Genomic DNA, 56,005 nt, shown 5'->3' on the forward strand with positions numbered 1-56,005 from the left:
GCACATGAGCATACAGGGCAGCGGAGAACATCCGACATTCCCTGCGCAATGGCTTTACGGCTTATGACGCGCTCTCCCCGGTGAGACGGCCTCTATTGCCACCGTCGCCCCTCGGAAGCGTTGGCTTCCGAAAGACTTGACGCCGTTACGGGCGCCAGGACCACACGCTTTCACCGTACGCATCCGCCGCGACCGTCAATCGCAACGTCAACGTCCACCGCATCCCCGCCCCTCGTCATGACGACGGCCGACGCCCCTCTGAGTGGGACGGGATGGCTATTGATGTGCAGGTGATTTGGGGTGGAAGGGAAGTGAAATATTTCGATTTTCGGAAATTTTGGACTTGACACGACTTCCGAATATCGGAACTGATTTGCCCGTCGGGTTGATTTGTCGCACGCGGCTGGCGAAGCAGCGGGCAAGTGGTGCGGCCTCAGCGCAAACGACCTAAGTGCCACGGTATGGCCGGTGTTGGATGGAAGCCGGAAGTAGTCGACGTAGGGTCAAACCGACGCGATTGACCCAACCCGGACATGCAGCAAACGCCGGGAACCAGCGTCGACTCAACGAGGATGTTCGACGACAATAAACGCCCTTACAATACAACGCGTATTCTCGCCGTCGTTCACCTCGACGCCGACATACGTTCCATTTTAGTTTTCGGTTTGAGCGATCCGGCCTATAACGGCAGCAACCTCACGCAAGGCATGACGACACGCAGCTTGTTCGTCGGGAAACACACGCCCTTTGTGGTCTTCTGATAGTCTTCCATCTTGGTGCTTGTGAAAGTAAAAGCGAGCCATCCGTCTCGGGTCCCCACGAGATGGAATGCCTATCGCGAGGTCGGTCGTCGGGTCTTGTGATTGCGAGCCATAAATTTGCGATTTCAGGCCAATCTGACGGTCCCATCGGTCGCTCTCGGTGCGCCGCGCGACCGACGGTAGTCAGTCGGCTCGGGTCTGCTTCTGGCACCTTTGAGACGTGCCCGCCTATCCTGAGAATGTCCGTTCACCGGGGTAGACCGGAAGTCGCCGTGGTCCGGTCAAACGACGCGAATGACCCATACCGGACCTCGCAACACCTTAGGCGAAGTCGAGCCTGACGATGATCACTCTCAGATTGATCTTGACCATGTCAAATAGCGGAGTGGGTGGCATCTAATCTGCGACACATGTGCCGTGCCCCGGGCCCCGATTTTCGGCGGATTTTGGAAAATGTCCAGGAGTTAGGCTAGTGGTGCTTATGCTTAACCTTTGTCGGGAGCTTTTCCGAGAGCCAACCGCGCATTTGATTTGGCTCGATAGACCGCTCGGGTTTGCATCTCCTGGCAGAAACGCGATGCCCCTTCCTGTAGAGATCGCCCGCCACCTTCTTAGCATCGTGCTCGTCACGGCATTCAATCGTCAGCCCGCCATACCTTATTACCCACTTAGCCGATGGCTTAGGTGTAGCCGATGGCTCGGGGGCATCGCGGTCACCCCGCCCAATCAATCTCGCAAATTCAGCATCAGCTTCTTCTCGCGACAGCCGAATGAGCTCACGATCATCCCTAGTCGCGGGACCGCGCTTCAGCCGGTCCCACACCATCCAAGTCCCGGCTAAAACGCCCCTTCTTAGGAGGTAACGCTCCATGGCACGCTCTAAAGTGGCCCGTTTATCTCCACGACCCGCGACACCGACTATGACTGGTCCAATCCGCTGATCAGCAAGACGGCCAAAAGCTTTCGGACATGATCCTTCTTCATCGATGGCACGGGGTGGCCTGGCTGGAAGGTGCGGGCTGCTCCTCCTGCTTCCACCGCGCCGCAAGCTGCTTGATCTGCTCGAAATCGAGGGTCGACTGTGCCAGGGCGCCTTTTCGGACGATTATCGCCGCCGCATCGCGCTCTTCGGGGGGCAACATCATCCCTCGCGCCACTGCGGAACGAAGTTTCATGATGCCGTGATTGGCCAGGGCAACAAGCTCTTCCGGGTCTAAGGCCATTTTCCATGCCTACCCTTGGGCTGGCCGTAAGCCAGCACACGCGCCACCGGGTGCTCCAATTTCTAGGGTAGATTAGCGTTGGTTAATCTCAAGCTGCCCATTTGTATGGCACCACAATGGACGTGATCGGCCAGATGTTTGAGCACGCCTGTAAGCTCGGGCTGGCTTTCGCGCGCTGGAACTCTCCACCTTTGCCGTCACGCAGCAGGCCAAGATGCGGCGGGACTTCAAGGTCCTCTCCTACGAGCGCTGGCACGACGAGAGGCAGCCGTCATGAAGCGCCGGCGCCGATTGATCAGGAAGCGCAACCGGCGGCGGCTGGCCTCGCACGCGCGAAGGCTCAGACGGTAATGATCTCGTAACGCCTAGGGCAAGGCCGTCGCAAAATCGTCATAGCGCCCGCTTTTTGCCACCAACGTGCCACCAGCTTGGCCAACGAATCGCGCGTCTTTGAATCCCACCTTTTCATTAGCGGGAGATACTGAAGTGGCGATAGGGACAGTGAAGTGGTTTAATGCAACCAAAGGGTACGGGTTTATCCAACCCGACGGCGGCGGCAAGGATGTTTTCGTCCACATTTCAGCTGTTGAGAAAGCCGGCCTGAGCAGCCTCAATGAGGGTGCCAAGGTGAGCTATGAAGAAATGAGCAACCGGGGCAAGACGTCCGCGGAAAATCTAAGAGTCGGGTGAATCAAGCCCGCTGGTTCACGACGGCGGGCTTTGTTCTGGCGAATTTTGCCGCAGACCCACGTGATTGACGGCTGCGTGCGCTATGTTCGGTCATTGCTTTCACCGCCTCGTTTTCGTTGGCGCAAAAAGCAATGCTCTGCCTATCCGCAAACACGAGCCATTGATGATGGCCAACTTCCGTGATGACGTATTCGGTCATTCCGGCCCCCATAAGCGAGTAGTTACATCTTAGGACAGCAGCCTTGCTGTTTTGTTAACCAAGATCCATCACGATCCTCGTGCCCTTCTGGTGGTCACGCTTGAGTTAAGGCCGTCGCTCAGCCAACCCAGCGGCGGCAGGCGGCCTCCGCCAGTACAGCGCATGGAATGCTACTTCAAGCCAGCCTTCCGCAGCCCTTCCAGCAACGCCGCCGTGATGCGGCGCCAAGATCGAATTCATCGCCCATCGGTCGAAGAGAGCTCCGGCACGGTTCTGCCAAATCCCGCTGCGACGGATGGAACGCAGGCAGGCTCGCGTTGACAACCAAGACGGCGGACGGATGGATCACTGCGAACGACGGCAAACACCTCTAGCGCTTGATCGTAACCCTTGATGGGCTGCTTTCCGATCGAGGCCAGCGGGATGCGATCCCTCACCTGTTCGGTGACAACGGGGTCGACCAGTATCTCGGCGTCGTCAGCCAGACTGCAAAGCCGCGATGCCAGGTTGACGACGTTTCCGATCGCCGTGTAGTCGAGGCGCCCGTGATAGCCGAGGGTACCGACGGTCGCGGGTCCCATCGCGATGCCCACGCCGAAGCCCACGGTGCAACCACCGGCGGACCAGTTGTTGGCAAGGGATTGCACCGCAGCCTGCATGTCGATTGCCAGCCGAACACCGCAATGCGCCGGGTCCGCGCACGCGACCGGCGCGTTGACGAGAACCATCACGCCGTCACCGGCGAAGCGGATGAGGGTGGCGGCATGGCGTGCGGTCACGGCGCCGATGGCTTCATAATATTCCCTCAGTACGGCCAGAATGGCCTCGGGCTCGGCACGGGCGGTAAACGCGGTGAAGCCGCGCAGATCGCCGAAAATCGCAACCACGTCACGCCGCTGTCCATCCAGCAGCCGCGGATCGGAGTGTTCCACCAGTTCGGCGACCTGTGGGGCAAGGAATTGCTTCAGGCGATTGATGCGCTCGGATTTCTGCTGTGATGCCCCGAGCTCCTCCGCCATCTGGTTGAATCGGACCGCCAATTGCTCCAGCTCGTCACGGCTTTCGATCGCGATGCGATGATCGAGCTGTCCCATCCCGATCCGTTCAGCGCCCTCCTCGAGCTTGCGGATCGGCACCCACATGCGGGAGGCACGCCAATAGGCGAGCACAAGCGCAAAAACGGTTCCGATGGCGATGAACATGAGGCAACGCCACACCGTCGCGCGCATGGATTCGAACGCCTCGACGATCGGCTGCTGGGCAATCACGGTCCAACCCACATTCGCGGCCGGTACCGAGAGCGCGACGAAATCTCTCCCGTCATCGCCTGTGGTGACCACCGCCGATCCATTGGCAGCTGACACAACCGATTTGAGCCGGCTGAACTCGCCTGACCCGGCGCCACTGCGCAGCACCAGGCTGATGTCCGGGTGAGCAATCAGGCGTCCTCCGTCATCGACGACAAGGGCGTGGCCGGTGCTGCCGATCTTGATCGCCGCGATGACATCCCAGATCAGTTTCAAATTGATGTCGGCAACGACAATTCCGGCGGCCGCGCGGTTTCCCGCGACGGCGATCCGCATGTAGGGCTCTGAATCGCGCTGGTATCGCACAGGACCGTACCAGACCCGGTTCGCTCGCGCCCCCACCACCGCGGGATCATCAGACATGTCCGTACCCCGACCGGTCCGGTTCAGGCTCATCCTCGATACGAACACGCGTTCGGTGCCGGTCGGGTCAACCAGCGACACCGAAACGATCGCCGGCACCTGCTGCAGCAGCCGCAGCCCGTCGACCCTGCGCCGGTCGTCCTCGCCCTGGGTCCAGGGAAACTGCACGAGCCAGCCGAGCTGATCGCGTATGCCATCGGTAAAGGTCTGGATCCGGTCGGCTGCAGCGCGGGCCTCGATCTGAAGCACCTCATTGAGATGAAGGCGATGGTCGCGAAAGGAGAACCAGGCCTCGATCACGGAGCCAAGCGTGAGCGGCACCACCACTGCGACAAACAGTGTGACGAAGTATTTGACGAACAGGGAGCGCCGCGGCCGGGTCACGCTGGCGGCGCCCGGCAACTGGAGCTGCACGTCACGATGAGATGTGCCGGCCTCATTCGATCACCTTGTTGGCGCGAAACAGGATGGAGGATTTGTCCAGGTCGATGCCGAGCTGTTCAGCCGTCCTGAGATTGACGACCAGCTCGAATTTGGTGGGTTGCACAACAGGAAGCGTGGCGGGGTTTTCGCCGCGCAGGATCCGGTCGGCGTAGGTCGCAAGCGCGAAATAGGTCGCGCGCTGGTTCGCGCCATAGCTGATAAGCCCGCCCGCGTCGCAATACTCGCTCCATCCGAACATCGAAGGCAGCCGATGCTTGATGGCGAGTTGGGCGATCTTGGCCCGGTGCACCAGCGTGAGAACATCGGGAAAGACGAGCACCCCGTCCGGATGCGCGTCGCCCACCAGTCCAAGCGCGTGGTCCAGCTCGTTCGCGCCGGCAAAGGGAACATAGAGCAGCGTGATGCCGAGCTGCCGGGCGGCGTCCTGGGTCGCGCGCCACTCCGACTGTTCTCCCGGATGAAGACTGTTCGAAAGTATCGCCAGGGTGCGCAGGCTCGGAAAGATTTCCTTCAGCAGCTCCACCCGCTTTCCTGCCACATCAAGCGACAGGAAGGTCGAGCCGGTGAAATTGCCGCCCGGTTCCCCGAGACTCTTGACGAGGCCGAGCGCCACCGGGTCGCCGCTCAGCGCAAACAGGACCGGAACATCCGTTACCTCCGTCAGCGCGCGGGTCGCAGGGCCACTCGACACGGCAAGGTCGACGTTGCCGCGCCGGACGTTCGATATCACCTCGCGCAGCGCCTGCGGATTGCCGGGCGCATAGTGCAGTTCCAGGGCAAGGTTCTTGCCCTCGACATAGCCCCGCGCGCGCAATCCTTCGCGGAACCCGTCGAGGAACGGATCGGGCTGGGACCCGGTGGAAACCCAGAAAATGCGATAGACCCTTGTCGGATCATGAGCCAGTGCGGCGACCGGCCAAGCCATCGCAGCACCGACAAGCGTTATGAAATCTCTTCGTTTCATGCTGGCCACCATGGCCCAAACCGGCTTTCCAAGCTTCGAGCCGGCATTCAGATGAGCTGCAGATAATCTTGATTTTTCCCTTTTTTGGGCAGCTCGGGGCGCCGGGATGCGTCCTCGCCCGAGGTTCCAGCTGCTTCGTCGCTACTCCACCCCATAGCGCGTGAAGTGATCGCCGATGCTGGCCTGGATTGTCCTGGCCGCCGAGATATCGCTATCGCTGCCGGCCTTGTCGCCCTTCCTGAGCTTGGCGAGCCCGCGCCCATAGAGCGCGCTCGCCAGCTTCGGCTCGGTTCGCAGCGCAGAATCATAATCATCGATCGCCGCGTCGAGCTGGCCCATCTTCAGATGAACCAGCCCGCGCGAGTCGAACGTTTCGGCATTGCTGGGTCCCGACTGAAGCGCCTTGTTGCAGTCCGCCAGCGCGGTTTCCAACGGCCCGAGGACAGCACGTGTCCAGCACCGCCCGCTCCATCCGGCTGCCAGATCGGGCTGAAGGCGAACCGCCTCGTCATAGTCCCGCGCCGCGCGATCGTACTCGTGCTTCTTCAGGTAGATTCCCGCACGGTTGGCGAAGGCCCTGCCGTAGTTGGGATTGAGCTTGATCGCCTGATCGAGAGATTGGATGGCGAGGTCGTATTCGCCCTTTTTCAAGTACATTGCACCACGGTTGTTGAACGGCTTGGCATCGGCTGGATTGAGCTTGATCGCTTCATTGAAATTAGGGATGGCGCGATCGTAGTCGCCCTTTGAGGCATAGGCATTGCCACGGTTGTTATGGGCAACAGCCAAGGAGGCCGTCGTGAGTTGACCCGATCCGATAAGCGCCGTGCAAGCATTGATCCGACGCTCGAGCGACGGGCGATGCGTACCGTTGCACAGCTCGAGATTCTCGAGATAGGTGCTGTTCTTCGGGTTCTGTGCCGCCGCCGGTGATCCCAACAGCAGCAAGGCGAGGATCGGCGCCAGGCCGAGGACAATACGCGCGCTTGCGCTGGATTCCATGTCAGGCTTCCGGGTCCTGGAATAAGGGGATGTGCGGTCGACCGCCTAGCACCCCCGACAGATTTTCAGATTTGATCCGGGAGGCGTTGGTTCGGATGGCGCCGCCGCCGGTCTCCCGGGCTTTCGCATGACCTTGCTCTTGCCCTCTTCAATGAGGGTGGAAAACCTGAATGTCCCGTCGTCCGACATCTCGACGTGTGGCGTGGTGCCTCGAATCCCCATTGTCGCGACGGGGGTATCGACCTTCATATCGCCGGTCTTCGCGACGTGGCCGGCAACAAATGTGAAGGTTCCCTTGGTCAGACTGAGCAGGGTCTTGTTGTTCTTCCCGTTCGGGTCATACACGAACTCGCTCAAGGCCATGCGCGCGTTGCTCGACAGATTGAACGCGGTGCCATCCGTAAAGCTGATGCCGACCCGGCCGTCGGCGCCGGTCGCGACCACGTCGCCCTCATAGACGACATCTCCGACCTTCGCCTGCGCTGCTTGAGCGTCGGCACGAACCTGAATGACGGTCGCACCGGCACGTTCGATGGTGACCGAACCTGTCGCGACAACGACTTTCCCGATCGGTTTGGACGCGACATCCTGAACCGCGGGCACCGCAGGACCGGGTTGCGCCTGAGCCGGACCCGGCAAAGATCCGGCGATCGTCAGAGCCAAGCCTGTCAGCAAGACGGCAATCTTATGGTTGCACATGATCGGCCCTTCCCGAGCAAGTCTCGTTCGTGCGACCGCACCGGTTCCTTGAACCGCCGGCCAGGGCAAAAATGGATGCGATTGGATATTATGCCGGACCGGCCGCTCCGCGCCACCTCCCCCAAAAGGAGTACTCCTTTTGCGTCGCCGGCTTTGTGAAGACTTTCACAATCTCTCCCACTGGATTGCGCTATTTTGGCACAGGAGATTTCGACGGTCAGTCTTTGGCTGACCGCGCCAAATATGTTGACCTGATTGCAACAGGCAGCGGCAGGCCGGGACGGAACTCATGTTCACAGGGTCCCACGCCGGAACCGGGGATGATCGTAACGCGGCAGCGGAGCGGCTTTCCCGCGTCATCGGCAATGTTCAAACGGAAGCCCATGGCCGCCCCGCCGGCCAGGGGACAAAGAGCGATTGCCCTCAATCCGACAGACCATTTCCCGGCATTTCGGGCCGCACCCACGCCCGGTTCGGCATGCTGTGGCTCACAGCGCTGACCTTCGCGACGATGAAGGAAGCCGGAGCCGCGGACCCGAATGTCGTTTTCCTGGATGACGGCAGCATAACCTACAAGGATCTGGAGCACGGAAGCTTCGAGCTTGTGACGAAGGAGCCGATCCCGCGGCACTTCTTCGTCGAGGATCCCGGCGAGACAATCGTCCTGCGCGTCGAAGGATCCTCGATCAATATCAGCAAGGTCACAAATTCCTCCTCGCGAATGGCGGAGTTGCAGGCAGCGCAGCAGGAAGCGCTCGCCACCCTTGCGAAAGGCATGGAGTCATCCGGGTCGAGCACACCTCCTTTGGTGGATCGGCTGCCGGTGCAACCGATCAACTTTATCGAGACTGACGTCCCCTCCCCCGCGGGGGGGTCTTTCCAGCCGCTGCCGGTGCCCAGCTTCCCTTCCACCCAAATTATTATCGCAGCCCGGCCGCCTGACCCACCGACGCTGAATGCCGTGACAGGGCCGACCGAAATCGACACCTCGGCGTTTGACACCTTCACTGCGACGAGCGGCACGTTCGTTGCCAGCAGTTCCAACGGCGCCACACTGACTTACGGCATCAGCGGTGGGACCGCCGGCAGCACGGTACTGGATGGGGAGACATTCGATGTCTCGCAGACGGGCCCCTACGGCACGCTTTACGTCAACAGCACGACCGGCGATTACACTTTCGTTCCGGACAGTCACGCGATCAATGCCCTGACCCAGCCCACGACCACGAGCTTCACCGTCACGGTGTCTGAGGGCGCGCTCGCAGCCAGTCAGAACTTCACGATCGCCATCAACGGCGCCAACGACGCGGCGATTATTTCCGGTGCCGCGACCGGTTCAACGGTCGAGGCCAGCGGCGTCGCCAACCGCGCGCTGGGCACGCCGACCGTGAGCGGCACGCTCACCAACACCGACGTCGACAATCCACACGATACCTTCACGGCGATCGAGACGCCTACTGCAAGCGCGGGCGGCTACGGCAGCTTCGCCATAACGGAGCATGGCGTGTGGACCTACACGCTCGACGAAACCAACGCCGCGGTGCAGGCGCTCAATGTCGGCGGCACACTGACCGACACCTTCACCGTGACCACCGTCGACGGCACCGCCAAATTGATCACGGTCACCATCCAGGGCGCCAATGACGCGGCCGTCATTTCCGGCGCCACGGCCGGCGCGGTCATCGAGGCGGGCAGCGCCGGGCGCAGCACGCCGGGCGCGACCGGCACGCTGACGGCCGCCGATGTCGACAACACGCCGAACAGCTTCACGCCGGTCGACTCGCCGACCGAGAGCACGGGCGGCCATGGCACCTACACGTTGACCGCGGGCGGCGTGTGGACCTACGCAGTCGACGATTGCGACCACGCGGTGCAGGCGCTCAACGTCGGGAAGACGCTGATCGACACCTTCATCGTGACCACCATCGACGGCACACCGCAGGTGGTGACGGTCGAGATCCAGGGAGCGAACGACGCGGCCATCATCTACGGCACCACCACCGGGTCGGTGACCGAGGCTGGGCACCATGAACACGGGAAATCGACCGCGTGCGGCACACTCACCAACACCGACATCGACAATACGCCCAATACCTTTACGGCCGTCGACGAGCCGACTGCGAGCGCAGGCGGCTATGGCACCTTCACCATGACGGCGGATGGCAAGTGGACCTACACGGTCGACGACACCAACGGCGCGGTGCAGGCGCTCAATAGCTGCGACACGCTCTGCGACAGCTTCACGGTCACAACCATCGACGGTACCGCCCAGGTGGTGAAGGTCACCATCCAGGGCGCCAACGACCCGGCCGTCATTTCCGGTGCCACCGCCGGAAGCGTGGTCGAGGCCGCTTGTCATGACTACGGCACCCCGGTCGCGTGCGGCACGCTCACCAGCACCGACGTCGACAATACGCCCGATACCTTCACGCCGGTTTGCTGGCCGGAGGCGAGCGCGAGCGGCTACGGCAGCTTCACCATGACGGCGGCGGGGGTGTGGACCTACACGCTCGACAATTCGAACTGCACCGTGCAGGCGCTCAACAGCTGCGACACCCTTTGCGACAGCTTCACGGTCACGACCATCGACGGTACCGCCCAGGTGGTGAAGGTCACCATCCAGGGCGCCAACGACCCGGCCGTCATCTACGGCACCACCGCCGGATGTGTGGTCGAGGCTGCTTGTGACGATCAAGGCAAGCCGGTCGCGTGCGGTACGCTCACGAGCACCGACGTCGACAATGCGTCCAATGCCTTCACGCCGGTTTGCTGGCCGGAAGCGAGCGCGGGCGGCTATGGCAGCTTCACCATGACCGCGGCCGGCGTGTGGACCTACACGCTCGACAACGCCAACTGCACCGTGGACGCGCTCAATAGCTGCGACACCCTTTGCGACAGCTTTGCGGTCACCACCATCGACGGCACCGCGCAGGTGGTGAAGATCACTATCTACGGCACCAGCGACGGATTCGACTTCAAGACGTCGGCCGCCGGCGACTCATTCCAGTTCAACAACGAGATTTCCAGCTTTGGCGGGTCAAACCTCATCGATCCCCTTGATGTGGATTTTACCCAGGCGGCCATCAGCCAAAGCGACGGACAAGTGGCGACGCCAGCGGGAGCACAAACGCTTGCGCCATCGCTGTCAGGACTTCCCGCTGATGACAATTTCAGTTTCGCTTTCGAGCCGTTGTCGAGCGCCGTCGCTTTTCATGCGCCGCACGACCTGATGGTGTGACGGCTTCCGGGACCGTGGCGTCAAGTGATGCCGTAGATTCCCGTCGAGGGCGCGAGAGCAACCGTCAGCAAACACCGATCCCGTATGTCGCGGCGTTCATGCGGGCTGCTTGCTGCGCGCCTTCCGAAGAAACATCTCCGAAAGGCGCTGCAGGACTTTTACTTGGTGACCTTGTCGACCACCGCATCGATGCCCATGCGGATCGCGGTGCCGGTGGCGAAGGCAACCACGACGACCGGGATCCAGATGAATCCGCCCGAGACGGAGTCGAGTTCGACAGCATTCAGTTCGCGCGCTTCAGTATTCAGCTTGGTCATATCAGTCTCTCCCGTTGGCGGTGGAAGGACTGTCCCCGCCACTCGTAAGAGATTGATAATCCGCGGCGCGACCGGCCGCTGTGTCGGACATCACACTCAAGTCGGTGCGTGGAATTGGCCGCCAGCGATGGGGCGCAACCTGTTTTGGCGCAAACGCCACAGAATCGTGAAACCGCTACGGATTGCGATGGCTCGGCCCGCGCATTACCTCGCACAATACGGGTTTGCCTGGAGCAAATGTAATGCGCGCTGTTCTGGCCTTGGGCCTTTTGATCGCCCTCTGCGCTTCTGCCAACGCCGCAAGGGTGCAGCACGCCAAACCGCATGCGGGCCAGTCACGTTCGGCGCAACCTGTTGCTGCCACCAAGGGCTATGCTGTTCCCGGTTGGACCGACGCGCAGACGCGGTACTGGATGGACAGTTTTCACGGCGGAACGGATTGACGGCGAGCGGCACGACTATCCGCGTATCACCGCATTGGCCTTCTCGGCGGCGGCGGTCATGGCAATCTTCGCCGATTTCGCTCCCGAGACGACTTCATTCACGCCGATCATGAAGGCGTCCAGGATGGGTCTCGATTGCGGATGGAAAAGTACAGCCTTCGCGCGGTCGACGTCGGCATTTTGCAGGTTGGTCAGCGCCGCTGCGGCGGCCTGCGCGCCGAACGCTTTCTTGAAGCCATCGCTCGACCAGGCCGACAGGCGTGTCGTCGCGAGCCCCGCCGCTGCGGTCTGCAGCGAGGTCGCCTTGCTTGTCGCCCACAGCAGGAACAGGAAAGCTGCCCGCTTGTTTCGCGATTTGGAATTGATGCACGCCTGCCAGTGCGACATGAAGGGGATGGGGGCCTGACCGGCCGGATGCGGAAAGGCTGCAAACACAGCCTGCCTCGAGACGCGGCTCTTGGCGGGATTGGAGATGTCGGTCGCGAAGTTGCTGCTGTCGATGGCGATCGCCGTCTTTCCTTGCAGGAAGTCGTCCAGCACGTGGTACCATTCGTAGCTGCCGATGCCGACAGGCCCGGCCTGGCTGAGTAACTGCCCATACATCTCGATGGCCGCGATCGCCTCGGGGCTCGCGAAAGCGGCCTTGCCGTCCTTGACCATGTGCCCTCCATAAGAGAACAGGAAGCTCATCGCCGGCACGGACGAATTGCCACCGGCTTGCGCCCGCATGGCGATCCCCGACATCTCATTGCCCTTGACCGCCTTGGCGGTGACAAGCAGATCTTCGAAGGTCTTGGGAACCGGCAGGTTCTTGGCTGCCAGTGCATCGCCGTTGACGAACAAGGTCACCGCTTCGGAGGTGATCGGGACGGCGTAGCGTTCGCGGTCCGACCACAGCGGAAAGGCTCTGGCTGTCTTGAGAAGATCGCCTTCGTCATACCAGCCGAGATCGGTCAGCGACTTGTCGGAATAATAACCGTTCAGCGGCTCGAGCCATCCTGCGGAGATGCCCTGGCCATAGGTCGTGAACATGAAGACGTCAGGGGTGCTGCTGCCACGGTTGAGCTGTATCGGCAGCGCGCCCAGATAGGTGGTCTCCAACCGGAAGTCGGTGGAGACGGTGATGCCGGTGAGCTTGGTGAAGTCCCACAAGAGCGGCGTGATCGCGTTCGACCAGGGATGGATTGCGCCCGCGAGCGTGATCGTCTGCCCCGCAAATTGCTTCCAATCGATCGCAGCCTTGGCATAGCCCGCGGCGGCATCCTCCGCAAAACCCCACCGCGGCAGCATGGCGAGGGCCGGCAATGTCGCCCCCGCCGCGCCCAATCCTTTGACGAAGCTCCGCCGGCTGGCCGAGCTTGGACTGCTCGGAAACGTTTCACCTGGAGCCAAGTGGTTTGGAGCCAAGTGGTTTGGAGCCAGGTGGTCTGGAGGCAAGTGGTTTGGAGCCATGTGGTTTGGAGCCATGTGGTTGCTCCTGCCGGGGGATCGGCCTTCACAACACGCGGGCGGGCCTTACCCGTGACGTGCTGGCTCCTTGCGTGTAATCTGCACGGTGGAGCTTGCCGGTTCCCGTCTCACACCGCAGACTGCGGCAATATCTTCATTATACTAGCAATGTTCTGCGTCGGCATCAGAAAATAATCGCTCACGCGAGCATCGAAGACCAGGCCAATGTCAGTCACTCTGAGCCAGTCCTCTCGGTGGTTTGCTCGTCCGCTGGCGCTGGTGGTCGCGGTTCTTCTAACTGTGGTTGTCGCGACCGGGTTTCTCGGCTTCAGATATTGGCAGGAGCGACAAGCGGCAGATCTCCTGTCCGAGCGTGGTCGCCAGGTGCTCGAGACGCTGGATCGGCTGCGGGCAGTCATCGCCGACGTGGAGGCCCAAAGGCGCGGGTATCTGCTGACTCTGGACCCCTCCTATCTCAAGGCCTACGGCGTCTCCGACGAAAGCGTGCGCCGGGACGCCCATGCGCTCCAGGCTCTGGTAGCGGGCGATCCATTGCAGAACCATCGTGCCGGACATCTGGCGCTGACCGTTGCAGCAAAGCTCCGCGAGATCGACGACATCGTCAACACAGCCCGAACCAGCTCCGGGCCGGCAGCGCTGGCGATGATCCGCAGCCTGGACGAGATCCGATCGCAAATCGACCAGATGGTGGACCACGAGCGCTTCCTGCGCGTGGATCAGGAGAGGCGCGCCAAGGCACTCGAACAACGCAAAGCCTGGCTGATCGCTACGGCTGTCGTCGTTGTCGCGGTCCTGGCGGCAGCAGCGCTGGCGCTCGCACGGTTCGAAGCGAGACGGCGGCGAAAAGCGACCGAGGAGAACGTCCAGCTCCAGAGCGATATCGAACAGCGCGACAGGAAGATCCGGCGCCTGGTCGACGCCAACATCATCGGGATCATCATCTGGGAAGTCGACGGGCGCATTCTTGAGGCCAATGACGAGTTCCTCCGCATGGTGGGATACGACCAGGAGGATCTCACCGCGGGTCACCTGCACCGGACATCCCTGACACCGCCGGAATGGCGCGACCGCGACGCGCGAACCGTGGCGGAGCTGAAGCGGATCGGGACGGCCCAACCGTTCGAGAAAGAGTACTTGCGGAAGGACGGAAGCCGCGTCCCCGTGCTGATCGGCGGGGCGATGTTCGAGGAAGGTACAAATCAAGGTGTTGGCTTTGTCCTCGATCTGACCGAGCGCAAGCGGGCGGAAGAGGCGCTGCGGCAGAGCGAGGAGCGCTTTCGCACCCTCGTGCAATTCTCCTTCGACGTGTACTGGGAGACCGACGCGCAGCATCGCTTTACGCACCAGGAGTTCGCCGAGAACCTTGCCGACGCGCCGGCGTGGGGCGCCGAGATCGGAAAGACGCGCTGGGAGGTGCCTTACCTGGAGCCCGACGCAGAGGCCTGGCGCAAGCACCGGCAGACGCTCGATGCCCACCTGCCGTTCCGTGACTTCGAACTCGCGCGCCCTGCCCCCGACGGCAGCAAGCGTTACGTATCCGTCTCGGGGCTGCCGATGTTCGACGAGAGGGGGAGCTTCGTCGGCTACCGCGGCGTCGGGCGGCACATCACCGAACGTAAGCGGGCCGAAGAGGCCTTGCGCTCCGCGCAGGCGGAACTCACCCACGCCAATCGCGTCGCCACGATGGGGCAGCTCACGGCCTCGGTCGCCCATGAAGTCAGCCAGCCGATCGCCGCGACCGTGCTCAACGCGCAGGCCGCCGTGCGCTGGCTAGGCGCTCAGCCACCGAACCTCGGCGAGGTCCGGCAGATCCTCGGTCAGATCACGGATGACGGCAAGCGTGCCGGCGAAGTCATCGGCTGGATCCGGGCCCTCATCAAGAAAGCTCCGCCCCGGAAGGAGAGCCTGGAGATCAACCAGGCGATCCTTGAGGTCATAGCCCTGACCCGCGGCGAAGCGGTGCAGAACGGCGTCTGGGTGCGGACGCAACTTGCAGAGGGCCTGCCGCTCATTCATGCGGACCGGGTCCAGCTGCAACAGGTGATCCTCAACCTGATCATCAATGCCATCGAAGCGATGAACGGCGCCAGCGAGGGGTCGCGGGAGTTGCTGATCAGCACGACCGCGGATGCCTCGAACGGCGTGCGCGTCAGCTTGCGGGATACCGGTCCGGGACTGGATCCGGCGAACCTTGAGCATCTGTTCGACGCATTCTACACGACCAAGTCCAGTGGCCTCGGCATGGGACTGAGCATCTGCCGTTCGATCATCGAAGCGCAGGGGGGACGGATTTGGGCCGACGCCAACAAACCCCGCGGCGCCGCCTTTCATTTCACCCTGCATTTGGAACGAGAAGAGACAGCTGCTGCCGAGCACGCCGGCCCAATGCAGGCGGTATGAGATGGTGGTCTGGGGAGCGGCCAGTGCTCGGCGGCAAATGCGCCTGCTGCGATTGCTGGCGTTAGCGGAAGTCGAGGAGCGCGTTCCCCTTGCCGCTTCCTTATGGAAGGCTCATTCCACACACCGCTGCGCTCGTGCGAGATACCTGCTGGCTCGATCGAGATAGCCACATTCAGAATCCCGCCTTGAAAGATCCGGAATGCCGAGCCATTTCATTCAGGCAACCCCATAAGACCTGCGCGTAACCGTCTGCGGCTCCATCGCTCATACATGGCGCAGCTTCATTGACAAATCGCTTCGCCCCACGGTTGCATATGTGCCCGCCCCGTTAACCCCACTTCTTAAGCGCCCATCCACCATTGCCGGACGGACCCGGCGCTTAACCATTTCGATTAACATCCCCTCAATCCACTCCCGACAATTCTAACGACCATACTGGGGAGAGATTGCCGTGGACGGGTTTTCGCTGAACCTCTTTGCCATCGAATTCATCGGGCTGATGATGGTAGCGCTCTGTCTCGTCGTGCTCGCGCTACCCTCCGGGCGCCGGCCGTCGAAGCGCGCCCGCTACGAGTAATTCTTCCGGCCAGCCTGGCTTCGAACCGGCATCCTAGGCCGGAACCAAGGTTTGCAGGACACGCCCTAAGCGCGTCCTGCCGCAAAGCGCACGCAGAAAGCGGTGCTTTGCCTCCTATTCCGGGCCAAATTTTGCCCAAAGACCCTTGACATACCAGCGCTTTCGGCCGAACGCCTGTCGTAAGCGTCATGGACTGTTCATGGATCTGATTACCACCACTTCCGACCTCGCGGCTGCCTGCGATCGCCTCTCCAAGCACCCGGTCATCACCGTCGACACGGAGTTCCTCCGCGAGACGACCTATTATCCCCTGCTCTGCGTCGTGCAAATGGCGAGCGCGGACGAAGCCGTCGTGATCGACACGCTGGCCGAGGGCATCGACCTCAAGCCGTTCTTCGAATTGATGGGCAATGAGGCGGTCCTGAAGGTGTTCCATGCCGCGCGGCAGGACATCGAGATCGTCTGGCACCAGTCCGGCACCATTCCGCACCCGATCTTCGACACCCAAGTGGCGGCGATGGTGCTCGGCTATGGTGACAGCATCGCCTATGACGCGCTGGTCGAGCGCATCACCGGCCACCGCCCGGACAAGACGCACCGCTTCACCGACTGGTCGCGCCGGCCCCTGACATCAGACCAGATGCATTACGCGGTCTCCGACGTCACCCATCTGCGCGACGTGTTCGCGGCGCTGGACGCCGATTTGAAGAAGCGCGGCCGCAGCGAATGGGTCAGCGAAGAGATGGAAGTCCTGACCTCGCCGAAGACCTATGATTTCCATCCCGAGCGCGCCTGGGAGCGGCTGAAGACGCGGGTGCGCAAGCCCAAGGAATTGGCCGTGCTGATGGAAGTCGCAGCCTGGCGCGAACAGGAAGCGCAGAGCCGCGACGTGCCGCGCAGCCGCGTGATGAAGGACGACGCGGTCGGCGACATCGCCACCCATGCGCCGACCTCGCTGGAGCGGCTCGCCAATCTGCGCTCGCTGCCGAAGGGTTTCGACCGCTCCAAATGGGGCAGCGACATCGTCGCCGCCGTACAGCGCGGCATCGCGCGCGATCCTGCGACCTTGCCGAAGCTCGAAAAGCCGCGCGGCAATTCGAATGGCGCTGCGATCGTCGAGCTCCTGAAGGTGCTGCTGCGAATGACCTCGGAGCGCCATGCCGTCGCCAGCAAGGTGATCGCGACCGTCGACGATCTCGAACAGATCGCGGCCGACGACAAGGCCGACGTCGCCGCCCTGCATGGCTGGCGCCGCGAATTGTTCGGCGACGCGGCGCTGTCGCTGAAGCACGGCAGGCTGGCGCTTGCGATCGAAAAAGGCCGCGTGGTCAGGGTCGATCGGGATCAGGCGGTTTAAGACGCGGGGCCTTGCTCACTTCAACCTCGCCCCGCTTGCGGGGAGAGGTTGGATCGCCCTTGCGATCCGGGTGAGGGGGTACAGGTCTAACAACTGCCACCGCTCGCGCGGATAGAGCCCCTCACCCCGACCCTCTCCCCGCAAGCGCGGGGCGAGGGGGAAGAGCCATCACCACTTGAACTCGACGCCGAACGTGCCCTGGTGCGACTGCATCGCGGCGCGGAATTTGGCGTCGTAGTTGATGTAAAGGCGCGCGGTGTTGGTCAGGCTCAGCGAGGCTGAGGCGCCGGCATCCGCGCCGTACTGGCTTTCGCCGATGCCCTGGAAGGTCACGCTCTGGGCGCCGAGGCTCACCGTCGTATCGGAGAAATTCTGCACGACGTTGTTGACGAACTTGCCATAGGCCGACAGGTCCAAAATCTTCTGGTCGAAGATCCAGTAATGCCCGACCTCGGCACCAACCAGCACGCGGAAGCGCTGCACACTCGCGCCCGTTGCCGTCACCGGATCGAGGCCGCCGAACTCCTGGAACGCTCCGGTCTGGGCGCGGACATATTCGACCGCGCCCTTGGGCACGATGCGGTACTGGTCCTTGGACCAGTAATAGCTGATCTCGCTCAGCACGCCGTCGAGCCTGGCGTTGTAGCCGGCGGTCGCGAAACCCAAACCGGTATCGCGGCGTGAATTGATGTTGCCAAAACCGTGCACGATCACGCTGGCCCAGGTCCACGGACCGGCATCGACGGAGGCGTTGAAGCCGAACTGGGTCAGGTCGATCCCGGCCGACTGCAACGCCAGCGGCACGTCGATGTCGGTGCGGCTCTGGTCGACGGAGAAGCCGACATTGACGCCGGTTGCGATACGCGCGCCGATGCCGGCGACGCCGCCCCAGGTCTTGCGCTTGTCGCCGACGAAAAACCCGAGCGGACCGTTGTTGGCCGAAATGCCATAGCCCTCGAACCAGGTCCGGTAGCGCGGCGTCTCCGCAGCCTCGGAGGCGCCGCCGCCGCCGGGATTGGTCCGCATCATCCGGCTGAAGCCGCTGGTGGTGCCGAACCGTTCCAGGAAATTGCTGCCGAGATTGGTGATGGTTGATGTCGACGACACCGCTGAGTTGATCATCTGCGGCGTCGGGGACGGCGTTGGTGTGGGCGTTGGCGAGGCCGTCGGTGTCGGCGTGGGGGTCGGTGTCGGCGTCAGCTGTGCCTGCGCGGAAGACACACCGAACGCGAGCACGAACGCGATCGCCGCCAGTCGCGCCAAGGCGCGACCGCCCCCGATCCTCTCCGCTCGCGATGCGCAGCGCATCAATCCCATTCCCGAAAAAAGCGCCCGCTGGAAAAATGCGCGACAAGCCGGTCGGCAAGCCCGGATTTGCGCTCAGTTCGTGCAGAGCGTCAATCGCTTACGGGCCTCACCAGGGACTGAATAGAAGCCGTTGTTGTTCGGCGGCCACAGCTCTTGGACTGGGTGGCACTGGCCTAGTCCTGGAGGGGCCAAATCAGGGTTCCGTCCGGCGCGGCCTGTCCCGAAATCCTGCAGATATCGCCTTCGAGGCGGACCTTGCCGCTGGCGAGCAGCCGCAGCGCCTCGGGATAGATGCGGTGCTCGATGCCGAGGATGCGCTGCGCCAGCGTCTCGGCGGTGTCGCCATCGGCCACCGCGACCGCGCCCTGCATCACAATAGGCCCGGCGTCGGTTTCCGGGATCACGAAATGCACGGTGGCGCCTGAAATCTTCACGCCGGTCGCGAGCGCCTGGCCGTGCGGATCGAGGCCCGGAAAGGACGGCAGCAGCGAGGGGTGGATGTTGAGCATCTTGCCGTACCAGCGCTTGACGAACTCGGCGGTGAACAGCCGCATGAACCCGCCAAGGCAAATCAGCTCGACATTCTTTTCGTCCAGCGCCCGCTGCAGGACAGCCTCGAAGCCGGCGCGGTCCTTGCCGAACGGCTTGCTCTCGATCACGGTCGTGGGAATGCCGCTCGCAGCAGCCTTTTCCAGGCCACCGGCATCGGCGCGGTTGGAAATCACGGTGACGATTTCGGCCGGGAAATCCGCAAGCTTCGCCGCGTCGATCAGCGCGGCCATGTTCGATCCGCGCCCGGAGATCAGAATGGCGACGCGGCGCTTCACGGCGTCACCGCGACAAGTCCAGATGACCGTTATAGACCACGCGGTGCTCGCCTTCCGCCGCGATCACTTCGCCGAGCAGGGCGACAGTCTCGCCGCCCTCGGTGAAGATTTCGGTGACCCTGTCGACCGCATCCGGCTTGACGATCGCGACCATGCCGATGCCGCAGTTGAAGGTGCGCAACAATTCGAGCTCGGCGATGCCGCCCTGCTCGGCCAGCCATTTGAAGACCGGCAATACCGGCAGACGCGCCAGATCGATGCCGACGCCGAGATGCTTGGGCAGCACGCGCGGAATGTTGTCGGTGAAGCCGCCGCCGGTGATGTGGGCGAGGCCCTTGATGGCGCCGGTTTCGCGGATCGCGCGCAGGCAGGATTTCACATAGAGCCGCGTCGGCGCCAGCAGCGCACCGCCGAGCGTCATCACGGGCGAGAACGGCGCCGGGGCGTCGAAGCCAAGGCCGGAATTCTCAACGATTTTGCGGACCAGAGAGAAGCCGTTGGAATGCACGCCCGAGGAGGCAAGACCAATCACGGCGTCGCCAATCGCGATATCGCTGCTCGGCAGCAGCGTGCCGCGTTCGGCAGCCCCCACGGCAAAGCCTGCGAGGTCGTAATCGCCGTCCTTGTAGAGGCCGGGCATTTCCGCCGTCTCGCCGCCGATCAGGGCGCAGCCGGACTCCCGGCAGCCCTCGGCGACGCCGGCCACGATGGCCGCCGCAGCTTCCGGATCGAGCTTGCCGCAGGCGAAATAGTCGAGGAAGAACAGCGGTTCGGCGCCCTGCACCACGAGGTCGTTGACCGACATCGCCACCAGGTCGATGCCGATTCCGCCATGCAGGCCGGTTTCGATCGCGATCTTGACCTTGGTACCGACGCCGTCGGTCGCGGCCACCAGCACCGGATCCTTGAACCCAGCCGCCTTGAGGTCGAACAGCCCGCCAAAGCCACCGATTTCGGCGTCGGCGCCGGCGCGGGCGGTGGCACGCACCATCGGCTTGATGAGATCGACGAGGCGATTGCCCGCATCGATATCCACGCCCGAATCGGCGTAAGTGAGCCCGTTTTTGCGGTCGATCATGCTCAATTCCCGTCAGAAGACGGCTGGTTACGAGGATTTCCGCGATCCTGCAATGGCTCGCAAGCGCCGGGTCGATATACTATGTAGAAGCAAAGACTCAGCTGGAAGAACGTCGATTTATTTAGTTCAAACCGTCACTTAACGGACGTTTTTCATAGGACTATTTACGCTCAAACACGCCCCCGGGCATCAATTGGGGCATCATTTTGCGAGGTTTCGCGGACTCGCGTTTCCACAGCCCTTTCCTATCTCAGGCTGATGCGTACCAGTGCTGCATGACGACCAGGAGGTCACATGGAAATCGACCGCTGGGAGAAGGATGAGGTTGGAGACATCAGGATGCAGCCCCTGTTGGGGTTCTCGATCCTTATCGCCGAGGAAACCGCGATCGGCCTTCGGCTCGAACATGATGGCGACAGCGGAGATTCGCCTTCCGGCGCGCTACAACTGATCCTGACGCCAGCGCAGGCAAGCGACCTCGGCGGCATGTTGCAGAAGGCCGCCGACCGCGCTGGGGAACAAACGGACGGGCGAAACCCTCGTAACCGGTAAACCGGCGGGCTCTGTCTGGACTCGCATTTCATGGCGCCTGCCCTATTTAGCCGTCATGCGTACCAGTGCCTTCGAAGCCTGCATCCCGACCCGCGCCACCAAGGTCCCGACTTCCAAGGCGTGGCTGCACGAGGTGAAACATGATGGCTACCGGCTGATCGTGCACCGCGACGGCAAGCGGGTTCGGCTGTTCACCCGGAACGGCTATGACTGGAGCGACAAGTACCCGCTGATCACAGAGGCCGCGCTGCGCATCCGGTCGACCTCGTTTGTGCTGGACGGAGAGGCCGTGCTGCTCGGCGTTCGACGGCATCTCCGACTTCGACGGCCTGCATTCCCGGAAGCACAATGACGAGGTGCAGTTCTACGCCTTCGACATGCTGGTAACGGACGGCGATGACATCCGGAAGCTGCCCCTCACCATGAGGAAGACCAACCTCGCCCGGTTGCTGGCGCGGCGTGTCGACGGCATCTTCATCTCCGACTTCGAGCGCGGCGAGATCGGGCCCGAGCTCTTCCGGCACGCCTGCCTCATGGGACTCGAGGGCCTTGTGTCCAAGTTGGACGATCGACCGTACCGGCCGGGCCGGTCACCTAACTGGGTGAAAGTCAAAAACCCCGCCTCTCCCGCCATGCTGCGGGCCAAGGATGCGTTCTCCTGATGGATGGCGATAAGCCCCAGTTGACGCGGCGCCGCTTTCCTGAGGCTCCTAGCGAGACATGGCACCTTTGGTATGACGATGTGCGTGTTGGGACGATAGCCAAAGCGGAGGGGCTAAGGGGCTTCACCTATTGGACCTGGGACTGCGGTTTCAGCGTTAACGGCGCCGGACGCGACCACCGATCCGGAGCAGCCGCGACCTATGAGGACGCGCGCGCAGCCTTCCTTGCCGCCTGGGCCGAATACCTTCCAAAGCGAACACCAGAGGAGTTCGACAACTGGCGCCATGAAGCCGCATGGACTGCCGAGAAATACGCCCGATGGGAACGCGGCGAACGCAGCGCGCCGCCATGGCCGCTGCCGACGGCGAAGCGGCTTGAGCTTTAATCACCGTGGCCTAAAAAGTTGCGGTAGGTTTAAGCCATGTCGAGCGATTCGCTATCCCAGGGGACAGCAGATGCAAGAGTACCGCGCTTACCTGATCGGCCGGGACGAGCATATCCAGCACCGCGTTGACCTAATCTGCAGGGACGAAAACACAGCCAAAGAACATGCCAAGCAGTTAGTGGACGGTCACGACGTCGAGCTATGGCAGGGTGCCCGAAAGCTGGCCCGGTTTTACCATAACGAGCAAGGCCGCCGGGACTTTGAAACAAATCCAGCGCGACCTGCATTGTCACCCCATGACGCGCGACGACGAATACAGAACAAAAGCGGCTGAGGCTCAAAGAGAAGCAGAGCGCGCACCTAGCGAGGTCGAACGAGCCGCTTGGCTGCGGGTGGTACAAGGCTTAATGAGAAAGCGTCCCCAAAGCCACGACGACAGTGAAGCCAAGTAGGCTTGCGCGAATGGGGATCGATTCCGTTCACCCCCGACGGTTTTTTTTATTGCTCCAAAAACGCCATGCGAACTAATCGGCGAATAGCTTGTTTTCAAACCTTATGAGTAGTGAAGCCACAACCCTGGTAAAAGAAGCCGAGCGATGCCGGAGGATCGCGCGGTCGATTGGCAATGCGGAAACGGCCGCCAAGCTAATCGAACTCGCCTTTGAATACGAACGGCGGGCTGGGCGGGAAATGGCGTCGACTCCCTATGAAAGAAAACCAACGACATGAGCATCATGGCTGGGCAGGTGTGGCGGTCTGGAGCCGAAGCGAAGTAATGAAATACCGCGACGTTGAATTTACAATCGGTCAGGGGCCTCGGACGGCAACTTGGAAATGGTCGGCTTCGCTTCGCGGGATTGAGATCCGAGGACAGGCGGCAACCAAGGCTGAGGCCGTGTCTGAAGCCGAGCGTTCGATCGACCGGGCACTGGTACTGAATAATCTGAAGCTGATCAAACCTGTTTCCGACAATCAAACGCTTTTAGGGCTCGCATAAGACTAAGGCCACACGGGCGTTACACCATATGGCCTTTAGCCGGGACTGTCCCGCTTGGCGCTTACTTGTTCCATTGTGAGTACTACCAAGTTTTCCCGAAATGCCTTTGCCCCAAACGGACCGGCCGTTAACCTCATGATCGGCGCCGGGAGAGCGTCGGGTTTGATAGATTTGCCTCCATTAAACCCTAAACCCCGTCCGAGGAAGCGACTGCCTCGGACGGGGTTTTACGCCGCTAGTGCCGCACAAGCCGTGCCAATCGCGCTGGGGCCGCCTTATCCACGGCTCAGGCAGGCCGCCAACTGGGGCGGCCTTACACTTTAGTCAGAGCTTTCTGACGGGGCGCAGCAGCCCTCTTTTTGCTAACGGCCGGTTCTGCAAGTGGCGCTTCGCGAGCAGGCCTGTCGCGATCCGCCGACCCAAACAGGGCCCTTCGAGCCTCTCTCCAGCGACGCTCCGCCTCCTTCAAGAGAACTTTGTCTAGGGGATCGACTGGTTTGAAACGTCGCCCTTCGGTCATGGTGCTCCATTTAATGCACGTCGATAAAAAATTGGCTTTGTAACAATGCTCGCGTAAACGGCCCCAACCGGGGGCCGCCAACCCGAATGATACGGGTTTTCCTCCAGCAGTCGGGGGGGCACCTTTCTGGCTGGAAGCTACAAATTAGACGCCTGACAAGTCAGATTGTTCAAAGCTTAGTGCCCGGTCGTTCGGCTTAACCCGTTCGGGGTATGAACAGAGATCGGCAATGGCGGCTTTCGCGCGCCTTATCGCTTGCGCGCCCACTCTGGTTGCGGAAAACTCCCGGCTTGTAGAGATAGCGCTGAGGGCGAAGGGGACAAAAGGAAGGGACTGATCGTCCAAAGGAGAGGTGACGATGGACGGAAAGATATTCAACAGCGAAGGACAGTACGTCGCCATCATCATTGCCAACCAAGTTTACAACCTATCCGGACAGAAGCTGTATGACCTCCGCGGTCAAAAAATTTACAAACTAACGGGCGAATTCGTGGGGCACCTTATCTCTACCGGTGCTGACAACGGCTCGACAAATCGAGCGACCGATTGTTTCCCAAACTCTAGAATCTCGCCCGCAGGTCGAGCTGTGGCTGAAGGCTAAAGCGAAGTGAAAATTTGGAAATGGCCCAGCAAACAGAAAATTCAAATCTGGATTATTGTAGCTCTCGTCTTCGTCATTTGGGTGGTTCTGCAGAACCCCGCACGTTGGCGCTGAAAGCACAGAAGTGAACCGGCTACGAAAGTATGTTGAGAGAATGCCAGATGGCCAAGAACTCCGTCTGGCCTACGCCATGTCGGAGACCGCACTTCCTGACGCGAGGCCGCGGTCGCGCTGGCAGGAAATTACACCCTTTAGCGCCGCCGACGAGGTCATGGCGGAGCCTGGGCTGAAGGACGTCTTCAAGGCCGCCATAGAGGGAGGTTTTGCGATCGTGCCGGACAGCGGGTTGAAGGCGAAGGGAAAATGAACGCCTTCCTGTATCCAGCACCTGAACTGCCCGACGAAACGCCTCTTGAACGCGTTCGATTTTCCACCCGAATCCGAAACGGGCTAAAGTTTGGAGGCCTCGAAACCGTTGGCGAAGTGCGATCCGCGTCTGATGTGATGCTGCTGAGCTTTCAGGACCTTGGTCCAGGCTCAGTACGCCACCTGCGCGATACGCTAGGCATGAAGGCAAAGGGGAAATGAGCGACCAATGACACGAGAGCGAAGGGTTCGAATGTACGCAAATCACCTTGCCCTCATGGTGCGAGGGAGCGAGGGCGCGTTCCAGTTGGTGGAGCGGCGCAACAACATGCGGAGTACGGTCGGCAAGAAACGAGAAATCGGCACGTATCGTTCCATCGACACACTTGAACGGGGGATCAAGCGGTACGGCGAGCGGATACTGTCTGCGGGGCTGAAGGCGAAGGGTAAATAGCGTGGCTCCCGACCCGCTTGTCATGCTCAAGTTCGCGACTTCCGTGGTGGGGGGCCTCAAGCACATTCGGCCCAAAACTGAATCTCGCGACGTTCGCATTCAGAACAACGTCTCGTATGTCCTCCGCGAAATTTACTTCGCACCCAGCGGCATCCTTAGTTTGTTGAACGAAATAGCGGAGGGTGAGCACCCAGCGGAAGTACGTCTCAGGCAGGCGCTGGCCGATTTCAATGACAAACAATGGAAAATCGAAGGGGCGCTACAGAGCGTGGAGTATGATGCGCTCAAAGATGAACTCGGCCTTAGCTTAAACGCGCTTAGGGCGCTCCATATGTTGCGTGAGGGCAAGAGCGAACTCCGCTGGACAGTTCAACAGGAGGTCAATTTCTACGGCCAAGATGGTGTATGGCCTAGTAAAACGAGAGTGCGAAGACTGATCAAGGCGATCCATGATCTGAATACGGAGATCGAGCGAATCGAAGCCATCATAAATCGGCGGGGTTCTGCGGCGCCCCACCCCCAGCCGCCGTCAAAAAAGCAAAAACAGTATAAAAAAAGGCGCCTTAGCCCGGCCAAAAGCCAAAAAGGCTAAGTAGTAAGGTTGTCGCTGTCTGATCCAGCGATTTGCCAAGCCCCACGGGGGTGCGGCTTTCGCGCGCCAGTGAAGGGGTGTCCTTCATCTCCCCCCGGGAATTAACCGAGTCCGGCCATGTGTATCGACCGGAAAGGGGATGCTCTCATTTGAGCTAACTGGCTTATCAGCATCTAAGCGCTCATTCCGCAAAATCATCCCTTGTGGGACGCTTTGGCGCGCCTGTAGGTTGCTGCATCAAATAGATGCGGCCAATGGGGGAAGTTTATGAATATCGACTGGGCTGTTGTGTTTGCGACGCTTGTCGGACCAGTGCTGGCGGTCCAAGCGCAGAAATTCATTGAACGATCTAAATCAAAGAGCGATCGTCGAAACCGCATCTTCGAGGCCCTGATGACAAATCGGGCCACCCGCCTATCGGACGGGTATGTGCAGGCCCTAAATCAGATCGATATCGAATTCCACTCGAAGTCCGATAAACCAGTTATTGATCGATGGCGGGCGCTGTTTGGAGAATTGAACAATGGTCCGCCGGACACCGCAGACCGCGCCACAGCCATCGCCTGGGTCGATAAATGCAATGACAGGCTCGTGGATCTGCTCATGGCCATGGGCAAGGCTCTGGGTCGAACTCATTCGGAGGAGGAGATTCGCCGCGGCATCTATTACCCAAAAGGAAGGGTGGATCTCGAGCAATCTCAGCTAGCGGTGCTTTCCGGACTTCAGAGGCTCCTCGATGGAACTAGCGCGTTGAAAGTGGAGAATGTTGGAGGCGCCGGTCCGTCTGAGCTTCAGATTGCCACCCTGCGGAAACTGCACGATGCGTATGACGAGACCGGGGCGCTGAGGGTGACATTTACTAACGCGCCCGAGAAGGGAAAATTAAATTGACCCTCACTTCTGCGCGTCAGCCCCCGCATTCCCCTTTCTGATCGGTCTCCGATCAGTATTCACCGTTTTGAACGGAAAGAGGTCGGCATGAGCAGCGATACTGCTAGACAGGCCATGGAGTATGCGTCCATTGGCGCCATTGACGTTGTGAACGACAAAAAGCGCAGGGACATCATGATCGGATTTCATGGCGACCCGAATGAGGAAGAGAAGGATTTATACGTCCGCTTCCCGCCTGCTAGCGCCCCAGTCCTCGCCGTCCTGCTGCATAAGGCGGTCCAAGACCTCGATAAATCAGCCAGTGAAACATCGGTAGTTGGGCAAGCTCTTACCGTTTCGGGTGCACACTCACTTGAGCCAGTGATGGGCGAATGTGCGATTGAGGTGACGTGCCTTGGATTTCACCTTCCGCTTGTGATGCCCAAACAAGTGGCGCTGAATCTAATCGCTGAATTGTACAAGTCCTTAGAGGGGATCGACCAGCCCTCGCCACGCGGCAAGCCATCCTGATTAATTTCATTCGAACCGGCGTCGGTGCATGCGGATCGGGGTCGGGTTTCGGTCTATTGCACATCGTTATGATCCAATCACGTAGTCGCCACCACAGCCAAGCGCGGTGCGGCCGCGATCAATGTCTCTTTGTGGACCTGCAAATGCTGAACACGTTCACCATTTCGCAATTTGTCGAAGAACGCCGCGTACCTGCAGGCCTGATAGTAATTCTGCGACGTCATGTACGATGGCAAAAACAGGTTTTGGTATCAGGCCAACTTGGGTCGCAGCTCGGCGTGAGGCCCTCGAACTCATGGACGATTCCGGTTTCGACTGCGGCGGTGTTGCCCAGGGTATCTTCCGTCGCCTTCTCGCTCTCCAGAAACGATCTCGAATATCCCGTTCTATCTGCAAAAACGTCGATTGTCCGATCATCGATCCGCGCAAGGCCATCAGCGTAAGATCGCAGGATATCCGCGGTCACCTGCTCTGGTAGATCGGCCCGATCGCGGTGCGTCGGGTGCAGCAGAAATTCCGCGCCCACCTTCGCCCTGCGCAACCCCGCTGCCATATAGATCAACAACGCTGATGAAAAACACTCGGCGGTTGCCGTCGCTACGATCGGAACGGGTAGTGCCCTTAGCAGAGTGTAAATTGCGAAACCTTCCTCCGCGCTTCCGCCGGTCGAAATGTTATCAATGCTCAGCCCACTATAGGGTCCCGCGGTGGCCAGCTTTTCACGAACAGCCCGCACTGATATCGGTTTATCCGGGCCAACTGCGCCCTTTAGTGTGAGTTCTAAAATCATGACCGACGCTCGGCGACCGCATCTGAGTGCCTAAGCCGCAATAATTCGGCCATGGTGACGCAATGCTGCGCGTAGTCGCGCGTCTGGAAGGCTCCCTCGGGACACGTTTTGTCCAGCGTTAGCGCATGGGCAAAGCATTTTTCCGCCTGTTGATCATAATGTTCCGCGATTTCCAAGTCTGAATACACCCTTTCCATCGCCGTTTTCCTCTAAGCGAAAAATAGATCGTAGGTTGGTTTACGTTTCTCGCCACCGGAACAGGTGGCCATGCCGATCGACATTGCCAAACTTACAGCGCCATCGATGCGATTGGTCGACTTGTCTTTGGCAAACATGCGATGGCTGGTACGGTTCGTTTCATATATCACGGCGGACATGCACATCTTCATCGCCGGATTGTCATGAATCACAATTCGCTCTTCGATTACCGCCGCCTCGAGCTTATTGATAGAGTCTGGCATCCACAAATACACCTCATCGGCGCCGGTCTCGGTCTTTCCCTTCGTTTCCGAAACCACTCGCTTTTGAAACCCCTGCGGATGGACCACACACGGCAGCGATAGCCCTCGCTCGGTCAGCTGCTCTCGCAGGTTCTCAAGCCCATATTGGTCACAACCGATGCAAACGGGCTGGTACTTGGCGCAGATAGCGCCGAGCGCGTCCGAGACCCAGCCGTAACCGATCCGCCGACCTGGCACCGCTTCCATGAATTGTCTTTCTACCCATAGCGGGTACGGAGCTCGATCTATTTTCGCGCGATCGTGAAGCGTGTCTTTCGGAGTCCAAAACCATGTGCGCGAAGCAAACCGCCATTTATCGACGGTCTTTTCGAGCAGCCACGTCAGCGTGAACGCCGTCAGATCGTTTGCTCTCGAAAGGTCGAGCCCTCCGAAGCAAGGATAGCCGCTTTCCGTCAACGCATCAGCGTCCACGTCACCGAACACGACTTCAAGCGCGGCTCGCGAGAATGCAGCCGTAGCGCTATCGGTCCATTCGCAGAAATGGAGGCGCCGCACCATTGCCTCTTTGCTCGGCATGCCAACAGCCTCAGCGACTTGCTCGCGAATGAATTGAGGCTTGATCGTTACTCCGAGATTGGGGTTAGCCTTGATCCAGCAAGTTTCATCGTTGAATACGTCATCTTCCGGATCCATTGCGCAGACGTAGGCAAACCATGCGTCGTTTTCGACGTCGCCATTTGCGACACGGATCGAGAATTCATGCTCCGCGAAGCAGACAGATTTCGGATCGAAACCACTGTTGGTGATCTCCAAAATCAACGCGTCCTGATTGCCCTTCGTGCCCGCGCGTAGCATTTCAATGACCGAATTGTCGGGGTGTTCGTGGATTTCATCGATTAAAGCACAATAAGGACGAATGCCCGATTTTCCTTTTTTGTCCGACGAGATCGGTTTGAAAAACGAGGATTTGGTAACGTCGGTTAGTTGCCAGACCGGATTGACGCCGGAGGGAACCAGCCGGCCGTGCAATTGGGGTGATCTCTCCCACATCGCTACGGCGTCTCGGAAGAGAATGGCGGCCTGGTCTTTGTCGGTCGCAGCGCTATAGACTTCGGCGCGCAGTTTACCTGTCGCGGTTAACATGTAGTGGCCGATTCCAGCAGCTAGAGGCGACTTGCCGCAGCCCTTCCCCGCCTCAAGATAAGCGCGGCGGAATCTGCGAAGGCCACCCTTTTTCCAGCCGAACAACGACCCAGCGATAAAGCACTGCCATGGAGCCAGAACAAATGGAACGGCACGGCTTGTAACAACGCCCTCGTCATCGCGCTCCTCAATTTCGACCGTAAGCACGTCGCGGAAGTATCCCACAACCCGCCTGACCGCCTTCACGTCCCAGAAAAGGCCGCGCTCTTCTGCGGTCTCTAGGTCGTGGAGATGCCGGCGGCAAGCCGCTCGGACATGAGGGCCGGCCACGATTTTTCCGTCGACCACGTCACGCGCATATCGCGTGGCGGGATCAGAAATACGCGGCGGCTGGGTCGTCTTTTTCGCTTTGGCCATCGGCCTTAACTCGAGTTCGTGCTGAGGGTGTCATTCCAAATTCCGCCAGCCAGCCGCGGATTCGGCGATCGGCGTCGTTTCGCTGCGCGACTGCAGGGTGAGATCGGTACATTTTGTCGCCGCTGGCTGTTTCGGTCGCGTAAGTCTCGGATCCGAATGCTTTGAGCTCAGCGCGCGCGGCCAGGTAGTCCGCATAGGCCTCGCAGAGCAGTTCAAGCGCTACGGCATCTACTTCGGACAGGATGCCCATGCGGTCTAAGAGGCCCGACACATACCCCCACGCTTCGCGACCGCGGTCGCTCATGTGCTCCGGCGCCGATGGCCGGGCTCGCCTCACCTTGGGTTCGGCAGCGCTCAACGGCCTCCGACCCGGGTTTCCCCGGACGAGCTTCAGGTGGCTAGGTGCTGGCTTCCGTCCCTTCAACTATTTCCTTTCAGAAACGCGACTGCGCGTATGAACCGCCCCTAGCGGTTATTTTCCCCAGTGTTATCAGAGAATTACCCTCCCCCCCGGTGCCGGGCGGAGCCGAACGACGGATGACGCGGATCCGTAGGCCAGCCATCAGAGCCAACGGCCGATGCAAAGCCTCGCTTTTCTTCCCGCTGCTTCGATGCATCGTGGTGGGGCTTGCACAAGCTCTGAAAAGGGCCGCCCCAGAACATGGTTTCGTTTCCCTCATGGCGCTCTAGGTGATCACAAATGGTCGCACGCACTTGTTGTCCGGCGTTGGCACAGTAAACACAGAACGGTTGCGCTTTCAGCTGAGCGGCGCGTATGGCGCGCCAGCGCGTGGTGAAGTACCACCGGCGCCAGCCTTCGGCCGCCGCGCTCCGCTTGCTGGTAACTGTACCCGTCATTCATCCACCAAGCATTTATCATGCAGACATGGGCCCATCAGGCGAGCCTGATCCCGTCCGCGCGTTCGCGGCTGCTTCGCTGATCGGGCACGATGTCGAATGCAACGCGCTGGCCAGGTGCCGGTCGAAACGTGCCGGCGAGAAATTTAACGTGCATGAATACATCAGGCCCGTCGTCGCGCTGAATGAAGCCGAAGCCCCGATCGTCGTTCCAAACCTTGATTGTGCCAGTGTACATGGTCCCGCTCGTTTAGTGAGTATCGACGCCACCGCGCAAAAGCCATGCGCGCAGACGTTTCATTGCTTCGTCGAGATCATCTAGCGCCGCTGCGCGCTGTTCGTTCAGAATGTCTAAAGCTTGTTCGGTAGTCATGGCACCGCGGGCCGTGACGCTGTCAACGAAACGCCGTTCGGTTTCCTTGATGATCCGCAATGCAGAGTCCTTGGCTCTCGAGATAACCTCATCAACGTTCTTGGTCGCATGATCGATCGTCATTTCGAACCCCCGCGCTTTACGGCTAACTTCCAAATTACGTTTGCGCCCTCACCCGGCCGTACGCCGACTGATTTCACGTCGGTGTACCAAATCGATCCCGAATGAGTGACGAACGTTCCCGGCTCATAGGATTTTTCGGCAGACCAAATGCCCAAATATTTTAGAGTGGGACGCTGCTGGATATCTGCGGCGATTTGCTCAAGCTTGATTAAGCGATCGATCCCCGGTCGCATTGATTTTTCGACAAAGTCACGGATCGGCGTCGCCATCGCAGCCATGAGAGCCTCAATCTCTTTCAACCGCTGATCCGAGAGCCCGGCCTGGAGTGCAAATTGTCGCTTTTCCTCCGCGGTCACGTCATCAAGCTCCGCCACTTGCGACGCTGTAAATGACTTGCCGCGAAGTACGTACATCCTCTCAGCCATTGCGCGCCTCTTCCCTCAATATTTTCTCGGCTAAAGTTTTGTACGCCTTGGTGAACGCCAGAGGAGAGGCGGACGTAACATTTACCCCAACCAACGAGAGCGCTTTTGATGTCTCTCCGATTTCCGAGATTGCCGCGTCGAGAGCAACGATCGAGTCTAAGAGATTTTCGGCAGCCCGCCTCCGAACGCTTGCGAGCGCAGCGGCGACCGCCCGCCCGTGATCTGGCATCAAACGATCGATCTCCCGGCGGAGTTTGGCGGCGCGAGCGTTGAGATCAGCAACACGCAGATCGATATCGGACTGCTCTTGTCGTAGGGCATCTTCTTCTGCTTTGAAAACAGTCCTGTTCGGCGACTGAACGTGCAGCCTCTCGAAGATTTCGGCACGCCGTTTTGCCAGCGGCAGCCGTGCTGCAACAATTTCGAAAAAGGCGCGCTCCGCCTCGATCAACGCCGGGTGCTTTTGTACGCCTGCGACTATCGCGGCGACTTCAGATCGCTGGGGCCCGGCGTTGGGAATCATCGCCCGGATTGTCGAAACCAAGTTCACGAAGTGCGTCCCTTCTAGTGGGAGGTGAAGCATGCAAGAGAAGCTATCATCCGAAGCCGGCCGAACTCGTAACGTCGTTACAGACCTAACTTTTTGCGGAGGACTAGCGCGGCCGCAATCGCTACCGCGAGATCCCGAGGATCTGGCCGCTCAATCGACCACCCTTCCAGAAAACCTAGATCGGACAGATTGTCGGCGTCGGCCGGCGCGACCTCGAGCTTGACCAGAACTTTCCCGGCCTTTTTGCGCGCCCTGAATGCGCCTACCCGCTCTGCGACGGTCTTAGCCGCCGGGCGTGTTTTGGATTCCGGCGGGTCGGTGACGCTCATGCGCCACCCTCTGCATCGGGAACTACTAGCCGAAGATGTCCCTCCGATGCCGAAGACGTCCCTTCCCAGGAAAGGACACCTTCGGTGTGCGAGGGGCATCTTCGGAGCGACCAAACCCAGCCGCCCTTCATTCCTGACTTCTCCGGTTTGATCCCGAGAGCGTCCTTGGCTGTCCTGAGGCTCTTGGTGCTGATACCGGCCTCCCGGGCGGCGGCCTGGACTTCCTTTGCGGGCACCGGCCCGGCGGCGAGCAGGTCCTCCAGGAAGTCGCTGGCCTCATCCTTAGCCGATCGAGCGGACTCGCCACCCAGCAGTGCGGCAAGCGCCTTGTCGGCGGAGATGGTCACCGGCGCGCTCTCGTACATCACGCGGCTGGTCGATATCGATTTGCCATCATGCTGGATCTGGCAACCCTCGATCCGGTAAGCCATCCCGGTTCCCAACGGGCCAATGTTTGACTTCGACGGAATCAGCAACTTTCGGGTTTCGTCCGCCTCGTCCGATGTAACGATGAAAGCCGCCCGCGCGGCGTTGACGAAGGCGACAGAGCCGATAAAGCGGGAGTTAGCCGTACCGGCCCCCTTCGAAAAATGATTGTTTGCGACCACGACAACCCGAGTCCTGGATGCGAAGTCGTTCAGCGGGTCCAGAACACCGCGAACGTCTGCGTTCTTATGGCTGTCGACGGTCCCGAGGTAGCTTGTGATCGGGTCGAGGATCACCAAGATCACATTCGGCAACTGGTCGATCAGTTCTTCAAGTCGGTGAAGATCAGCCTGCAGGCTGAAGCCTCGGTGACGTTGCTGCTCGTCGCTAACTGATCGGATAACAAATACCCGAGTCATGTCGGCGCCAGCAGCGATCAGCCGTGGAGCAAGGGTGTCGGCCACATCGTCTTCGGAACTGAGCCAGATTACATCCCCAGCTTCGGCACCGGCGGCACCGTCCGGCCAGATGTCACCGGTGGTCGCCCTAGCAGTAAGATCGGCCAATATGGTGCTTTTGCCCTGCCCGCCCTCGCCTGCCAGACCGTGAGCCTTTCCGCGCGCCAGCCGGTTAGGCCAGAGATATTCGATTGAGATCGGCGTTATGTCACTCATCCTGATGACGTTCAGGCCGCCGGAACTGTGCTTGTTATTTGTCGCGGGTTTGTCGCTCAGGTTGGTGCGAACGTGTCCGGCGGCGACACCATCAGTTTTGGCCTCGGCCGACTGGATCGCTGCGGCGAGGCAATTCGTAATGAAACTATCGTCCAGACCAAGTGCTTCGCCGGCGCTCTGAAATCGATCGCCTATGTCGGCTTTGTTCAATCCGCCACCAAGCGCAGCCGCCATACCGTCCCGGCAGCACTGCGCGAACACGACGGATTCCTTCCCCGCCTCCGCACTCATGATCGTTCGCAGCGCGCTATCAACGCCTTCAGAGTAAATTGATCGGTGATAATTCATGGAGCGGCGGCCCCATAAGCGAGGCGTGCAACGGTCGCCGCGGTCTCCGGCGGCAAGAAAAATAAACGGGCAAGTCGCCGCTGTTGAATTTGCTCCGCTGATGTGGCAATATCTTCAGGCTTTCCAGGCACTGACGCAATTGCGATTGGGTCGCCCACTACGGCGGCCCTTTCGATTTCTGTGATCATTTTCTCAATTTTGCTCCTAGGAATTCGGCGATGAAGAACGCCCCGCTTTGAGCGTGGGATTCACTCGGCGTGCCCGACGATCGCCAACGGCAATCCCGCCCACGAGAGACATGCTCGATCCGGAACAGCGGCGATCCGTCGGTGCGATCCCGATCAGCAAGGATCGTCACTTCGCCACCGAGACGCTGGATGTCAGTCGAAAATATTGGCTTGGCGTGGAAGGTCCGCAAACTACGCACAGGCAGTTACCGCATTGCGTTTCGCCCAGCCTTCAGGGTCGCGTTTCCAATCGGAAATGACCGATCGGTGGGCGGCGTTCTTTTTCGGGCTCAGTTTGAAATAGCGCGGGAAAATGCCGACTTTTTGCATACGCCAAATCGTTGGCGCGGAAAGTCGAACTTCCTTTTCGACTTCCTTCGACAGCATAATGTCGGGGAGTTCGAATGGGCCGTCGGTCATGGTCATTTGCTTCACCCTTCAGATTGTTTCGGGTGACGCCATACTCATTCAGGAGACATGCCTGCGTAATCACATAGATCTTTTAATTAGAGGCGCGATCTATAGTACTCAGCCGCCAGCACTTAGAGGTCCAATTTGTACGGCCACTTTGTAGACCAACTCCTAAAGGCGGAAACGGGATCTGCGTCCAAGTCGAGATAAACAAACCCAACCCGCAGAAAATCTGCAAATTTTGATGATGGATTCAACGCTTTTGACGGCGCGGGCCTGTTGCCCATCAGCCACCAAATACACCGCAGCGACTCTATGGCTTGTAACGCATCCCAGCGGATGTTTCGTTTGTCTATCGTGACGTTGATTGCTGCTTCAATATCGGAACAGGCTTCATTGATCGCCTCTTCAGACATAATCTCCTTTAGGCTAAGTAAACCAGCAACCAGAGGCGAACCGGCTGCTGTAGCTTGGTAGTATGGAAGCGCCTGAACATTTTCGAGTTCTAAAAGGCCAGAACCGGAGATAAAGTTTAGGCACTCCTTCAAAGTGGCTAGATCGGCGTGTGCATGTCGCCGATTCACAGGTTCAACGTGATTCAACCAGTAACGGGTAGCCAGTTCGACCGCCAACCAGCCACACTCTTCAAGGTCATGCCTTGGTGCAAGAAATTCGCGAAAAGCGTCCTGAAAGCATCGGGCTCGATCCCAATACTTAGTCTCGATTAAGTTTTGAATTTTCATGTGCATGAACCCTACTTAGGCTGCTCAGACCATGCCGTTACAAGGGCGCCATCCCGTAACCGCGGCATATATGCCGGCGGCTGACAAGGTGGCCTCGCGATCTCCCGCAGCTTCGCCGCCCAAAGCTCCAAAGCCTCCCTCTTCTCGTCGAAATATTCGTAAACGTCATAGACTCGTTGGATGTTCGGTTTGACGTGAGCCAGCATTGCTTCTTTCACTTCGACAGAAATTCCCTTGATGCGGGATAGCCGCGAGCGCACAGTTCTTCTAATGTCGTGATTGGTGAAGTGCGCCAAAACGACGGCTTCGTGATCTTCGCCCCGCTCGATCGCAAACTCGCGTAGCACCTTGATCATTTCGGCGTTGAGCTGGTTTTTCATGTCTTCGCTCAGCCGCATCGGCGTTTCGCCGCCGCTGTATGAAAACAGGAACCTGCCTCGCTTCGGGCAAGCCTCGTAAACCAGTTCGTGCAAAACTGCCGTGACCGGGACGACATGGTGAAGCTTTCCCTTCATCCGGCTTGCCGGGATCGTCCACTCCCACGAGTTGGTGCGGAGATTCCATTCGCTGCGATCGGTGTTCAAAAGTTCGCGGGCGCGCAACGCGGTCAAGATCAAGCCGCGATAGTAGGGACCGACGGGATATGGCAGGCGGTTAGCTGCGATCCAAGCAGCCCGCAGCTCTTCATCGTTGAGAACTCGCTGGCGCGGAACGATCTTTCCGACGATCTTCGATATTTTGATGGTTGCGCACGGGGAAAGCTTTAGGCCGTAGACTCGCTGATCGACGGCCCACGAGAAGAACCCGCCCAAATCGTTGAACAGTTGCCGCGCCTGTGAGGGCGTCTTAACAACCCGCGGGTTTACGACCTTGGCCAGAATGTCCAGGTCGGTGATCTCGGCAATGGGCGTGTCCTTGAAAATCGGAAGTAGGTGATTTTCGATACGCTTTTTGATCGCCTTACCCGATCGTTGCCTGGCCAGCTTGCGCTCGAAATAATCTTTCATGACGCTGCCAAAGGTATCGGCACGACGCTGCGCCTGCTCCTCCCTTGCCCGCGCTTCAACATAGGCCGGATCAAGGCCCTGCTTGATCATCACGGCCCAGCTGCGCGCCTTGTCGCGCGCCGCCTCCAGCGTGATCGCATCGACCTTGGCGATCTCGCGCCGGGCCTGATTGGCGGCGCCCGGGAAACGGGCCTGGAAAATGTAGGTCTTGGCGCCGGTGTCGGTGACACGAACCCCGAACCCCGGTACCAGCGCGTCCATCGTCTGCGATCGCGTGCCTTTGAGGGCGGCCTTGAGCGATTGGACTTTTCGGTCTGTCAGGGTTTGGCGGGCCATGCTAGGTTCCATCTAACTTGCAGATGACAACCGCCGGGACATCACCGGGGCATCATTTTGGTTGAGATGCAGCGTGGTCGTATGAGACGGTAAGAAATCAAAAAATGCAACAAGTGCCTGTGAATCAACGACTAGTGCAACTCTGTGAAATGTTCTGAAACTCTTTGAATTAGCTTTCAGAACAAACTATGTAGATAACAACCGACCCGCCCCGCAAAGGGCCGGATCTGTTACGTAATCAGGCCGGTAGCCGGGAAGCGACCGAGTTGAATATTCCGAATATCATTACACTGGGTCGCATCATCCTGGTGCCCATTATCGTCTGGGCGATCGCCTCGAGGCAGATGGAGATCGCATTCGCGATCTTCGTGATCGCCGGCGTCAGCGACGCCGTCGACGGTTTCCTCGCCAAGCGCTTCAATATGACCAGCGAGCTCGGCGCCCTGCTCGATCCCCTCGCCGACAAGGCGCTTTTGGTCTCGATCTACGTCTCGCTCGGAATCTGGGGCGCGGTGCCGCTGTGGATCGTGATCCTGGTGGTGTCGCGCGACATCATGATCGTCACCGCCGTGATCGTGTCATGGTTGTTCGACAAGCCTATCCCGATGAAACCCTTGATGGTCTCGAAGCTCAACACAGTGGCGCAGGTTGCGTTCGCCGCCCTGGTGCTGGCGTCGCTCGGCTTCAACTTCAAGCCGACGCCATACGACCTGATCCTGATGGGTTTTGTTACGGTCTTTACTTTGGTTTCCGTCTCCCTCTATCTCGTGGAGTGGGTGCGGCACATGGGTACGATCGAGGCCAAATAGGCCTGCCTTGCTGAAGCGTTTGTTTGACGCGTTTTCTACCGCAGATAAGTCGACGCAATCTGCGTATACTTGATTGCTATGCGAACCGGTACCCGCTTCGCTTGAAAACGTCATGGTTCCGGAGACTTGCGTGGCAGTTCGCGTTCAACCCCGTCAGCTTGCCTTTGCGCTGCCGCACGCCGAAAGCCTGACCCGCGACAATTTTCTGGAAGGGCCGGCCAATGAGGCGGGCCTGGCGCTGATCGAAAGCTGGCCCGACTGGCCCAACCGCATCATGCTGCTGGTTGGCCCGGAAGGCTCCGGCAAGAGCCATCTCGCCGCGATATGGGCCGAGCAAGCCGGCGCCCGCTCGATTTCCGCACACGCTTTGACGCCCACCGCCGTACCCGGCGCGCTAGCGACGGGCGCGCTGGTGGTCGAAGACCTGAAAGCGGGGGATTTCGACGAGCGCGCGATGTTCCATTTGATGAATCTGGGGCGGGAAGACGAAGCTTCGATTCTGATGACGGCGCGGATCGCGCCATCGGCCTTCGAGGTCGAGCTGCGCGATCTGCGCTCGCGGCTGCGCGCGGTGCCGACGGTGCCGCTATTGCCGCCCGACGATTTGCTGTTCCGCGGCCTGATCGTCAAATTCTGCGCCGACCGGCAGCTGAGCATCGACGAGACGGTCGTGAGCTATCTCGCCAGCCGGATCGAGCGGTCCTATGCGGCTGCGCGCCAGGCCATCGACCTCTTGGACAGCGAGGCTCTGCGGCTCGGTCGGCCGGTGACGCGGGCGCTGGCGGCCGAATTGCTGCGCAACGCCTGACGGGCGCTTGCTGCCGCTGCGCGCCATGTCACGCCCCTGCCGCCTTGACGGCGGCCGCCGGCGGAACATCAATGTCATCGAAACGTCATCCAACTATCACATGGTGCGCATTGCATCCGCCTAGACTGGCGCTGCGTTCCAACTGAGATGGATCGAAACTTCATGGACTCGGCACAAGCTATTGAAATAAAAGAAAAAGACGAAAGTGCCGAAGCGCCGCCGGCGATCGCCACCAGCCCGGAGCGATTCATCAATCGCGAGCTGTCCTGGCTGCATTTCAATCGCCGGGTGCTCGAGGAAGCCGTCAATCCCGGCCATCCCGTGCTCGAACGGGTCCGGTTCCTGTCGATTTCAGCCAATAACCTTGATGAATTCTTCATGGTCCGTGTCGCCGGTATCAAGGCGCAGGTCCGCGAAGGGATCGCCGAACGCAGCCCGGATGGCCTGACCCCCTCCGAGCAGCTCGTGCGCATCAACCAGACGGTTTCGGAACTCGCCTCCGACCAGCAGGCAATCTGGCGCGATCTGCGCAGCACATTGTCGGAGACCGGTATCGTGCTGGTCGATGGCCACGACGTCACCAAGCCCGAGCGGGCCTGGATCGAGGAACATTTCCTCCACAACATCTTCCCGCTGCTGACGCCGCTCGCCATCGATCCGGCGCACCCCTTCCCATTCATCCCGAGCCTCGGCTTCACCATCGCGCTGCATTTGGCGCGGGTCGCCGACGGCAAGCCGATGAACGCGTTGATCCGCATGCCCGGCAAGATCGACCGCTTCATCCGCATGCCCGCGGGCAAGGACGGCGCGGTGCGCCTGATCACGCTGGAACAGGCCACCGGCCTGTTCATCGGCCGCCTGTTCCCCGGCTACACCGTCAAGGGCCAGGGCGCGTTCCGCATCATCCGCGACTCCGAATTGGAAATCGAGGAAGAGGCCGAGGATCTGGTGCGCCTGTTCGAAACCGCGCTGAAGCGGCGGCGACGCGGATCGGTGATCCGGCTCGAAATCGAAGCCAAGATGCCGGAAGAGCTTCGCGCCTTCGTGCAGCAAGCGCTTTCCACCGCCGACGACGAGATCTTTCTGGTCGACGGCGTGCTGGCGATGAACGAACTGTCGCAGCTGACGCGGCTCGATCGGCCCGACCTCGAATTCGTGCCCTACGTGCCGCGCCATCCCGAGCGCGTGCGCGACCATGGCGGCGATATCTTCGCTGCGATCCGGCAGAAGGATCTGGTGGTCCATCACCCCTACGAATCCTTCGACGTCGTCGTGCAATTCCTGCAACAGGCCGCCCGAGATCCCGACGTCGTCGCCATCAAGCAGACGCTCTACCGCACCTCGAACAACTCGCCGATCGTGCGCGCGCTGGCCGAAGCCGCCGAAGCCGGCAAGTCGGTGACCGCCTTGATCGAACTGAAGGCGCGGTTCGACGAGGAAGCCAATATCCGCTGGGCGCGCGACCTCGAACGCGCCGGCGTGCAGGTGGTGTACGGGTTCATCGAACTGAAGACCCACGCCAAATTGTCGATGGTGGTGCGCCGCGAAGGCGGCAACCTCACCACCTATGTGCACACCGGGACCGGAAATTATCACCCGGTCACCGCGCGGATCTATACGGATTTGTCCTACTTCACCTCAGACCCGATCATCGCGCGCGATGCGGCGCGAGTGTTCAACTACATCACCGGCTATGCCGAACCCAGCGACATCGAGCGCATGGCAGTGTCGCCGCTGACGCTGCGCAAGCGCATCATCGAGCACATCAAGGGCGAGACCAGTTACATCCGCCATGGCAAGCCCGGCGCCATCTGGATGAAGATGAACTCGCTGGTCGACCCCGACATCATCGATGCGCTGTATGAGGCCTCGCAGGCCGGCGTCTCGATCGAGCTCGTGGTGCGCGGCATCTGCTGCCTGCGGCCCGGACTGCCCGGACTTTCCGAAAACATCCGCGTCAAATCCATCATCGGCCGGTTCCTCGAACACGGCCGAATCTACTGCTTCGGCATGGGTCAAGGCCTGCCGAGCACAAAAGCTGCTGTGTATATCTCGTCCGCCGACATGATGCCGCGGAACCTGGACCGCCGCGTCGAGGTGCTCTGCCCGCTGCAAAATCCTACGGTGCATCAGCAGGTTCTCGAACAGATCATGGTCGCGAACCTGAAGGATACCGAGCAAAGCTGGCAATTGTTGCCCGACGGGTCTTCAACGCGTATGAAGGCCGCGAAAGGCGAAGAGCCGTTCAATCTGCACAACTACTTCATGACGAATCCGAGTCTGTCAGGCCGTGGAAAGTCTCTCAAGGAATCTTCGCCGCGCCGCCTCACGCGCCGTAATGAGCGTCAGCATTCGTCCTAGCGGGTTGCGTCATATGGGGGATTGGCGGTGAAGCGGCCGCGCAAGCGCGCTAGCAGCGTCGCCGTCATCGATATCGGTTCGAACTCGGTTCGTCTCGTCGTCTATGAAACGATGGCGCGCAGCCTCGTCACGATCTTCAACGAGAAGGCGCTGTGCGGGCTCGGCCGCGAGGTCCAGACCACCGGGCTGCTGGCGACCGACGCCGTCGCCAAGGCATTGACCGCGCTGCGGCGGTTTCGCGCGTTGTGCAGGATCCAGAAGGTCGGCCGCGTCTATGCGATCGCCACGGCGGCCTGCCGCGACGCCTCCAACGGCCCCGATTTCATCGCCAAGGCCGAGCGCATCTGCGGCGCCACCATTCAGATCCTGTCGGGACCGCGCGAGGCCAAATTGTCGGCGCTCGGCGTCGTCTCCGGCGTGCACGATCCCGACGGCATCGTCGGCGATCTCGGCGGCGGTTCGCTCGAACTGATCGACGTGCACCGCAACCGCGTTCGCAGCGGCGTCACGCTGCCGCTCGGAAGCCTGGCGCTGCAGGACCTGTCGGACAAATCGCTGAAACGCGCCGAGCGGATCGTCTCCGACGAACTGTCCGACGTCGCCCAGCTCAAGGCCGGCCACGGCCGTACCTTCTATGCGGTCGGCGGCACCTGGCGCGCGCTGGCGCGCATCCACATCATCCAGAGCGACTATCCGCTGCGGGTGATGCACGGCTATTCGATCCCGGCGGCGGATGCGCTCGACTTCGCGCAGCGGCTGCGGCGGCTGGCTGCGGCCAACATGCTGGCCAATATCGAGATGATCTCCGACGCGCGGCGGCCGCTGCTGACCTATGCGGCGCTGGTGCTCGAACACATCATTCGCGTTGCCAAACCCAAGACCATCGTGTTTTCGACCTTCGGCGTGCGCGAGGGGCTGTTGTACGAAAAGCTGCCGCCATCCGAGCGTGCCCTCGATGGATTTATCTGCGCCGCGCAAACGCTGAACCAGCTGTTGTCGCGCTCCGCCCGCCATGCCGAAGAACTGGTCTCGTGGACCGATCGTCTGGTCAGGGTCGTCAAGCTGCGCGAAACGCCTGAGGAACGCCGGCTGCGCCACGCCGCCTGCCTGCTGTCCGACATCGGCTGGCGGGTGCATCCGGACCATCGCGGCGAAGAGACGCTGAGCCTGATCACCAACGGCAATTTCGGCTCGATCAGCCACCAGGGCCGCGCCTTTGTCGCGCTGTCGGTGTTTTACCGCTACGCCGGTCTCAGCGAGGAAAACGAACCGCCGGCGCGGATCCGCGAGCTGGTGCCTCCGGCGATGGACGAACGCGCCAGAATGCTCGGCGCGGCGTTCCGCGTTGCGCATCTGATCTCGGCGGCACGAACCGGTGTGCTGCCCGCGACGCATTTCCGCAGCCAGGGCCGCAAGCTGATGCTGGTGTTCGAGCACCGGATGGTCGATCTGGTCGCCGACCGTGTCGGCAGCCGCTTCAAGCAGTTGGCGCGGCTGGTCGGACGCACCGGCTCGATCGTGCGGCGGTAGCGTGTGAATCCTGGCGTCAGGCTTCTGCCTGATCCACGCTCGCATTATCCTCGTCGGCTTGCAGGATCGTTTCCGAAAGACGGGCGGCCGCTTTCTGGAGCGGAGCGATAAAGCGATCCAGTTCGGCGAAGCTCACGCGCGCCACCGGGACGGAAACGCCCAGGCACGCGATCAATTCGCGATCCGGCGATACGATGGGGACCGCGCATCCGACCACGCCCTTCACATACTCCTCGTTGGTCTTGGCCCAGCCGCGGTGCCGGGTCTCCTCCAGAACCCTCAGCAACGCGTCGGAATCCACGACGGTGGTTTCCGTATATTTCGTCAGAGCAAGCTCGCGGCACAACTTCTCGCGCGCCCTTTCGGGCAAACGGCTCATGTAGATCTTACCCGTCGACGTACAGTGGATTGGAGCGGCCTCGCCCGGATTGAATTGCAGGCCTTGCGGTTGCGACACGCGCACACTGTCCACGTAGGCGACCACGTTGTCGCGTACCACTCCGATCTCGCATTGCTCGCCAATTTCGCCTGCGACCGCTCGCAACACCGCGTGACGGCGCGCCGTACGAAAGGCGGCGCCAATGACCTTCGCGGACAACGTGACCAGCTGATTGCCGACCACGTACCGCTTGGTTCCCAGCGCCTTCTGAAGCAGGCCGCGCTCCTCCAGATTTCCGATCAGCCGATGCGCGGTCGGAAGTGGGAGCGAAAGCGCATGGGCGATCTCAGCGACCGAAACGGCTTTGGTCTGCCCGGCGACATGACCAACGACGGCAAATGCGCGGTCGAGTGGTCCATCGCTTCTGGCTTGTTCGGCCATGTGAAGTCTCCAATCCGGCTGCTGCTCTCGACATAAATTATCATTTTTTGGAATGAAAACCACATAAATATGAAAATTATGTTGTACGCGCGGCGACCGCCATTCCCGCCGCTGCGAATTTCGCTTCGTCGATGGGCCGCGTGCCATGCCGGCGGGGCGCTCAACGGGAGAGAAGGATGTCTCGTCACTACGACGTCGATGCCGTGCGGAAGGAATTCCCGGCCGCCGAGAGGATGGTTTATCTCGACTCGGGATTCCAGGCGCCACTCGCACGTCCCGTAAAGGCAGCGATCGAGCTCTTCCTGCGCGAGGGCCTGGAGACGGCCGGACCGAAAAGCGTGTGGCTCGATCGAGTCGAGCAGACCCGCGCCAAGGTCGCGCGTTTCCTGGGCGTGTCCGCCGACGAGATCGCTTTTACGAAAAACACCTCGGAAAGCATGAACATCGCGGCCAACGCCCTGCCTCTACATGCGGGCGATAATGTCCTGATGATCCACGGCGATCACCCCAACAACGCGTACGCCTTCCTCAATCTGCAAAAGAAGGGCGTCCAGGTCGACTTTTTGCCGATGACGGAAGTCGTGAATGCAGAAAGCTTTCTGCCCCACATCGACGAGAACACCCGCGCGATCTCGATGTCGCATGTGACTTTCCACGCCGGGCACCGCTTCGACATCGAAAGCATCGGCGCGTTGTGCGCGGAAAGGAAGCTCTATTTCATCGTCGACGTCATGCAGGCGATCGGCGTCGTCCCGATCGATGCCAAGGCGATCCGCGCGAGTTTCGTCGGGTCAGGAAGTCACAAGGGCTTGCTGGTCCCCCAGGGGCTCGGACTGCTCTACTGGGACAAGGCCGTGAACGAGCTGGAGCCAACTTATCTGGCAGCCGCCAGCCTGGCGGCGGTTCCCACTGATCTGATAGCTCGTCCGGAAAATCTGATGCCGGCCTCGAGCGCCCGGCGTTTCGAACTCGGCAACTTCAACCTTCCGGCAATCCACGCGCTCGGCGCTTCGCTCGACATGATCGAGCAGATCGGCGTGCAGAACATTCAGAACCATTGCTTCGATCTCGGCGACCATCTCATCGCCCAACTGGATGAACTCGACATCCGCCTTGTCGGTCCACGCGACCGGCAGCACCGCGCGCCGCACATCTACGTCGTCGATCTGCCCGCTGCCGAATGGCTCGGGTACTTCGAAGAGAGCGGCGTACGCGTTTCGCCCGAACGTGACGGCATCCGCGTCTCGTTCGGCATGTTCAACACGACCACCGACGTCGATCGCCTGATCGAACTTGTCCGCCGGCGCGGCCGAAAGACATCAACCAAAGCAGCTTAGACGACCTTCGATCACTGAGGAGGACACAGGACATGAGGAATTTTGCGCGGGTACTGGGACTTCTGCCGAGCCTCTTGGCGACTGGCGCCATGGTCGAGCCGTCTGCCGCAGCGGACAGCCCGACACTCACCAAGATCAAGTCCAGCGGCGCTGTTACGATCGGCTACCGCGAGGCCTCTATTCCCTTCTCCTATCTCGGAGCCGATCAAAAGCCCGTCGGATTCTCGCTGGATCTCTGCGCGGCAATCGTCGAGCGCATCAAGACCGACCTCACGCTGCCCAATCTCTCCGTCAAGTACACGCCGGTGAATTCGTCGAACAGAATCCCGCTGATCCAGAGCGGCACGGTCGACATCGAATGTGGAGGAACGGCAAACGACAGGAAGCGACAGGAACAAGTGTCGTTTTCGGTCGCGACGTTCGTCAGCCAGCCGCGATGGCTGGTGAAGGCCGATAGCGGGCTGAAGAGCGCCGCCGACCTCAAGGGAAAGACAATCGTCGTGACCCAGGGCTCCAACGCGGTCGGTTTCGCCCAGGCGGTAAACGCGAAGGAACAGCTTGGCTTCAACATCGTGCAGGCGAAGGATCACGCCGAGTCGTTCCTGATGCTGAACACCGGCCGCGCCGCAGCTTTCATGGAGGACGACATCCTGCTCGCCGGCCTCAAGGCCGCCGCGCCCAATCCGAACGCGCTGGCATTCCTCCCCGAAGGCTACGCAAAGATCTATTATGGGCTGATGTTCACGAAGGGGGATGTCGGGTTCAAGGCGCTCGTCGACGACGTTCTCTCCAGGCAGATGGCATCAGGCCAGTTCGAGAAGACCTACGCGAAGTGGTTCACGAGCCCGATCCCGCCGAAGAGCGAGAATCTCGCATTCCCGTTGACGGATACCCTCAAGCAGAGGATCACGCATCCAAGCGATGCCGTAGACTAAGCTGTAGACCAGTCCAGGCGCGATAGGCGCGATGGTCTCACGCAAGATGATCGTCGCATGTACCTGTAATCGTGAGGCTCGCGGTGTTCGAAGTTCTTTTTGAACAGACGGCGGATGGTCAGCGCTACATCGACTGGCTTCTCTCGGGTCTCGGTTGGACCTTGGCGCTGGCGTTCTTTGGCTGGTGGATCGCGTTTGCCATCGGCGTCGTGGTTGGAATCGGCCGAACGGTCCAAAACCGGCTCGTTGCGGCACTGGCCCGGCTATACGTCGAAATATTCCGGAACATCCCCGTTCTGGTGCAGATGTTCCTCTGGTACTTCGTCCTTCCCGAGATCTTGCCGGGTTCGCTCGGCAACGCGATCAAGCAAATACCACCGCCCTGGGGCTCGTTCGTTCCGGCGCTGCTCTGCCTCAGCCTGTATACCGCCGCCCGCATCGCCGAACAGGTGCGCGCCGGGATCGAGGCCCTGCCGAAGGGGCAAGCCGAAGCAGCCAATGCGCTCGGCCTTGGCGGGTACCTGACCTATCGATACGTCATCGTCCCGCAAGCGCTGCGCCTCATCGTGCCGAGCCTGACCAGCGAGGTGATGGGCATCTACAAGAATACGTCGGTTGCCCTGACGATCGGCCTCATGGAGCTGACCGCCCAGGCGCGTCAGATCAGCGAGGCCACGTTTCAAACTTTCACGGCTTTCGGTGCCGCGACGCTCATCTACCTCGCCCTCGCCCTGATCGCCTATCAGTCGATGATGCTCATCGACAAAGCCCTGCACATCCCTGGCAGCGCACCCGTCAAGGACATTGCTGGACCGGAACAACCGGACGACGTGCAACTGCCTGCCACCATGGAGGTCGTGAAATGAACAGTCTCGATTTCTCGATCATCCTGCAGGCGTGGCCCTATCTCTGGTCGGGATTGCTGTTCTCCCTTGCGCTAACGGCTGCGGCTTCGCTCATCGGCTTGATCCTCGGGACCTGCTTCGCCCTGGTGCAGCACTTCGAGATACCGGTCGTCAGCCAGATCGTGCGTGGTTACATCGCGCTGATGCGATCGATCCCGCTCATCCTGGTCTTGTTCTGGTTCTTCTTCCTCGTGCCGATCGTGCTTGGGCACCTGAGCGGAAACGGCCGTCCGATTCCGATCGGCGCCACCTACACCGCCTTCATTACGTTCGGTCTGTTCGAGGCGGCCTACTACTCGGAGATCATTCGCGTCGGGTTGCGCGCGGTGAACAAGGGCCAGTTCGAGGCGTGCCAGGCGCTCGCATTATCCACCTTCGACACCTACCGGTCCGTGATCCTGCCGCAGGTGATACGCGCGGCTAGTCCGATCATTCTGAGCCAGACCATCATCCTGTTTCAGGACACCTCGCTCGTCTATGTCCTCTCGCTTACCGACCTCCTCGGCGCAGCTTCGAAGCTTGCGCAACTCAACGGGCGTCTTGTCGAGATGTATCTCGCTGTCGCACTGGTCTACCTCGTCATCAGTTCGGCGGCTTCCCAGTGCGTTGCCTCGCTCCGAAAGCGTTACGCATTCACCGGGGCGCATCGATAGTCGATCGGCGGCCTGAACAAGCCACCAGCCGAACTCAAATTTGGGAGACGAAAATGCTGCAGGAAAGCGCTGGTCGCCCGGCCCCACCCTCCTCGATAGTCGTCGTCGAGCATCTGGTGAAGCGGTTCGGCCGTTTCGCGGCGCTGAACGACGTCAATCTCGAGGTCGCAAGAGGAGAAAAGATCGTCATCTGCGGACCCTCGGGGTCAGGCAAGTCGACGCTTATCCGCTGCATCAACCATATCGAAAAGCATGATGGCGGCCGGATCGTCATCGACGGCATCGAGCTGACCGATCGCATGGCCGACATCAACAGCGTGCGTTGCGAGGTCGGGATGGTGTTTCAAAGCTTCAACCTGTTCCCGCATCTCTCGGTCGTCGAGAATTGCATGCTGGCTCCGATCAAGGTTCGTGGGCTTTCCAGGCTGGACGCTCATGACCGCGCGATCGGCCTGCTCAGGAAGGTGCGGATCCATGACCAGGCCAACAAATACCCGGCGCAGCTGTCGGGCGGTCAGCAGCAGCGTGTCGCCATTGCGCGAGCCCTGTGCATGCAGCCAAAGATCATGCTGTTCGACGAGCCGACTTCCGCGCTCGATCCGGAGATGGTCAAGGAGGTGCTCGAAACGATGGTCGAGCTCGCGCAAGAAGGAATGACCATGGTCTGCGTCACGCACGAAATGGGGTTCGCGCGCGAAGTCGCTGATCGGGTGATCTTCATGGATGGCGGGTCCATCGTGGAAGAAGGCGATCCGGACACGTTCTTCCGCGCTCCCCGCACCGAACGTGCGAAGAGCTTCCTGAGCCAGATCATCCACTAGGATCGCCTGCTGCGGCGCAGGCTCTCGCTCGAAAACGCTGTTGGTTCACGCCGCCTTGGCGGCGTGCTCGGCTGCGTGTTTTTGCTGCGCGCTCTTGCGCCACATCGATCCCACAACCAGCACGATCGCGATGCCGATCAGGCCGCACACCACTTCGGCACCATGACCGCCATTGGCGAAGTGCAAGCCGATCGGGCCGAAAACGCGGTCGAGCGAAACGCCGATCGGCCCATCGGAAAGCGCACGCAAATGCGGAACGACGGCAGGATCGGTGGCCATCACCTCGCCGGCGACCCAGCCGAGCAGGCCTGCACCGGCCCACACCAGGGCGGGCATGCGCGTCAGCAGCGCCATGATCAGCGCCGCACCGGCAACGATCAGGGGAACGCTGATCGCAAGGCCGATCACCAGCAGCGGAATGCTGCCATTGGCGGCCGCTGCGACCGCGATCACGTTGTCGAGGCTCATCACGATGTCTGCGATCGCCACGATCCGCACGGCAGCCCACAGATGCGCCGCCGCGTGCACGTCGCCCTCACCTTCATCTTCGGGCACGAGCAGCTTGGCCGCGATGTAGAGCAGCGCCAGGCCGCCGACGAGCTTGAGGAACGGCAGCGCCATCAGCGACACGACGATGCCGGTGAAGATGATGCGCAGCCCAACGGCGACGCCGGCGCCGAGGATCATGCCCCAGAACCGCTGGCGCGGCGGCAGCCCGCGGCACGCCATCGCGATGACGAGCGCATTGTCGCCCGACAGCAGGATGTTGATCCACATGATCTTGCCGAGCGCGACCCAGAAAGTGGGCTGCTGCATCTCGGCCTGAAACTGCGTGAAGAAAGTCGAGATCGTCGCCGGATCGAAAATTTGCAGCACCCAGTTCACAGCATGCTCCCCCCGGCGCTCGGCCGTCCTGAGCGGCGCTCGCGCGCCGCTCGTTTTGAATTAACCGACGATTTCGTTGCCGGAGAAGAACTGCGCGATTTCGATCGCGGCCGTCTCCGTGGCGTCCGAACCATGCACCGAATTCTCGCCGATCGACTTGGCGTGAACCTTGCGGATCGTGCCCTCGGCCGCCTTCGACGGATCGGTGGCGCCCATTACGTCGCGATACTTCAGCACCGCACCCTCGCCCTGCAACACCTGCACCACGACCGGGCCCGACGTCATGAAGTCGACCAGTTCGCCAAAGAACGGACGCGCCTTATGGACCGCGTAAAAGGTTTCAGCCTGGTCGCGCGTCATGCGAATGCGCTTCTGGGCCACGATCCGAAGACCCGCCTTCTCGATCAACGCGTTGACGGCGCCGGTCAGATTGCGCTCGGTCGCGTCGGGTTTGATGATCGAGAAAGTGCGTTCCATCGCCATAGTTACGTCCTTACAAACACTGATTGGGAGTTGGGGGCTTATATCGGCGCAGTCCTGCGACGGCAAGCGACCCAATGCCGCGTTATCGCGCGCTTTTGACGCGTTTTCGCTGGCCAGACCCCTGCCGCCCCGGAGCGCGTCCAGGCCGGCTTTTCGATCGAAAACGCTTCGGGCCCTTGATTGCAGCCATTTCACGCCGTCCCGAAGGCGTTCAGCAAGTTAGGCTTTCGGGCAATCGGGCGTCTTGTGGGCCGACCAGAAGCGAGCTCACGGACGGCGCGATTTCAGCGCCGAAACCTCACGGAGACGATCACGCTTCGCGATCAGATGATCGCGTTTCGCAATCGATCGCCTTGCGTTGCCGTGGCTTCGCTGGGAGTGGCCCGCGTCCGCTTCGGCGGGCCCACTATGGCCCCCGGGCCATGCAGGGAACCCGTGGGACAGTGCTTTTCCGGCTCGCTTCAGATGCATGCATGGAAGTTCTGCAACCGGAAACAAATCGCAGCGTCGTGACTTGATCCTGCAGCAACTTACTCAGACTTACTCAAAAGCGACGCTGGAACTCGCCATGGATAGCCGAATCAATCCCGTTTCCGAGCAGATCGATCACCGGACTTCGCGATCGATCTGCGATGCCGTCGGCGAACGGTTGCAGCAATATATGCGTCCGGAAACCGAACTCTCGCCCCACTTGCAGCAACTGATCAATGAGCTGCGCCGGCGTGAAAACGAGCGGCATTAACCTGTATCGGGAGCCTTGGGACCCCTAAGCCTCGGGAGCGCCTGTTCGTCACATAAATCGGTTGCGTTTGGTAGCGGCTCCGGTGACAAGGCCGCATGCTTTCAATCACAGATATCTCGATCCGGATTGCCGGACGGCTTTTGATCGAGGACAGCTCGGTACAGATCGTGCCCGGCGCACGCGTCGGCTTTGTCGGCCGTAACGGCGTCGGGAAATCGACGCTGTTTCACGCGATTCGCGGTGATCTGCCGACCGAATCCGGCAGCATCTCGATACCTCCGCGCTGGCGCATCGGCAGCCTTGCGCAGGAAGCCCCCGACGGGCCGGAAAGCCTCATCAACGTCGTGCTGAAGGCCGACCTCGAACGAGACGCATTGTTACAGGAAGCCGAGACCGCCGACGATCCGCACCGGATCGCCGAGATCCAGACCCGGCTGGTCGATATCGATGCGCATTCGGCGCCCGCCCGCGCCGCGGCGATCCTCTCGGGCCTCGGCTTCTCGACCGCCGATCAGGCCCGCCCCTGTTCGGAATTCTCCGGCGGCTGGCGCATGCGGGTTGCACTCGCCGCGACGCTGTTTGCGGCGCCCGATTTGCTGCTGCTCGACGAGCCCACCAATTACCTCGACCTCGAAGGCACGCTCTGGCTGGAAGACCATCTGGCGAATTATCCGCGCACCGTGATCGTGATCAGCCATGACCGCGATCTCCTGGACACGTCGGTCGACCAGATCCTGCACCTCGATCGCGGCAAGCTGACGCTCTACAAGGGCACCTATTCGTCGTTCGAGGAGCAGCGCGCCACGCGCGAGATGCTCGACGCCAAGCACGCCAAGCGGCAGATGGACGAGCGCAAGCGGCTGCAGGCGTTCGTCGACCGTTTCAAGGCGAAAGCGTCCAAGGCGCGCCAGGCCCAGTCGCGCGTGAAAATGCTGGAGCGGATGAAGCCGGTCACCGCGCTGGTGACGCAGGACGTGCGCGAGATTTCATTCCCGACGCCTGAAAAGATGCTGTCGCCGCCGATCATCGCGGTCGATGACGTCTCGGTCGGCTACGATCCCAAAAAGCCGGTGCTCAACCGCGTAACGCTGCGCATCGATACCGAAGACCGCATCGCGCTCCTGGGATCGAACGGCAACGGCAAATCGACACTTGTAAAACTGCTGGCGAACAAGCTGCCGCCGTTCTCGGGGCGGATCACGCGCGCGGAAAAACTGTCGGTCGGATATTTCGCGCAGCATCAGGTCGACGAACTCAACCTCGATGGCTCGCCCTACGACCATGTCCGCAAGCTGATGCCCGAGACGCCCGAGAGCAAGGTGCGCGCGCGGGTCGGCGCCATCGGATTTTCCGGCAAGGCCGGCGACACCCTGGTGAAAAGCCTGTCGGGCGGCGAGAAAGCGCGGCTGCTGCTCGGCCTCGCCACGTTCTACGGCCCCAACATGATCATCCTGGACGAGCCGACCAACCATCTGGACATCGACAGCCGCGCCGCCCTGGCCGAAGCGATCAATGAATTTCCGGGCGCCGTCATCATGGTCTCGCATGACCGTTATCTGATCGAAGCCTGCGCCGATCAATTGTGGGTGGTCGCCAACCAGACCGTGACGACCTATGACGGCGATCTCGACGATTATCGGCGTATGGTACTGTCGATCCGCGATGTCAGACCAACTTCGCGCGACCGTGGCAATGAGCGCGCGAAAGAAAACTCTAAGCCCGAGCGCGGCAAAAGCGAAAAGCGCACGCCGCTGCGGCAGAAAATCGCCGAGGCCGAAGCCGAGATCGCGCGTATCAACGGCATCATCGCCAAGATCGACACCGCGCTCGCGCTGCCGGATCTGTTCACGCGCGATCCGAAGCAGGCCGCCCAGCTCAGCAAGGCCCGCGCCGGTGCCGCAAGCGCACTACAGCGTGCTGAAGAAGACTGGCTGGAGGCTAGTTCGCAATATGACGAGGCGACGGGTTGAAATGAATTTGCGATCGATGGCTTCATCCTTCGAGACGCGGCTTACGCCGCTCCTCAGGAAGAGGTCTTAGATCCTCATGGTGAGGAGCGCGGCAAAGCCGCGCGTCTCGAACCACGAGGCCCCGCACGCGCAGGCATCACTCTGACAAAATGAAAAGTGGCTTACGTCGCCGCCGGCTTTCGCTTCGGCTTGGCGCCCCGCGGCTGTTGCACCGGCTCGGGCCCGCGTTCGATCGACGACAGACGTCCGGCGGTGAAGGTGTAGATGCCGGCGCGCTGGCCGCGCGAATAGGTGACGATCGCAACGCGATCGCCGCGGGGATTATTCGAGAAATTGACGCTGTCGGGCGCGCCGATGCCGCGCACCACGTCGCATTCGGTATGGCCAAGCGCGACGGTACCGGTCGTCGAGGGCGGCGTACCGGCCTGCGCATTGGCGTCGGCGGCGCCGGGCGGCGGCGCCATTCCCGGACAGGCGCCGTCGGCGGAGACGAGATCTTCCGCCGTGACCGGCTTGTCCGGGGTCAGCGGCGGCGTCTCGATCGAAATGTTTTTGACGAAGACCCGGCCGGGACGCGAGAACCAGTCGGCATCCTTCGAAAGCAGGTCGGGCGCGCCGCTGCAGCCCGCGATCACGGGACCGAGCAGAACCAGCGCCAGCAATGGCTTTCGATTGAACGTTTCGTCTCGCACGCTAGACCCAGGCTCCCCCGCCCTTGATATGTAACTACTTGTCCCAACATCACTTTGCGGCACGACCATGGCTGCCCACAAGCCTGCCGGAAGAAACTTCAAATTATCTTTAATTGTCTTATATCGCTATTGCCGGCGCTGCCAGCGGCCCCGCTCGTCGGCCTGCCAATAGGTCACCTCGAAGCCGCGGGCCTTGCAATCGGTCCAGACGCCACGCGCCGCGGTCAGCGCGTCGGAATCGTCGCCGTTGAAAACCAGCACCAGGCGCTCGTAGCTGCCCGAATCCGCAGGGAGCGCGGCATTGTCGATCAGGAACCTGACATTGGCGCGATTCGGATTGCCCTCCTCGGTCGAAAGGATGATGGGCTGATCCGGCGCGTCCGCGGCGCGCCAGGTGGCATGCGGCAGGAACGAATCGTCGCTGTAGGTCCACAAATGCGCATCGAGCGCATCGGTGCGTTCCTGCGATGTCGATTGCACGACCACGCGCCAGCCCCGCTCCAGCGACTTTTCCAGGAGCGGCGGCAGGACGCTTTCGAGCGACATGTTCTGCAGATGGTAGAACAGGACTTCCGTCATGCAGGTTTCAGCTCTTCCGCTACTAATGCGCTGCTATTTTTTGGCTTCGTAATATTCCGAGACCAGTCGGTCGAGCAGACGAACGCCGTAGCCGGAACCCCAGCTGTGATTGATCTCGGTTTTCGGCGCGCCCATCGCGGTTCCCGCGATGTCGAGATGCGCCCACGGCGTATCGTCGACGAAACGCTGCAGGAACTGGGCGGCGGTGATCGAGCCGCCGTACCGTGCACCGGCATTCTTCATGTCGGCAAATTGCGAATCCATCAGCTTGTCGTATTCCGGACCGAGCGGCAGGCGCCAGACTTTCTCGCCGGTCTCAAGACCGGCCTTGCTCAGCCGTTCCGACAACTCGTCATCGTTGGAGAACAGGCCGGCATGTTCGGTGCCGAGCGCGACCATGATCGCGCCGGTCAGCGTGGCCAGATCGACCATGAATTTCGGCTTGAACTTCTTGTTGACGTGCCAGAGCACGTCGGCCAGCACGAGCCGGCCTTCGGCATCGGTGTTGATGATTTCGATGGTCTGCCCCGACATCGAGGTCACGATATCGCCGGGACGCTGGGCGTTGCCGTCAGGCATGTTCTCGACGAGGCCGATGGCGCCGACGACGTTGATCCTGGCCTTGCGCGCCGCCAGCGCATGCATCAGGCCGACGACACAGGCAGCTCCCCCCATGTCGCCTTTCATGTCTTCCATGCTGGCGGCGCCCTTGATGGAAATGCCGCCGGTGTCGAAACAGACGCCCTTGCCGATGAAGGCAACCGGCTGCTCGCCCTTCTTGCCGCCGTTCCAGCGCATGATCACGGTGCGGCTGGGCTGGGTCGAGCCCTGGCCGACGCCGAGCAGCGCCCCCATGCCGAGCTTGGTCATCGCCTTGACGTCGAGCACCTCGACATTGACGCCGACCTTCTTGAGCTGACTGGCGCGGCGCGCGAACTCGATCGGGAAAAGCACGTTCGGCGGCTCGTTGACGAGCTCGCGCGCGATGATCACGCCGTCGACGACGTGGGATTCCGGCGCGAAGGCTTTGCGAGCGGCGGCAACGTCAGCCACCGCAATCGAAACATCTGATCGCAAGGCGCCGTTGCCGTCCTTTTTCTTGGTCTTGTAGCGGTCGAATTTATAGGCGCGCAGCCGGACACCCGCCGCGACGGCCGCAGCCTGATCAGGCTGCATCGCGCCATCGGGCAGTTCGGCGATGATGGTGACGGCGTCGCTGGCGGCATTGAGCTTGCCGGAGGTGACGCCGCCGAATTTGAGAAAATCCTTCTCCTTCAGGGCCGACGGTTTGCCGAGACCGATGACGATCAGCCGCGGCGCCTTGATTCCCTCCGGCGCCAGAATGTCCAGCGAGGCGCCGCTTTTGCCCTTGAACTGGTTGGCCGCCGCCGCCCGCTTGACGGTGTCGGCCGCTGACCCCAGCGCCTTGCGGGTCGCCGCGCCGAACTTCAGCGCATCGTCGCAAAACACCACCAGAATGCCGCGGGACGCCGCGGAAAACGGGACAAAGCCGACCTTGACGGCGTCGGACATAGGCAATTCCTCCAGAATTCAGGGGCTGATTTCGGGACCGGAAGCGGTCCCAAGGATACGCGGAGCGGTATTCAAAATGGTCTCTTGGTGGCGATCCCGATCGGCCGGGACCTTGGTTTGCCGCACTATGGCCTGTCAGCCGCGGCGCTGCCAAGCGCCTGCGTGGCCCCAAGGCCACAGGGGCCGAATAATTAACCATATCCTAAGGGTGCCACGGCCCGGCCATTTTGTTGACGGATCAAAGGGATGGTAGTGAGAGTGGAGACGGCTGAAAGGCTGGCGGCGCGACCTTGGGGATTCCGGTTTCGGGATTGGTCGCAGGCCGCTCTTTTGGCACGCTAGGTGGGATCGTGCGGTAAACGATGGGGTCGATCGACAAGTATATCTTCCGCACGACGCTTGCGTCGTTTGCGCTGGTCCTGGTCAGCCTGACGGGCGTGATCTGGATTACGCAAGCGTTGCGCGGCATCGACCTGATGACGAGCCAGGGTCAGACCATCATCACCTTCCTCGGCATCACCAGCCTGGTGATTCCCGCGCTGGTTCTGATCATCGCGCCGATCGCGCTGATGATCGCGGTCTCGCACACGCTGAACAAGCTCGCCACCGACTCCGAGATCATCGTGATGAACGCCGCCGGCTTCTCGCCGTTCCGGCTGTTCCGTCCCTTCTTCTACGCCACCTGCGTGGTGGCGCTGATGGTCGCCTTCATCGGTGCCTACCTGGCTCCCGACGGCATGCGCCGGATCAAGCAATGGGACGCCGAGATCACCGCCGACGTGCTGACCAACATCCTGCAGCCCGGTCGCTTCGCCCAGCTCGACCAGAACCTGACGATTCGCATCCGCGAACGCCTCCCGGGCGGCGTGCTCGCCGGCATCTTCGTCGACGATCGCCGCGATCCGAAAGAACGCGTCACCATCATCGCCGATCATGGCACGGTGCTGAAGAACGAGAATGGCTCGTATCTGGTGCTGGAAGACGGCAACCTCGAGCGATTCGAGGCGGGCAAGCGCGACCCCGCGCTGGTGGCGTTCGGGCGCTACGCATTCGACATGTCGAAATTCTCCAACCAGCGCGACGCGATACTGGGGATTCGCGAACGCTACCTCTGGGAGCTGGTTTCACCCGATGAAGACGACCCGGTGTTCAAGAAACTGGGCGGACAGTTTCGCGCCGAATTGCATGACCGCTTCATGGCGCCGTTGTATCCGTTCGCGTTCGCGGTCCTGACGTTCGCGTTTCTGGGCACGCCGCGCACCACGCGGCAGAGCCGCAATTTTTCGATCGGCGGTTCGATTGT

General features: G+C 60.8%; 62 protein-coding genes (1 of these 62 cut by a window edge). 31 read left to right on the forward strand and 31 right to left on the reverse strand.

Annotated elements, in window-relative coordinates:
* Positions 1–653: 653 nt before the first annotated feature.
* Both JQ575_RS46610 and JQ575_RS29815 read right to left on the reverse strand, forming a co-directional pair.
* Positions 654–803, reverse strand: a complete 150-nt coding sequence (locus JQ575_RS46610) for a DUF6894 family protein (protein WP_409364834.1) — start codon at positions 801–803, stop codon at positions 654–656.
* Between the two features lie 938 nt (positions 804–1,741).
* Positions 1,742–1,984, reverse strand: coding sequence for a hypothetical protein (locus tag JQ575_RS29815; protein ID WP_212036769.1), 243 nt, complete (start codon positions 1,982–1,984; stop codon positions 1,742–1,744).
* Positions 1,985–2,470: 486 nt separating this feature from the next.
* On the opposite strand from JQ575_RS29815, the gene JQ575_RS29820 reads away from it, so the two are divergent.
* The gene (locus tag JQ575_RS29820) at positions 2,471–2,674 is read left to right on the forward strand and encodes a cold-shock protein (protein ID WP_192738421.1); all 204 of its coding nucleotides are present in this window, start codon (positions 2,471–2,473) and stop codon (positions 2,672–2,674) included.
* Position 2,675: 1 nt separating this feature from the next.
* On the opposite strand, the gene JQ575_RS29825 is transcribed toward JQ575_RS29820, so the two are convergent.
* From JQ575_RS29825 to JQ575_RS29845, 5 genes are all read right to left on the reverse strand, one after another.
* Complete coding sequence (locus JQ575_RS29825) at positions 2,676–2,873, reverse strand: hypothetical protein (protein WP_212036770.1); 198 nt, start codon at positions 2,871–2,873, stop codon at positions 2,676–2,678.
* A 236-nt stretch (positions 2,874–3,109) separates the two neighbouring features.
* Positions 3,110–4,927: an adenylate/guanylate cyclase domain-containing protein gene (locus tag JQ575_RS29830; RefSeq protein WP_312016046.1), complete on the reverse strand. Its 1,818-nt coding sequence runs from the start codon at positions 4,925–4,927 to the stop codon at positions 3,110–3,112.
* A gap of 52 nt (positions 4,928–4,979) precedes the next feature.
* Positions 4,980–5,951 (reverse strand): ABC transporter substrate-binding protein, encoded by a 972-nt coding sequence (locus JQ575_RS29835; RefSeq protein WP_212036771.1) that lies wholly within the window; start codon positions 5,949–5,951, stop codon positions 4,980–4,982.
* A gap of 141 nt (positions 5,952–6,092) precedes the next feature.
* Positions 6,093–6,953 (reverse strand): tetratricopeptide repeat protein, encoded by an 861-nt coding sequence (locus JQ575_RS29840; RefSeq protein ID WP_212036772.1) that lies wholly within the window; start codon positions 6,951–6,953, stop codon positions 6,093–6,095.
* 45 nt (positions 6,954–6,998) lie between these two features.
* Positions 6,999–7,652, reverse strand: a complete 654-nt coding sequence (locus JQ575_RS29845; protein WP_212036773.1) for a FecR domain-containing protein — start codon at positions 7,650–7,652, stop codon at positions 6,999–7,001.
* 604 nt (positions 7,653–8,256) lie between these two features.
* Here JQ575_RS29845 and JQ575_RS29850 point away from each other — a divergent pair.
* Complete coding sequence (locus JQ575_RS29850; RefSeq protein ID WP_212036774.1) at positions 8,257–10,890, forward strand: VCBS domain-containing protein; 2,634 nt, start codon at positions 8,257–8,259, stop codon at positions 10,888–10,890.
* Between the two features lie 158 nt (positions 10,891–11,048).
* Here the strand turns inward: JQ575_RS29850 and JQ575_RS29855 are convergent, their stop codons facing one another.
* A complete protein-coding gene (locus JQ575_RS29855) occupies positions 11,049–11,207 on the reverse strand; it encodes a hypothetical protein (RefSeq protein WP_212036775.1) in 159 nt (52 codons plus the stop codon).
* Positions 11,208–11,449: 242 nt separating this feature from the next.
* Between JQ575_RS29855 and JQ575_RS29860 the strand changes: the two genes are divergently transcribed.
* Positions 11,450–11,650: a hypothetical protein gene (locus JQ575_RS29860; RefSeq protein ID WP_212036776.1), complete on the forward strand. Its 201-nt coding sequence runs from the start codon at positions 11,450–11,452 to the stop codon at positions 11,648–11,650.
* Positions 11,651–11,665: 15 nt separating this feature from the next.
* On the opposite strand, the gene JQ575_RS29865 is transcribed toward JQ575_RS29860, so the two are convergent.
* Complete coding sequence (locus tag JQ575_RS29865; RefSeq protein WP_249166975.1) at positions 11,666–12,955, reverse strand: ABC transporter substrate-binding protein; 1,290 nt, start codon at positions 12,953–12,955, stop codon at positions 11,666–11,668.
* Positions 12,956–13,324: 369 nt separating this feature from the next.
* Here JQ575_RS29865 and JQ575_RS29870 point away from each other — a divergent pair, with 369 nt between their 5' ends.
* The 3 genes from JQ575_RS29870 to rnd all read left to right on the forward strand — a co-directional run bounded on the left by JQ575_RS29870 (position 13,325) and on the right by rnd (position 17,454).
* Positions 13,325–15,520: a PAS domain S-box protein gene (locus JQ575_RS29870; protein ID WP_212036777.1), complete on the forward strand. Its 2,196-nt coding sequence runs from the start codon at positions 13,325–13,327 to the stop codon at positions 15,518–15,520.
* 451 nt (positions 15,521–15,971) lie between these two features.
* Entirely contained in the window at positions 15,972–16,097 is a 126-nt protein-coding gene (locus JQ575_RS45815) for a hypothetical protein (RefSeq protein WP_283842658.1), read from the forward strand.
* Positions 16,098–16,296: 199 nt separating this feature from the next.
* Entirely contained in the window at positions 16,297–17,454 is a 1,158-nt protein-coding gene (gene rnd / locus JQ575_RS29875; protein ID WP_212036778.1) for a ribonuclease D, read from the forward strand.
* A 168-nt stretch (positions 17,455–17,622) separates the two neighbouring features.
* Here rnd and JQ575_RS29880 read toward each other — a convergent pair whose 3' ends face one another.
* Entirely contained in the window at positions 17,623–18,561 is a 939-nt protein-coding gene (locus JQ575_RS29880) for an autotransporter outer membrane beta-barrel domain-containing protein (protein ID WP_409364835.1), read from the reverse strand.
* Between JQ575_RS29880 and JQ575_RS46615 the strand changes: the two genes are divergently transcribed.
* Positions 18,542–18,886 (forward strand): hypothetical protein, encoded by a 345-nt coding sequence (locus JQ575_RS46615; RefSeq protein WP_409364836.1) that lies wholly within the window; start codon positions 18,542–18,544, stop codon positions 18,884–18,886. The genes JQ575_RS29880 and JQ575_RS46615 overlap by 20 nt on opposite strands.
* Before the next feature lie 49 nt (positions 18,887–18,935).
* On the opposite strand, the gene purN is transcribed toward JQ575_RS46615, so the two are convergent.
* Together purN and purM are read right to left on the reverse strand one after the other, a co-directional pair.
* Positions 18,936–19,589 carry a phosphoribosylglycinamide formyltransferase gene (gene purN / locus JQ575_RS29885; protein WP_212036780.1) on the reverse strand — a complete coding sequence of 218 codons (654 nt, stop codon included), beginning with the start codon at positions 19,587–19,589 and terminating at the stop codon, positions 18,936–18,938.
* A gap of 4 nt (positions 19,590–19,593) precedes the next feature.
* Positions 19,594–20,667: a phosphoribosylformylglycinamidine cyclo-ligase gene (gene purM / locus JQ575_RS29890; protein WP_212036781.1), complete on the reverse strand. Its 1,074-nt coding sequence runs from the start codon at positions 20,665–20,667 to the stop codon at positions 19,594–19,596.
* A 294-nt stretch (positions 20,668–20,961) separates the two neighbouring features.
* On the opposite strand from purM, the gene JQ575_RS29895 reads away from it, so the two are divergent.
* The 12 genes from JQ575_RS29895 (at position 20,962) to JQ575_RS29945 (ending at position 27,198) form a co-directional block, all read left to right on the forward strand.
* Positions 20,962–21,219, forward strand: coding sequence for a hypothetical protein (locus JQ575_RS29895; RefSeq protein WP_212036782.1), 258 nt, complete (start codon positions 20,962–20,964; stop codon positions 21,217–21,219).
* Between the two features lie 55 nt (positions 21,220–21,274).
* A complete protein-coding gene (locus tag JQ575_RS46195; RefSeq protein WP_312016047.1) occupies positions 21,275–21,571 on the forward strand; it encodes a hypothetical protein in 297 nt (98 codons plus the stop codon).
* Between the two features lie 4 nt (positions 21,572–21,575).
* Positions 21,576–21,881 carry a hypothetical protein gene (locus tag JQ575_RS46200; RefSeq protein WP_312016048.1) on the forward strand — a complete coding sequence of 102 codons (306 nt, stop codon included), beginning with the start codon at positions 21,576–21,578 and terminating at the stop codon, positions 21,879–21,881.
* Positions 21,881–22,267 (forward strand): hypothetical protein, encoded by a 387-nt coding sequence (locus tag JQ575_RS29905; RefSeq protein WP_212036783.1) that lies wholly within the window; start codon positions 21,881–21,883, stop codon positions 22,265–22,267. Before JQ575_RS46200 ends, JQ575_RS29905 begins: the two co-directional genes overlap by 1 nt.
* 775 nt (positions 22,268–23,042) lie before the next feature.
* Positions 23,043–23,264: a hypothetical protein gene (locus JQ575_RS29910; RefSeq protein ID WP_212036784.1), complete on the forward strand. Its 222-nt coding sequence runs from the start codon at positions 23,043–23,045 to the stop codon at positions 23,262–23,264.
* A gap of 878 nt (positions 23,265–24,142) precedes the next feature.
* Complete coding sequence (locus JQ575_RS29915) at positions 24,143–24,385, forward strand: hypothetical protein (RefSeq protein ID WP_249166976.1); 243 nt, start codon at positions 24,143–24,145, stop codon at positions 24,383–24,385.
* Positions 24,386–24,539: 154 nt separating this feature from the next.
* Positions 24,540–24,752: a hypothetical protein gene (locus JQ575_RS29920; protein WP_212036785.1), complete on the forward strand. Its 213-nt coding sequence runs from the start codon at positions 24,540–24,542 to the stop codon at positions 24,750–24,752.
* The gene (locus JQ575_RS29925; protein WP_212036786.1) at positions 24,749–24,973 is read left to right on the forward strand and encodes a DNA-directed RNA polymerase subunit alpha C-terminal domain-containing protein; all 225 of its coding nucleotides are present in this window, start codon (positions 24,749–24,751) and stop codon (positions 24,971–24,973) included. The genes JQ575_RS29920 and JQ575_RS29925 overlap by 4 nt, the downstream gene beginning before the upstream one ends.
* Positions 24,974–25,004: 31 nt before the next feature.
* Positions 25,005–25,205: a hypothetical protein gene (locus JQ575_RS29930; RefSeq protein ID WP_212036787.1), complete on the forward strand. Its 201-nt coding sequence runs from the start codon at positions 25,005–25,007 to the stop codon at positions 25,203–25,205.
* Between the two features lies 1 nt (position 25,206).
* Positions 25,207–25,797, forward strand: a complete 591-nt coding sequence (locus tag JQ575_RS29935; RefSeq protein ID WP_212036788.1) for a hypothetical protein — start codon at positions 25,207–25,209, stop codon at positions 25,795–25,797.
* A gap of 267 nt (positions 25,798–26,064) precedes the next feature.
* Entirely contained in the window at positions 26,065–26,688 is a 624-nt protein-coding gene (locus tag JQ575_RS29940; protein ID WP_212036789.1) for a DUF6680 family protein, read from the forward strand.
* A gap of 87 nt (positions 26,689–26,775) precedes the next feature.
* The gene (locus tag JQ575_RS29945) at positions 26,776–27,198 is read left to right on the forward strand and encodes a hypothetical protein (RefSeq protein ID WP_212036790.1); all 423 of its coding nucleotides are present in this window, start codon (positions 26,776–26,778) and stop codon (positions 27,196–27,198) included.
* A gap of 220 nt (positions 27,199–27,418) precedes the next feature.
* Here JQ575_RS29945 and JQ575_RS29950 read toward each other — a convergent pair whose 3' ends face one another.
* From JQ575_RS29950 to JQ575_RS30010, 13 genes are all read right to left on the reverse strand, one after another.
* Positions 27,419–27,988 carry an ATP-dependent Clp protease proteolytic subunit gene (locus JQ575_RS29950; protein ID WP_212036791.1) on the reverse strand — a complete coding sequence of 190 codons (570 nt, stop codon included), beginning with the start codon at positions 27,986–27,988 and terminating at the stop codon, positions 27,419–27,421.
* Positions 27,985–28,185: a hypothetical protein gene (locus JQ575_RS29955; protein WP_212036792.1), complete on the reverse strand. Its 201-nt coding sequence runs from the start codon at positions 28,183–28,185 to the stop codon at positions 27,985–27,987. Before JQ575_RS29955 ends, JQ575_RS29950 begins: the two co-directional genes overlap by 4 nt.
* Positions 28,186–28,197: 12 nt before the next feature.
* A complete protein-coding gene (locus tag JQ575_RS29960; RefSeq protein WP_212036793.1) occupies positions 28,198–30,009 on the reverse strand; it encodes a terminase large subunit in 1,812 nt (603 codons plus the stop codon).
* A complete protein-coding gene (locus JQ575_RS29965) occupies positions 29,966–30,313 on the reverse strand; it encodes a phage terminase small subunit P27 family (RefSeq protein WP_212036794.1) in 348 nt (115 codons plus the stop codon). Before JQ575_RS29965 ends, JQ575_RS29960 begins: the two co-directional genes overlap by 44 nt.
* Before the next feature lie 591 nt (positions 30,314–30,904).
* Positions 30,905–31,105: a cold-shock protein gene (locus JQ575_RS29970; protein ID WP_212036795.1), complete on the reverse strand. Its 201-nt coding sequence runs from the start codon at positions 31,103–31,105 to the stop codon at positions 30,905–30,907.
* Positions 31,106–31,117: 12 nt separating this feature from the next.
* Positions 31,118–31,363: a hypothetical protein gene (locus JQ575_RS29975; RefSeq protein WP_212036796.1), complete on the reverse strand. Its 246-nt coding sequence runs from the start codon at positions 31,361–31,363 to the stop codon at positions 31,118–31,120.
* On the reverse strand, positions 31,360–31,788 hold the full coding sequence (locus JQ575_RS29980; RefSeq protein WP_249166977.1) for a hypothetical protein: 429 nt from the start codon (positions 31,786–31,788) through the stop codon (positions 31,360–31,362). Before JQ575_RS29980 ends, JQ575_RS29975 begins: the two co-directional genes overlap by 4 nt.
* The gene (locus tag JQ575_RS29985; RefSeq protein WP_212036797.1) at positions 31,781–32,338 is read right to left on the reverse strand and encodes a hypothetical protein; all 558 of its coding nucleotides are present in this window, start codon (positions 32,336–32,338) and stop codon (positions 31,781–31,783) included. Before JQ575_RS29985 ends, JQ575_RS29980 begins: the two co-directional genes overlap by 8 nt.
* Before the next feature lie 77 nt (positions 32,339–32,415).
* Positions 32,416–32,667: a hypothetical protein gene (locus JQ575_RS29990; protein WP_212036798.1), complete on the reverse strand. Its 252-nt coding sequence runs from the start codon at positions 32,665–32,667 to the stop codon at positions 32,416–32,418.
* Positions 32,664–34,115: an AAA family ATPase gene (locus JQ575_RS29995; RefSeq protein ID WP_212036799.1), complete on the reverse strand. Its 1,452-nt coding sequence runs from the start codon at positions 34,113–34,115 to the stop codon at positions 32,664–32,666. The genes JQ575_RS29990 and JQ575_RS29995 overlap by 4 nt, the downstream gene beginning before the upstream one ends.
* A gap of 419 nt (positions 34,116–34,534) precedes the next feature.
* Complete coding sequence (locus tag JQ575_RS30000; protein ID WP_212036800.1) at positions 34,535–34,768, reverse strand: AlpA family transcriptional regulator; 234 nt, start codon at positions 34,766–34,768, stop codon at positions 34,535–34,537.
* 116 nt (positions 34,769–34,884) lie between these two features.
* The gene (locus JQ575_RS30005; protein ID WP_212036801.1) at positions 34,885–35,496 is read right to left on the reverse strand and encodes a hypothetical protein; all 612 of its coding nucleotides are present in this window, start codon (positions 35,494–35,496) and stop codon (positions 34,885–34,887) included.
* An 11-nt stretch (positions 35,497–35,507) separates the two neighbouring features.
* Positions 35,508–36,839: a site-specific integrase gene (locus JQ575_RS30010; protein WP_212036802.1), complete on the reverse strand. Its 1,332-nt coding sequence runs from the start codon at positions 36,837–36,839 to the stop codon at positions 35,508–35,510.
* Between the two features lie 266 nt (positions 36,840–37,105).
* Between JQ575_RS30010 and JQ575_RS30015 the strand changes: the two genes are divergently transcribed.
* The 4 genes from JQ575_RS30015 (at position 37,106) to ppx (ending at position 42,347) form a co-directional block, all read left to right on the forward strand.
* Positions 37,106–37,648, forward strand: coding sequence for a CDP-alcohol phosphatidyltransferase family protein (locus JQ575_RS30015; RefSeq protein ID WP_212036803.1), 543 nt, complete (start codon positions 37,106–37,108; stop codon positions 37,646–37,648).
* Between the two features lie 130 nt (positions 37,649–37,778).
* Positions 37,779–38,456 (forward strand): chromosomal replication initiator DnaA, encoded by a 678-nt coding sequence (locus JQ575_RS30020; protein WP_212036804.1) that lies wholly within the window; start codon positions 37,779–37,781, stop codon positions 38,454–38,456.
* A 162-nt stretch (positions 38,457–38,618) separates the two neighbouring features.
* Positions 38,619–40,817 (forward strand): RNA degradosome polyphosphate kinase, encoded by a 2,199-nt coding sequence (locus JQ575_RS30025; protein ID WP_212036805.1) that lies wholly within the window; start codon positions 38,619–38,621, stop codon positions 40,815–40,817.
* Between the two features lie 27 nt (positions 40,818–40,844).
* On the forward strand, positions 40,845–42,347 hold the full coding sequence (gene ppx, locus JQ575_RS30030; RefSeq protein WP_212036806.1) for an exopolyphosphatase: 1,503 nt from the start codon (positions 40,845–40,847) through the stop codon (positions 42,345–42,347).
* A 16-nt stretch (positions 42,348–42,363) separates the two neighbouring features.
* Here ppx and JQ575_RS30035 read toward each other — a convergent pair whose 3' ends face one another.
* The gene (locus JQ575_RS30035; protein WP_212036807.1) at positions 42,364–43,167 is read right to left on the reverse strand and encodes an IclR family transcriptional regulator; all 804 of its coding nucleotides are present in this window, start codon (positions 43,165–43,167) and stop codon (positions 42,364–42,366) included.
* Positions 43,168–43,343: 176 nt separating this feature from the next.
* On the opposite strand from JQ575_RS30035, the gene JQ575_RS30040 reads away from it, so the two are divergent.
* From JQ575_RS30040 to JQ575_RS30060, 5 genes are all read left to right on the forward strand, one after another.
* Positions 43,344–44,504 (forward strand): aminotransferase class V-fold PLP-dependent enzyme, encoded by a 1,161-nt coding sequence (locus JQ575_RS30040; protein WP_212036808.1) that lies wholly within the window; start codon positions 43,344–43,346, stop codon positions 44,502–44,504.
* 32 nt (positions 44,505–44,536) lie between these two features.
* Positions 44,537–45,439 carry a transporter substrate-binding domain-containing protein gene (locus tag JQ575_RS30045; protein ID WP_212036809.1) on the forward strand — a complete coding sequence of 301 codons (903 nt, stop codon included), beginning with the start codon at positions 44,537–44,539 and terminating at the stop codon, positions 45,437–45,439.
* 83 nt (positions 45,440–45,522) lie between these two features.
* Positions 45,523–46,305 carry an amino acid ABC transporter permease gene (locus tag JQ575_RS30050; RefSeq protein WP_212036848.1) on the forward strand — a complete coding sequence of 261 codons (783 nt, stop codon included), beginning with the start codon at positions 45,523–45,525 and terminating at the stop codon, positions 46,303–46,305.
* Positions 46,302–46,997 (forward strand): amino acid ABC transporter permease, encoded by a 696-nt coding sequence (locus JQ575_RS30055; protein WP_212036810.1) that lies wholly within the window; start codon positions 46,302–46,304, stop codon positions 46,995–46,997. Before JQ575_RS30050 ends, JQ575_RS30055 begins: the two co-directional genes overlap by 4 nt.
* Before the next feature lie 53 nt (positions 46,998–47,050).
* Complete coding sequence (locus JQ575_RS30060; protein ID WP_249166980.1) at positions 47,051–47,818, forward strand: amino acid ABC transporter ATP-binding protein; 768 nt, start codon at positions 47,051–47,053, stop codon at positions 47,816–47,818.
* 45 nt (positions 47,819–47,863) lie between these two features.
* Here JQ575_RS30060 and JQ575_RS30065 read toward each other — a convergent pair whose 3' ends face one another.
* A complete protein-coding gene (locus JQ575_RS30065; protein ID WP_212036811.1) occupies positions 47,864–48,703 on the reverse strand; it encodes a TerC family protein in 840 nt (279 codons plus the stop codon).
* Between the two features lie 60 nt (positions 48,704–48,763).
* On the reverse strand, positions 48,764–49,186 hold the full coding sequence (gene ndk, locus JQ575_RS30070; protein ID WP_192740707.1) for a nucleoside-diphosphate kinase: 423 nt from the start codon (positions 49,184–49,186) through the stop codon (positions 48,764–48,766).
* Positions 49,187–49,700: 514 nt separating this feature from the next.
* Here ndk and JQ575_RS30075 point away from each other — a divergent pair.
* Both JQ575_RS30075 and JQ575_RS30080 read left to right on the forward strand, forming a co-directional pair.
* Positions 49,701–49,928 (forward strand): hypothetical protein, encoded by a 228-nt coding sequence (locus tag JQ575_RS30075; RefSeq protein ID WP_212036854.1) that lies wholly within the window; start codon positions 49,701–49,703, stop codon positions 49,926–49,928.
* 95 nt (positions 49,929–50,023) lie between these two features.
* On the forward strand, positions 50,024–51,898 hold the full coding sequence (locus JQ575_RS30080) for an ABC-F family ATP-binding cassette domain-containing protein (RefSeq protein WP_212036812.1): 1,875 nt from the start codon (positions 50,024–50,026) through the stop codon (positions 51,896–51,898).
* Positions 51,899–52,059: 161 nt separating this feature from the next.
* Here JQ575_RS30080 and JQ575_RS30085 read toward each other — a convergent pair whose 3' ends face one another.
* The 3 genes from JQ575_RS30085 to JQ575_RS30095 form a co-directional block, all read right to left on the reverse strand.
* Positions 52,060–52,590, reverse strand: coding sequence for a hypothetical protein (locus tag JQ575_RS30085; RefSeq protein WP_409364837.1), 531 nt, complete (start codon positions 52,588–52,590; stop codon positions 52,060–52,062).
* A gap of 126 nt (positions 52,591–52,716) precedes the next feature.
* Positions 52,717–53,169: a DNA polymerase III subunit chi gene (locus JQ575_RS30090; RefSeq protein ID WP_212036813.1), complete on the reverse strand. Its 453-nt coding sequence runs from the start codon at positions 53,167–53,169 to the stop codon at positions 52,717–52,719.
* Positions 53,170–53,202: 33 nt separating this feature from the next.
* Positions 53,203–54,702, reverse strand: coding sequence for a leucyl aminopeptidase (locus tag JQ575_RS30095; protein WP_212036814.1), 1,500 nt, complete (start codon positions 54,700–54,702; stop codon positions 53,203–53,205).
* A gap of 362 nt (positions 54,703–55,064) precedes the next feature.
* Here JQ575_RS30095 and lptF point away from each other — a divergent pair, with 362 nt between their 5' ends.
* On the forward strand, positions 55,065–56,005 hold the 5' portion of the coding sequence (gene lptF / locus JQ575_RS30100) for an LPS export ABC transporter permease LptF (protein ID WP_212036815.1). 226 nt of this gene lie beyond the right edge of the window; the window shows 941 of its 1,167 coding nt (coding positions 1–941); it begins with the start codon at positions 55,065–55,067; the stop codon falls past the right edge of the window.

The sequence above is a fragment of the Bradyrhizobium sp. JYMT SZCCT0428 genome, from assembly GCF_018131075.1.
Lineage (GTDB): Bacteria > Pseudomonadota > Alphaproteobacteria > Rhizobiales > Xanthobacteraceae > Bradyrhizobium.

Bases quoted from the DNA above. Each gene is read 5' to 3' on its own strand.
- JQ575_RS29990 (WP_212036798.1), bottom strand. From the start codon at position 32,667: ATGAGCGTCACCGACCCGCCGGAATCCAAAACACGCCCGGCGGCTAAG.
- JQ575_RS29895 (WP_212036782.1), top strand. From the start codon at position 20,962: ATGGAAATCGACCGCTGGGAGAAGGATGAGGTTGGAGACATCAGGATG.
- JQ575_RS29835 (WP_212036771.1), bottom strand. From the start codon at position 5,951: ATGAAACGAAGAGATTTCATAACGCTTGTCGGTGCTGCGATGGCTTGG.
- JQ575_RS29815 (WP_212036769.1), bottom strand. From the start codon at position 1,984: ATGGCCTTAGACCCGGAAGAGCTTGTTGCCCTGGCCAATCACGGCATC.
- JQ575_RS29925 (WP_212036786.1), top strand. From the start codon at position 24,749: ATGAACGCCTTCCTGTATCCAGCACCTGAACTGCCCGACGAAACGCCT.
- JQ575_RS29970 (WP_212036795.1), bottom strand. From the start codon at position 31,105: ATGTACACTGGCACAATCAAGGTTTGGAACGACGATCGGGGCTTCGGC.
- ndk (WP_192740707.1), bottom strand. From the start codon at position 49,186: ATGGCGATGGAACGCACTTTCTCGATCATCAAACCCGACGCGACCGAG.
- JQ575_RS29825 (WP_212036770.1), bottom strand. From the start codon at position 2,873: ATGACCGAATACGTCATCACGGAAGTTGGCCATCATCAATGGCTCGTG.
- JQ575_RS29930 (WP_212036787.1), top strand. From the start codon at position 25,005: ATGTACGCAAATCACCTTGCCCTCATGGTGCGAGGGAGCGAGGGCGCG.
- JQ575_RS30035 (WP_212036807.1), bottom strand. From the start codon at position 43,167: ATGGCCGAACAAGCCAGAAGCGATGGACCACTCGACCGCGCATTTGCC.
- JQ575_RS29955 (WP_212036792.1), bottom strand. From the start codon at position 28,185: ATGGAAAGGGTGTATTCAGACTTGGAAATCGCGGAACATTATGATCAA.
- rnd (WP_212036778.1), top strand. From the start codon at position 16,297: ATGGATCTGATTACCACCACTTCCGACCTCGCGGCTGCCTGCGATCGC.
- JQ575_RS29845 (WP_212036773.1), bottom strand. From the start codon at position 7,652: ATGTGCAACCATAAGATTGCCGTCTTGCTGACAGGCTTGGCTCTGACG.
- JQ575_RS29950 (WP_212036791.1), bottom strand. From the start codon at position 27,988: ATGATTTTAGAACTCACACTAAAGGGCGCAGTTGGCCCGGATAAACCG.
- JQ575_RS46615 (WP_409364836.1), top strand. From the start codon at position 18,542: ATGGTTGATGTCGACGACACCGCTGAGTTGATCATCTGCGGCGTCGGG.
- JQ575_RS30000 (WP_212036800.1), bottom strand. From the start codon at position 34,768: ATGACCATGACCGACGGCCCATTCGAACTCCCCGACATTATGCTGTCG.
- JQ575_RS46195 (WP_312016047.1), top strand. From the start codon at position 21,275: ATGCGTACCAGTGCCTTCGAAGCCTGCATCCCGACCCGCGCCACCAAG.
- JQ575_RS29860 (WP_212036776.1), top strand. From the start codon at position 11,450: ATGCGCGCTGTTCTGGCCTTGGGCCTTTTGATCGCCCTCTGCGCTTCT.
- JQ575_RS30060 (WP_249166980.1), top strand. From the start codon at position 47,051: ATGCTGCAGGAAAGCGCTGGTCGCCCGGCCCCACCCTCCTCGATAGTC.
- JQ575_RS29910 (WP_212036784.1), top strand. From the start codon at position 23,043: ATGAAATACCGCGACGTTGAATTTACAATCGGTCAGGGGCCTCGGACG.
- JQ575_RS29840 (WP_212036772.1), bottom strand. From the start codon at position 6,953: ATGGAATCCAGCGCAAGCGCGCGTATTGTCCTCGGCCTGGCGCCGATC.
- JQ575_RS30080 (WP_212036812.1), top strand. From the start codon at position 50,024: ATGCTTTCAATCACAGATATCTCGATCCGGATTGCCGGACGGCTTTTG.
- JQ575_RS30010 (WP_212036802.1), bottom strand. From the start codon at position 36,839: ATGGCCCGCCAAACCCTGACAGACCGAAAAGTCCAATCGCTCAAGGCC.
- JQ575_RS29920 (WP_212036785.1), top strand. From the start codon at position 24,540: ATGCCAGATGGCCAAGAACTCCGTCTGGCCTACGCCATGTCGGAGACC.
- JQ575_RS29975 (WP_212036796.1), bottom strand. From the start codon at position 31,363: ATGACGATCGATCATGCGACCAAGAACGTTGATGAGGTTATCTCGAGA.
- JQ575_RS29940 (WP_212036789.1), top strand. From the start codon at position 26,065: ATGAATATCGACTGGGCTGTTGTGTTTGCGACGCTTGTCGGACCAGTG.
- JQ575_RS30090 (WP_212036813.1), bottom strand. From the start codon at position 53,169: ATGACGGAAGTCCTGTTCTACCATCTGCAGAACATGTCGCTCGAAAGC.
- JQ575_RS29915 (WP_249166976.1), top strand. From the start codon at position 24,143: ATGGACGGAAAGATATTCAACAGCGAAGGACAGTACGTCGCCATCATC.
- JQ575_RS30045 (WP_212036809.1), top strand. From the start codon at position 44,537: ATGAGGAATTTTGCGCGGGTACTGGGACTTCTGCCGAGCCTCTTGGCG.
- JQ575_RS29980 (WP_249166977.1), bottom strand. From the start codon at position 31,788: ATGGCTGAGAGGATGTACGTACTTCGCGGCAAGTCATTTACAGCGTCG.
- JQ575_RS30025 (WP_212036805.1), top strand. From the start codon at position 38,619: ATGGACTCGGCACAAGCTATTGAAATAAAAGAAAAAGACGAAAGTGCC.
- JQ575_RS29855 (WP_212036775.1), bottom strand. From the start codon at position 11,207: ATGACCAAGCTGAATACTGAAGCGCGCGAACTGAATGCTGTCGAACTC.
- JQ575_RS30040 (WP_212036808.1), top strand. From the start codon at position 43,344: ATGTCTCGTCACTACGACGTCGATGCCGTGCGGAAGGAATTCCCGGCC.
- JQ575_RS29905 (WP_212036783.1), top strand. From the start codon at position 21,881: ATGGATGGCGATAAGCCCCAGTTGACGCGGCGCCGCTTTCCTGAGGCT.
- JQ575_RS30055 (WP_212036810.1), top strand. From the start codon at position 46,302: ATGAACAGTCTCGATTTCTCGATCATCCTGCAGGCGTGGCCCTATCTC.
- JQ575_RS29995 (WP_212036799.1), bottom strand. From the start codon at position 34,115: ATGAATTATCACCGATCAATTTACTCTGAAGGCGTTGATAGCGCGCTG.
- JQ575_RS30005 (WP_212036801.1), bottom strand. From the start codon at position 35,496: ATGAAAATTCAAAACTTAATCGAGACTAAGTATTGGGATCGAGCCCGA.
- JQ575_RS46610 (WP_409364834.1), bottom strand. From the start codon at position 803: ATGGCTCGCTTTTACTTTCACAAGCACCAAGATGGAAGACTATCAGAA.
- JQ575_RS29945 (WP_212036790.1), top strand. From the start codon at position 26,776: ATGAGCAGCGATACTGCTAGACAGGCCATGGAGTATGCGTCCATTGGC.
- JQ575_RS29965 (WP_212036794.1), bottom strand. From the start codon at position 30,313: ATGAGCGACCGCGGTCGCGAAGCGTGGGGGTATGTGTCGGGCCTCTTA.
- JQ575_RS29870 (WP_212036777.1), top strand. From the start codon at position 13,325: ATGTCAGTCACTCTGAGCCAGTCCTCTCGGTGGTTTGCTCGTCCGCTG.
- JQ575_RS29960 (WP_212036793.1), bottom strand. From the start codon at position 30,009: ATGGCCAAAGCGAAAAAGACGACCCAGCCGCCGCGTATTTCTGATCCC.
- JQ575_RS30095 (WP_212036814.1), bottom strand. From the start codon at position 54,702: ATGTCCGACGCCGTCAAGGTCGGCTTTGTCCCGTTTTCCGCGGCGTCC.
- purM (WP_212036781.1), bottom strand. From the start codon at position 20,667: ATGATCGACCGCAAAAACGGGCTCACTTACGCCGATTCGGGCGTGGAT.